Genomic DNA, 54,988 nt, shown 5'->3' with positions numbered 1-54,988 from the left:
ACGCTGCCCGCCCGGTTGTCCCGAGCGACGAAGTCGACCAGGAATCTTCGGATCGGCTCCACCGCTCGGCCCTCCTCATCGAAGACCAACCAGGGCACCGCCCCGCCGCCTTTGGCTACCCGCCCCCAACGCGGCAGGCGAATCAACTGGATGTCACGAGATGCTGCGTCCAACTCCGTTGCGCTCCTTCGTCATGCGGATGCACAACGAGTAACGGCTAGACCAGGCAGGTGATGTGCACATCGGCGGCGCGTCGGCCCGTAGTCCGGTCAACACCTCTGTGGCGTCCGCCGACGCATTGCGTGACCACGCTGATGGGGGCGGGGCTCGGTCCGGAGCGGTAGCCCTTGACCTGGTCTACGCGGAGGCTTGCGAGACCACCGTCGTCCACTACACCGCGGCATCGTGACGGCTGTGCCCGGGCAGACCGTACCTGCGGTCTGCCCGGACACATGGCGGAGCGGGACCGGGCCGGTCCCGGCAGGTCGCCCTGGACCGGCCGTTCAGGGGCGGATCAGAAGGCGGTGGTGCCTTCCAGGGCCCACCAGGAGTAGTTGTAGTTGTCGACCTTGCGCAGGCTGCCGGTGGCGAGCCCTTGGTACTCGTAGAGTCGGCCGCTGTTGGACGCCTGCAGGTCGGGTCGTCCGTCGCCGGAGGTGTCGCCGACGGCGAAGATGTGCTGCATGGAGTTCCAGCCGCCGGTGCCGATGAGCTTGCGCGCACCGAGCGTCCGGGCCGACGTGCCGGGGTAGAGCCACAGTTTGCCGGTGGCCTTCTCCCGGGCAATGAGGTCAGCGCGGTTGTCCCCGGTCATGTCGCCGGCGCCGACGAGGGCGTTCAAGCTGTTCCAGCCGCCGGCGCCGATGAGCTTGCGCGCGCCGAGGCCTCCGGAAGCCGTTCCGGGGTAGAGCCAAAGCCTGCCGGTGGCCTTCTCCACGGCAAGGAGGTCGGAGCGACCGTCGCCGGACAGGTCGCCGAACGCGGCGAGCCGGCCCAGAGAGTTCCAGCCGCCGCTGCCGATGAGCTTGCGCGTACCGAGGCCCCCGCTGCCGGTGCCCGGGTAGAGCCACAGCTTGCCGGTGGCCTTCTCCCGGGCGATCACGTCCTCGCGGCCGTCACGGCTGAAGTCACCGTGCCGTACGAGGGCGTCGAACGCCTTCCAGCCGCCCGAGCCGATCAGACGTCCGGTGCCGTCGCCGGGCATGAACCACAGACGCCCGGCCGCGTCGCGCAGAATCGTGTCCGCCCGCCGGTCGCCGTTCATGTCGCCGAACCCGCTCGTCCTCGGGGACACCACCGCTTCCCAGTGGGGATACGGCTCCGCCTCACACTCGCGCAGCGTGGGCACGAGCTTGATGGAGCTGATCTCAGCGCTACCGCCGCTGGTCGGATAGGACTCGGCAGGGGTATCCCATGAGAGCCCGCCCGCAAGCCCGTAGTTCTGCTGGTCGTACATGCAGACGTTCAAGCCGGTGCGGTTGTATCGCATCCGGATCTTGTTGTCCCAGCTCCCCAGGGTGGGCACGCTCGTTCTCGTCTTGAACATCGAGCCCGTGCCGGCGGTGTTCGCCCAGGCACAGAAGTAGCCCTTGGGGCAGTCACTGGTCGCCGCCTGCGCGGGCGTCGCGCCGACCCCAAGCAGCCCCAGCGATGTGAGCCCCAGCGTCGTGGCCAACGCGGCCGCGCGCTGAAGCAGAGTGTTGCGCATGGATTCCCTCCCTTACGCGGCACGGAGAAGAGTCTCGACGCGCCGCGCCAGGAAGATATCCCAGCCTACGGACAGCCGATCAAGCACCTCGGAGGTGGTCACCGGATTTGTGGCCGAGCCCTCCGCCAGTCAGCGACTGGGCGCGGCCCCGCGCAATCGAGGCCACCGACTACATCTACCCGAACAAGCAGTACCTCGACCCGCCCGGCGAACTCAGCAAGCCCGGCTACCGGCAGTCCGTCGCCGCACATGAAATCGGACACGCACTCGGCCTCTGCCACAAGGAGCGACAACGCCTTCTCCCTCATGTGGAAGAACGTCGCCAACCCGCCGGTCACCGGCCCGACCAACGTCGACAAGGCCAACTACAAGAAGATATGGGGCTGAGCGTGAAGCACAAGCGGACCTCCTGCTGTGACCGACGGAGCCGTCGGCCCTGACGGCCGGCGTCCGTGGTGGAGATGCGGCGACGGCCGACGCGAAGTTCCTGGAGTGGCTCGGGGCGCACGGACAGCCCGGCACCGTCCTCACCCTGACCGCCACCATCGGCGGCGAGACGCGCCCGGTGAAGAGCCGGACCCACAAGGACGGTCTGGTGGCCGGTGCGGTCCGACCCGCGTACGTCCGGTACGGAGGATCAGACGGCCACGAAGACATCCCCGGAGGTGTCGCGGAGGACGAAGCCGTTGTCGAGCCGGACGCGGACCCGGACCGGAATCTGACCTTCCGCGTAGGCGGTCCACGCGGGCTCCAGGGCGGCGATCTGCTCCTCCAGCTGGGCCCTGCTCCCCGGCGGCATCTGGTGGCCGAAGTCGTCAAGGAGCGACTTGAGCCGTACGTACTCGCGGACCTCCTGGCTCTCCTGCCGGTCGTCGTTCACCTCTTCGACGGTGCCCTCGGTGCCCGCTGCCAGGGCCAGGAATCCCACAACGTCGCCCGGTTCCTCCGGGGATTCCGTGACCACGGCGACCTGCCCTGTCCATGCGAGTTCCACCGCCAGCTTCACGCGCTGGCCCACCTTCGGCGTCATCGATCCTTCGTCTCTTCGCTCGGCCGGGCCACCGCCACGCGCGCGCGTGGGACGGCCCTGGGAGTGCGATTATCCCCGGTCCGAGCCGTCCCACGAGCCTCCTACGAGTCGTCCCCTCTCAGCAGGCGGGAGGTGCCGTGCCACCGACCGCGATGCAAAGGTCCGCGCCCTGGGTGCCCACCGAGCACACCCTGACGGCCGCGTCGGCGACCTCGTCCACCAGCATCCGGCCCACCTCCAGCGGCGCGTCGTCGGTGGTCGGCGTGGCCGGCGTCGCGTCCACGAGCCGGTTCTTTACCGTGCCGCCGGCGGTGACGATACGGACTGCGCAGCGGCGGATACCTCGTCGGCCCCGGCTCGGTCATCGACGGCCGGCCGGTCATCGTGCGCGACGTGCCCGTGGCGCCGGGCCCGACTGGATCGGCGACCGCCTGCAGAACGCCCCGTCTCGGCAGGGGCGGTCTTCCGGTTCAGCTGAGCGAGTCGCGCTCCCCGAACCGGCCGTCGCGCCGGTGCCGTTGACGGCCGTTCTCTCGCAATCCCAGGGGAACCCATGACTGACGTCGTCGCGACCGTGCCCACCAGCAGCGTAGACATGGCCCTCGACCGCATCCGTGGCCGCCTCACCGAAGCTGGCCTTGGCCGCTCCACCGCCGAGCTCGGAACGGTGGCGACCTTTCTGTTGGTGACGTACCGGCAGGCGATCGCCGAGACCCTTTTCCCTGAGCAGATGAACACGCTCGGCTTCCGGCTCGGTGACGTCGACCGGCTGCTCGACGACACGTTCGGCGACCTCGTCGCCGCCGGGGACGCTGGGCGCGCTCGGCGTCTCAACGCGATCCGTGCCGCCGTCGCCACTCTGGACACGACCGCCCGCACCCTCGTGCCTCTCGGCGAACAGGCCGAGACCAGCGCCGCTCAGGGCAGTGCCCTCGGTGGCGGCATTCTCGACGAACCCGCGATCCAGCTAGCCCCCGGTATACGGGAAGCGCCCGTCCCTCGGGGCGGGCGCTTCCCGTATGTCGTTGCGGTGGGTCAGTCGACGGCCTGGCGGACCCATTCACGGCTGCGGCTGGCGCTGGTGGGCGATGGTGACCTGCGGCATCTGCATGCGGGCGGCCTGGTGACCACCTGGGCGAGTCGCGCCTTGGCGTTGGTGATGGCGGTCTGAGCGCTGGCGGCCGCGGCCGCGTGCCGCTTCTTCTCTGGGATGGCGAGCCGGATCCTTGTATACGTGCGTCTCAACCCGTCGTCCAGCGATGGAGTTTCTCGGGGTTGCGTACGACCCAGATGTGCTTGATCCGGTCGTCAGCGACCTCGAACGCGTACACCGACACGATGACGCCGTCCTGCTGAGCCACCAGACCGGGCTGACCGTTGACCGTACGCTCTAGGAACGTCATGGTTTCGGGCCTGCGGCGGGCGATCTCTCGCCAGGCGTGCGCGATCTGCTCAGCGCCTTCGATGGGGTGCGGGAAGGTGATGGCGAGGCCACCGCCGTCGGCGATCGCCGTGGCATCGGGGTCGAGCAGGCCGATCAGAGCGTCGATGTCCTTGGCCTCCCAGGCCTGCTTGAAGTCCCTGACAACGGCGGTGCGTTGGGCTGCCGCAGTCGTGGAAGGCTGCGCGGCCCGGATGCGGCGGCGGGCCGAGGAGGCCAGCTGGCGGCATGCCGCCGGGGTACGGCCGACGATTTCGGCCACTTCGGCAAACGAGTGGCAGAAGACGTCGTGCAGGATGAATGCGACGCGTTCGGCCGGGGTCATCGATTCGAGCACGACCAGGAAGGCCAGGTTGACCGACTCGTCCAGGGTGACCCGGTCGGCCGGATCGGCCGTCGCGCCGTCCGCCCGCCCACTGATCCACTCCGAATGCTCGGGCAGTGGCTCGGGGATCCATTCGCCCACGTAGGTCTCTCGCCTGACCCGTGCCGAGCCGAGCAGGTTGAGGCAGATACGGCCGGCGACGGTCGTCAGCCAGGCGCCAGGGTTCTCGATGGCGTCCTGCTGCTGCCGTGACAAGGCGTACCAGCGGGTGTAGGTCTCCTGGACGGCGTCCTCGGCCTCGGCCAGGGAGCCCAGAAGCCGGTACGCAAGATTGATCAGTTGGCGCCGCTCGCTCATGAGCGCGTCCAGGCCCGGATCGGGTCGGCCGTGTCCTGGCTCGGATCGGGTGCTCATGGTGCCGACGGCTCCCTTCGTCGTATCTGCCCTTACCGGTTCGACAACACAGCCCCGCGGAATGTGAGGCGACGCACCGGCCTCACATTCCGCAGGGCTGTGTTGTCGAACCGCTGAGACGAACACATCACCCATTGAGCAGGGAGTTCAACATGACGACCTCAACGGCGGCAACGCTGTTTCACCGACCAGGCGCCCGCGCAACGTCCGGATCGGGCGGCCGCTGCGCTGACCGCACACGGTTTCACGGTGGAGATCCTCGACGGGGCCGCCGCCGCGCGTACCTGCATCAAAGATCTGTGGCATCCCGCGGCACCGCTGGGGTGTCGGCGGTGTGCCGGGCGGCGTGCACGCCCCCGTCATCTCGCTTCATGTGCGCCAGCCCGCACTGCACTTACCGGGGATCGACAAGCCCCCGGGACAGCTGATCCGGGCACGCCAGGGTCGGCGGCGAGGTCGACCCTCCGGCCGCCTGACCGGCACCGCCCGCCAGGGCCAGAAACCGCTTGAGTGAATGAGGAGGTTCCATCGTGGCTACCAGAAGGCTGGGCTCCATCGGCGTGCACGACAGGGAGCGGAGGAACAAAAACGCACGAGCATCGCTCACGAAATGCTTCACCATTTCGCTGGTGACTGCTCTGGTCGGCATCTTTGCCGTGAACAGCGCCGACGCCAATGCTCCGGAAGGGCGACAAGTCGAGGTCCTCGAACTCGAGGTTCAGAACGATCAGTACGCGTATACCGATCTCGACCCGAAAGGGCCGAGCCTGGGTGATACGTACGTCTACTCCGGCACCGCGATAAGGGACGGCCGCAGTGTCGGACGTGGGGGTGGGTCGTGCCAGGTCATCCACATCAGTGGCGAAGAACTCACGACACAATGCCTGATCACGATGGAAATCAAGCGTGGCTCTCTGACCATGCAGTCGCTCTGGGTCAGTGGAACAAGCTCGCTCGTCATGGCCATCACCGGCGGTACAGGCGACTTCAGTAATGCGCGGGGCATCGTTCGTTACTGGGACATCGCAACTCCCAAAGAGAGGGTACGGGCCGAAATTCTGCGCTGATAGGGGAAACGTAATCCGCAGAGCGGAGCATGTCAGAAGCCAGGGTTCCTCGACGAAAGGGAAGGTGGGGTCGCGATGCCTACGCAACGTGAGATAGACGAAGCTGCGATTCGGCGGCAAGTCGGCATGATCGCCAAGGGGCTCCAGGCCAAGGATCCCGAAGGCCTGAAGAAGCTGTACGCAACAGACATCGTGTCCTTCGACATCGAGCCGCCGCTCCAAAGTGTGGGGATGGAGGCGAAACTCAAGAATTGGGCGCCCGTGTTCGCGTTCTTCGAGAGCGTGACCTACGAGGTTCGCGAGCTGACCCCCACCGTGGGCGACGACCTGGCCTTCGGGCACGCCTTTGCCCGTCTCAGCGGCACGCTGAAGGACGGAAGGGCGATGGGCGGGATGTGGGTCAGGGTCACGTACTGCTTCCGGAAGATCGACGACGCATGGTTGATCACGCACGACCACGTCTCGGTGCCGCTCGACATCGCGAGCGGCAAAGGAGGGGTCGACCTCGAGCCCTGACAGATCACAGAAGTTCGAGCAACACCAGGCAACTGTCCGCGACGACCGACGTCTTGGGCTCCGTGACGCCGGCGGGCGCGCCGCTCGCGATGAATCACGGGCACCGACGCGCCATCCCCCTCACCGCGCGGCCGCGGCCGCGGCCGCACAACCATGGAGGAAGCCATGGACGAAACCGTAAACACCGCCCCCGCGACCGTCGCGATTCCGGGCTATGTGGCCGGCACGTGGAAGGCCGACCCGGCGCACTCCGAGATCGCCTTCTCCGTCCGCCTCCTCATGATCAGCAAGACGCGGGGCCGGTTCACCACCCACAACGTCACGCTCGTCACGGACAAGGACCCACTGCGCTCGTCGGTCACCGCGACGATCGACCTCGCATCCATCGACACCGGCAACGAAAAGCGCGACAACCACCTCCACGCCACCGACTACCTCGACGTCGACACGTACCCGACGATGAGCTACCGCTCGACCGGCATCCGCCAGACCGTCGACGGTTGGGCCGTCGACGGTGAGCTGACCTTGCACGGCGTCACGCGGCAGGTGCCGCTGACCCTCAAGGCGAACGCCTTCACCTCGGACCAGCGGGATGGACAGCGGGCCGGCTTCTCCGCGACCGCGGAGATCAATCGGCGCGACTTCGGCATCGACGCCGGTGGCGTCGCGCTCAGCAACAAGGTGTCGATAAGCCTCGAAATCCAGGCCGTTCTCCACAAGTGACCCGCCCAGGACTGGCGGCCAGGCCTCCATCCACCGATCGCGCGGTGTCCCGATTCCTCCCGCCGCCGCCCATGGTGTCGGTCGGGTCATCGCCTCCGGACACCGTGCACGCGCCGTTCACGGTCGTGACGGCGCCCGCGACCGGACAGGCCTTCAGCGTGTCGGAGTGCTGGAAGCCCAGGGAGTGGCCGAACTCATGGGTCCACATCCACGTCTTGTGCCCCACACCGTTGGAGAGGACCCAGGTGCCGGACATGGCGGCCAGCCCCTTCCCATGGACACGCCGAGTGGCGCGAGATGTCGACGAAGAGATAGTCGTACGTGTCCGGTTCGACGGCCCGCATCGCCCGCCCGTGCTCTGGCCCGGGCGGGTGCCGTTGAAGACGGCGTGGACCATGACGCCGACCTGTGACCAACCGGCGACACATGGTCACAGGGCGATCGCACCTCGAGGAGAGACCTCGTGGGGATTCTGGGCAAGCGACGCGCCAACGGCGGCACCGGGAGCATCCCCGCACAGGCCGGGCCGGCCGTCTGGCCCGGACGGCGCAACCGCGTCGACGAGGTGGCCAAGGCGTCCGGCATCGGCGTGATGCGCGTCCGCTGCCACGCCACCACCTGGGACTACCTGCAGGACGAGGCAAAGGCGCATCACGGAAAGAGCATCAGGACGCGTCCGGAGGCGTTCCGCCCGGCAACCGGTGCCGAGATCGTCACCGGCGCCGACGGCATCGTCACCGTTCCTCTCGGGGGCGCATCCCTCGCCGCACTCGTCGACCGGTGCTTCGAGGCACAGAGCGTCCTCCACACCAAGCTGGAACAGGGCGTCGGCCAACGGGTCGGCCGGGCCATCTCCGAAGCCCTCGAAAACCTCGCGACCGCCCGAGGCCAGGGCGACCCATCCGCTGCCATCTGGCTGGTCGACCAGATCGCGGCCGACAACCCCACGCCCCCACAGACGTGACCCTGACCGCGGGGTTCCGGCTGGGCAACGACACCACCACCCGGCAGGACGTACACGACGAACGGCTACACCCGGATCCTCATCCCGCCGGCGGTCGTGCGCCTGGACTTCGACGAGGACTAGGGCCTGTCACCCTGATCCGCGCACATTTGGTTCGCGCGGTTCGCGGTTCGACTATTCGGTGCCAGGGTGCAGATATGGATCAAGCAGAGGTGTTGCTCATCGGAGGGCGCGCCGGCGTCGGCAAGACGACGGTGGGGTGGGAGGTCTCAGCGCGTCTGCGCGCCGCGATGGTTGCTCACTGCGTAATCGAAGGTGACTTCATGGGGCAGGCGCATCCTGCTCCGGAGGGGGACCCCCGCCGCAGGAAGATCGCCGAGCGCAATCTGACGGCGCTCTGGTCGAACTACGCCGAGCTCGGATACAGCCGCTTGATCTACACGCACACTGTGAGCGTTCTGGCCGAGAACGAGGGCATGTTCCAGCGCGCCATGGGTGCGAATGTGAGGATCGTACGGGTGGCGCTCACCGCCTCCGATGCCACCGTCCGTGAGCGGCTGATCGGTCGGGAACTGGGCTCGGAGCTGGAGCACGAGCTGGAGAGCAGCGCTCGTAAGGCGCGGATCCTGGAAGAGCGGACACCCCTGGACACGGTGCGAGTGGCGACCGACGGGCGTTCCGTGGTCGACATAGCGCGCGAAGTGGCGGGCGCTACCAGCTGGCTGCCCAGCACCTCCGGTTAGTAGGTTCTTCGCCGCTCAGTGTCGGGTCCAGATGAGGATGGCAGCGAAGTGGAGTGCGGCCTGGTAGGCGATGGCAAGCTTGTCCGTTCGCAGAGCAAGGCCGCGCCACTGCTTGATCCGGTTGATGCATTGCTCGACCGCGTTGCGCTGCTTGTACGCCTCGGTGCCGAAAGCGGGCGGCCGGCCACCAGAGCGGCCTCGCCGTGGACGGTGGCCGACCTGGTCGGACGGCTGGGGAATGACAGCGCGAATTCCGCGTCGGCGGAGGAGACTCCGGATCGCGCGGGATGAGTACGCGCGGTCCGCCAGGACGGCATCGGGCCGGGTCCTCGGTCTTCCAGGTCCGCTTCGCGGAACACGGATGCCGACCATCACAGCTTCGAAGGCTGGTGCGTCGCCCGCCTGGCCAGCGGTGACGCGGAGGACCAAAGGGCGAGCGTGGCTGTCGCTGACACGGTGGATCTTCGTGCTCAGGCCGCCGCGGGAGCGTCCGAGCCCATGATCGTCGGGTTCGGCTCGGCCTGGAGCCCCCTTTTCCTGGCTCCGGCGGCGTGCTGGTGGGCCCGGCAGACGGTTGAGTCCACCGACACGGTCCAGCCGATGTCGTCACCTGCATCGGCCGCAGCCAGGACCGCGGCGAGGATCCTTTCCCAGGTGCCGTCTACGGCCCATCTGATCAGCCGCTTGTGAGCGCTCTGGAATGAGCCGAGCTCGTCCGGAAGGTCCCGCCAGGGCGAGGAGGTGCGGTACTTCCACGCGATGGCCTCAAGGGTGCGGCGATGGTCGGCCCACCGCCCACCGCCGACCGCGGACCGGATCGGCCGGCATCAGCGGCTCGATCCGGCAGATCCCGCCACGGAGCACCAGTCCGCACCCGCCAGCGGATCCCGTCGATCAACCGCCGCCGACCGAGCGACGGCCTGCCCACCGCCGCGACCGGCAACAACGGCCCCAGCACCGCCCGTTGGTCATCTGAAAGATCCCCTCGTCCCACACCGGGATCATCACGGCACGAGGCGAGACGCTCCAGATCTCGGCGATGTACGGGCCCGAGGCGGCGGTTGGGGCAGGAGGATCTTGCAGTCCTCGGCGGCGATCTCGAAGACGGCAGCCCGCACGTTCACGGCGGAGGGGGGAGTCAGCTCGACGTACCGGCGGCGTCAGCCTGGCCTTGGCCGATTGCGTCCAGTGCGCGGTCCAGGACCTCCTGGACTTGGCCGTGGGCCGAGATCGTGGTCACCAGGGCCTGGTAGTGGTCGACGACCGGCGCCGTCTCGGTGCGGTAGACCTCCAGTCGCTTACGAACGGTTGCCTCGCGGTCGTCTTCGCGCTGGTACAGCTCACCGCCGCAGAGGTCGCAGACTCCTGCCACTTCAGGCGCGCTGTAGTCGACGTGAAAGATGTGTTCGCGGTGCTGACGGCACAAACGTCGTCCAGCGATCCGTCTGACCACCTGGTCCTTGGGAATCTCCAGGTCGAGCACGGCATCCAGCCTCGATTCCGAGTCGGCCAGGATGCCGTCCAGCGCCTGCGCCTGCGCAAGATTGCGGGGGAAGCCGTCCAGCAGGAATCCGCGCTCGGCGTCCGGGCGGGCAAGGCGCTCTTTGATCACCCCGATCGTGACCTCGTCCGGTACAAGAAGGCCGGCGTGTATGTGCGCGTGGGCGTTCTGGCCAAGCTCAGTGCCCTGGTCGATGTGCTCGCGAAACAGGTCACCGGTGGAAATGTGCCGGATCGACAGATGCGCGGCAAGGCGCACTGCCTGCGTGCCCTTGCCGGCCCCGGGCGGCCCGATCAGGAGGATGCGCATCGATGAGGTACCCCTTCGTCATGCGTGGCCTTCGTCATGCGTGGCCCGGGATCGTTCGCGGGACTCGCAGACGTGACTGAACGCTAGTGCCGTTCCCCACCGGGGCGCGATCCGGCGTACCCCAAGATCGGATCGGTGGATAACCCCCAGCGTGAGCCTTCGCCCTTTCCCCGAACGGCCCACCCAGCACACCAGCAACCTCTAAAACACGGCCTAGGCCGTGTCTGACAAATGATCACGAGCTGGTTTCGCGGAGCCAGAGGATCAGCGAGGCCAGAACGATTCCGGCACGGTAGCGGTCGGCGAGCTTGTCGAATCTGGTCGCGATCGCGCGGAACTGCTTGAGGCGTGCGAAGCATCGTTCGACCACGTTGCGCTCGCGGTAGAGCTCTTCGTCGAAGGCGGGCGGCCGGCCACCGAGGCGGCCTCGGCGCCGGCGGTTGGCCGCTTGGTCGCGGCGCTCGGGGATCGTGACGGCGATGCCGCGGCGCCGCAGCAGGTGCCGGATCGCCCGGCTGGAGTAGGCCTTGTCGCCCAGGACCCGGGGCGGTGTCCTGCGCGGGCGGCCGGTGCCGACTCTCGGAACGCGGATCCCGTCGAGGACCTGGCCGAAGGCGGTGGCGTCGTTGACGTTGCCGGGCGTGAGCACGATGGACAGGGGCAGGCCCCTGCCATCGACGGCGAGGTGGACCTTGGTGGTCAGCCCGCCTCGGGACCGGCCGAGGGCCTGGCGCGTCTGCGAGCGGCACGGATCTTCCAGTTCGTCCCCGTCTGTGGCCCCCTTTTGCGGGCGCCGGCCGCATGCTGATGGGCACGGTTGACTGTGGAGTCGACGGCGACGGTCCACTCCACCCGGCCCACCGCGTCATCATGGACCTGGACGTGTTCCAGCAGCTTCGCCCAGGTCCCGTCCGCTTCCCAGCGGGCGAACCGCTCGTAGGCGGTCTGCCAGGGTCCGTACCGCTCGGGCAGATCGCGCCACGGAGCCCCAGTCCGCAGCCGCCACAGCACCCCGTTGACCACCTGGCGGTGATCACGCCACGGACGACCACGTCCATCCACCCGCGGCAACAGGGGCTCTATCCGCTCCCACGCCGCTTCCGTCAACTCGCCTCGACCAGCCACAAGATCAATGATCAGAGTGCTTGTGCTCGTACTCTCGCGCGGGGTCCGTCACGAAGCGGCTCAGCCGGTAGGTAGTCGGCACGGCCAAGCGTCCGCACAGCGTGTCGATCCGGATCATCGACCCGTCGACTCCGGCTTCCCGAAGACGGCGCAACCTCGTACGCATCTCCGCCTGGTCCGGAGTCTCAACGACCACTTCCCACTGTCCCGCGTCCGGCGCAGTGCGAGCAGCAAGCCGCTGCCGCGCGTCCTCTTGCCGCCGCCTTCTTTTCCCCTGTCCTGGCACCTGCCCAGAATCACTGGCTGGCGTCAGGACGGCAAGGCAATTGGATCGAGCACGCACTCTCGGTGATCATTTGTCAGACACCGCCTAGTACTCCAGCCGTAGATCGTGATCTTCATGCCTGAGTGGCTTGTCGACGGTAGTGGCTGGCCTGGGACCGGGCCTGGTGGCGGGGCCGCCTGTCGGACCAACCGAGCCGGTGGGCGGCATCGTGGACGGGTCGGATAACGAGTGTGATGAACAGGTGCTGGATCTCGTTGCAGGTGAGCGGAATGAGGGCATCGGGTGCGGGGCGGGTGTGCTCGTCTGCACGTACGACGGCGAGGAAGGCGTGCGCGAGCATGGCGAGAGTGACCCAGCGGGACCAGGATGCATAGCGGCGGACCTGGTGCTAGTCGAGTGCGGCCAGGCCCTTGCCCGACCGGAAGAACTCCTCCACCCGCCATCTTGATCCAGCGACTCTGACCAGCACGGTCAGCGGCACGGGTGCGGGCGAGTAGCAGCGGTAGTAGGCGAGTTCGCCGGTGCTGAGGTTACAGCGGATCAGCAGCTGACGACTCCCGGGCCGGGGGTCGGCGAGGTCGATGACTGCCCAGCCGTAGAGACGGTCGCCCTTGGCCCCGGCCCCTGCGGAGAGCTTCTGCCAGGCTCGCTTGGGCACCTTCTTGGCCAGGGTGTCCGCACGGAACCTCCCCGCCCCGGTGGCGACTTCGTGCGAGCAGGCCACCGCGAGGACGTAGCTGGTGGCGCGTTCCTCCAGGGCGGTTCGCAGCCTGGGGTTGCCGCCGTAGACCTCGTCGCCGGCGACCCATGCGGCCTGGTGGCCGGCGTCCAGGAACCGGGCAACCATACGAGTGGCCAGTTCCGGCTTGGTCGCGAAGGCGGTGTCCTGGTCGAGTCCGGCATCCCGGCATCCCGGCAGCGGTCAGGGCCGGAGGTCCATGAACGCGGGACGTACAGTTCCCGGTCCACTGCCGCGTGCCCGCGCCGGCCGGCGTAGACCAGGTAGACGGCGACCTGGGCATTTTCGATCCTGCCCGCGGTGCCGGTGTACTGGCGCTGGACGCCGACCGTGTCGGTGCCCTTCTCCACGTCCCCGGTCTCGTCGTCCACCAGTAGCGCCTGGTCGTCGTGCAGGTGGTCCACCACGTAGTCACACACATCGTCCCGGACCCGGTCGGCATCCCACTTGGCCCGGCCGAGCAGGTGCTGTATGCCGTCCGGGGTCCTCTCCCCGGCCCATTCGGCGATGGTCCAGCAGTTCTTGGGCGGTAGGTCCGACAGCAGTCCGAGCACCAACTTCGGAACCGGGGTTCGACCCGTGTGAACCGTCCCGCTATCCGGCTCGTCAGGCCCTCGAACGCCTCCTGCCAGCGGGCAGGGTCTACGCTGTGACCTGCGACCACCGCGTGATCGTTTGTCTTCACACACCGATGATCAACGGGTGGCCGCACCCGTCTCCTCAGCGCGTCGGGGTCGCCCAGCGTCCGCCCGCCGTTCCTGTGTCAGGAGGACATGTGCAACGTGGCGAAGTCTGGTGGGTGGAGTTCGATGAGCGGCGGCCGGTCGTGCTGCTGTCGGGAGACGACGCGTCCGGTGTCCGGGTGATGCAGGTCGTCGCTCGGGCGGGTGTCGACATCACCGGTCTGGGCGTCGAAGTGGCAGTAGGTGCCGTGGAAGGACTGCCCTTTGAAGGCGTGCTGCGGTTCGCGTTGCCGCGTCCGGGCTTTACCCCTTGCACGTGGCTGACCACCGTGTCCCGGGACGACCTGATCGAGCGAGCGGGCGTTCTGTCCTCCGCGAAACTCGGCGAGATTGAGAACTCCCTCCGTCTCGGTGAGCAGGCGAAGGAGTGGACCCCGGCGACGACCGCGAAGCTCAGCGAGATAAGGAACGCCCTCCGTCTCGGTGGACTCGGGTAGGCGGAGAAGGAACGGACGCCCGCGACGGCGTGGTCGGTCTCGTCCAGGTGCCTCCTCGGCGCCCCTCACGATCGAGATCACGAACTACGGCTGGAGTACTAGGCCGTGTCTGACAAATGATCACGAGCTGGTTTCGCGGAGCCAGAGGATCAGCGAGGCCAGAACGATTCCGGCACGGTAGCGGTCGGCGAGCTTGTCGAATCTGGTCGCGATCGCGCGGAACTGCTTGAGGCGTGCGAAGCATCGTTCGACCACGTTGCGCTCGCGGTAGAGCTCTTCGTCGAAGGCGGGCGGCCGGCCACCGAGGCGGCCTCGGCGCCGGCGGTTGGCCGCTTGGTCGCGGCGCTCGGGGATCGTGACGGCGATGCCGCGGCGCCGCAGCAGGTGCCGGATCGCCCGGCTGGAGTAGGCCTTGTCGCCCAGGACCCGGGTCGGTGTCCTGCGCGGGCGGCCGGTGCCGACTCTCGGAACGCGGATCCCGTCGAGGACCTGGCCGAAGGCGGTGGCGTCGTTGACGTTGCCGGGCGTGAGCACGATGGACAGGGGCAGGCCCCTGCCATCGACGGCGAGGTGGACCTTGGTGGTCAGCCCGCCTCGGGACCGGCCGAGGGCCTGGCGCGTCTGCGAGCGGCACGGATCTTCCAGTTCGTCCCCGTCTGTGGCCCCCTTTTGCGGGCGCCGGCCGCATGCTGATGGGCACGGTTGACTGTGGAGTCGACGGCGACGGTCCACTCCACCCGGCCCACCGCGTCATCATGGACCTGGACGTGTTCCAGCAGCTTCGCCCAGGTCCCGTCCGCTTCCCAGCGGGCGAACCGCTCGTAGGCGGTCTGCCAGGGTCCGTACCGCTCGGGCAGATCGCGCGTCGGAGCCCCAGTCGGCAGCCGCCACAGCACCCCGTTGAGCACCTGGCGGTGATCACGCCACGGACGACCACGTCCATCCACCCGCGGCAACAGGGGCTCTATCCGCTCCCACGCCGCTTCCGTCAACTCGCCTCGACCAGCCACAAGATCAATGATCAGAGTGCTTGTGCTCGTACTCTCGCGCGGGGTCCGTCACGAAGCGGCTCAGCCGGTAGGTAGTCGGCACGGCCAAGCGTCCGCACAGCGTGTCGATCCGGATCATCGACCCGTCGACTCCGGCTTCCCGAAGACGGCGCAACCTCGTACGCATCTCCGCCTGGTCCGGAGTCTCAACGACCACTTCCCACTGTCCCGCGTCCGGCGCAGTGCGAGCAGCAAGCCGCTGCCGCGCGTCCTCTTGCCGCCGCCTTCTTTTCCCCTGTCCTGGCACCTGCCCAGAATCACTGGCTGGCGTCAGGACGGCAAGGCAATTGGATCGAGCACGCACTCTCGGTGATCATTTGTCAGACACCGCCTAGGCCGTTTCGTTTGATCACCGAGCGGACCAGAGGAGGATGCCCGCGATGTGGAGTCCGGCCAGGTAGATGGTCGCGGTCTTCTTGTAGCAGGTGGCGATGCCTCTCCACTGTTTCAAGCGGTTGATGCAGCGTTCGACGGTGTTGCGCTGCTTGCACGCCTCGCGGTCGAAGGCGGGTGGCCTGCCGCCCCGGCTGCCGCGCCGCAGGCGGTGACCGCGTTGATCGGCCGGAATGGGGATGACCGCCCGGATACCGCGCTTGCGTAGGTGCTCGCGGATCGCGCGGGAGGAGTACGCCTTGTCGGCCAGGACCACGTCCGGCCTGGTGCGGGGACGTCCTCGCCGTCGAGGAACGCGAAGGCGGGCCATGACGTGAGCGAAGGCGGGTGCGTCGCCGGCCTGTCCGGCGGTGAGCACGAAGGCCAGTGGCCGGCAGTGGCATCGGAGGCGAGGTGGATCTTTGTGGTTAGTCCGCCGCGGGAACGGCCGATGGCATGGTCTGCCGGTTCGCCTGCTGGAGCCCCTTCTTGCGGGCTCCGGCCGCGTGCTGGTGTGCGCGCACGATGGTGGAGCCCACCGAGACAGCCCAGTTGAGGTCGTCGTTGCCATCGGCCTGCGCGATCAGCGCGGTGAACACCCGCTCCCAGGTGCCGTCGACGGCCCACATCCGCAGCCGGTTGTAGACGCCTCGCCAGTTGCCGAACTTCTCGGGGAGGTGGACCCACTGCGATCCGGTCTGGAACTTGAAGGCGATCGCGTCGATCACCTCATGGTGGTCCCTCCACCGGCCACCCCGCCTTGGTGTCCGATCTGGGAGTGACGGCTCGATCCGCGCCCACTGCGCGTCAGTCAACGGCACACAGAAACAACGAGCCGCTGATCTCAACGAAACTGCTTAGGAGTCCGAAGGGCCCGTGGAGGCCAGTCCGGTGTCCGACGGCATGCCGGGTTGATCGCCCGGCAACCCCCTTCGCTATGTTTCCGCCCCGGCCAGCGACGCCACCGGCTGTGCCCGCCACGGTAGACCGGCGTCATCAGCTCTCGGCATGCCGGATCCCGGCAAGGTACGTGCTCGCCGGATGCCGGATGGACGCCCAGGCACGGGCGGGCTCCGCACTGCGACTGACGACTCACTCGGCAGGAATTCCGCACTCTCCGGTGCCTCGCGGTTGTCTCCCGGCGCCTCAAACGCCCAAGGTCCTCAACCCTGGATCACTCCCTGTTCCGGGAGTGATCAAACGAATGGCCTTAGATCCGCCAGCGGTGCGGGCGAGAACGTCGTGGTCGGGCCACAGGCTGCGGAGGGTGTCGCTGTGCAGGGACGGCTCGCCGATCAGCTTGGTGAGCTGTGGGTGGTCGGGATCCGCCCGGCGTAGAGGCGCAGGGTGTCGACGCAGTCGGCAGCGGACGAGGGCCGCAGTGGCTTGGCCGAGGTTGAAGGGGTGGGTGCGTTCGCTGTCGTAGAGCTGCAGGGCGCGGGCGACGGCAGTGCAGACGTCGACGAGGCTGAGCAGGGCGACAAGGGGTGAGATCGTACAGAAGGGGTAAAAGTGTCAAAGAGGTGGTATTCCTTTCCCCGGCCTCCGTGGAGCCGCAGTGGCCAGGAGGGCGCCATGGATCTTTGGTTGATGTGGTTGATCGCTGCAGGGACGCTGGCTGTGGCGGAGATCTTCACTCTCACTGCCGCGCTCGGGATCCTGAGTGCGGCCGCGTTGGTCACGGCGGGGGCCGCGGCGCTGGGGCTTCCGTTGCCCTTCCAATTCTTGCTCTTCACCGTGTTGGCTACGGTCAGTGTGCTCTTCGTGCGCCCCGTCGCGGCGCGTCACCTGCTCAAGCCTCAGGCTGAGCGGTTCGGCGTGGATGCGCTGGTGGGGAGGTCTGCCTATGTCGTCTCGGAGGTGACGGGCCTGGGTGGCAGGGTTCGCATCGGCGGCGAGGAATGGACGGCCCGCGCCTATGACGAAACGCTGGTGATTCCTCCGGGAGCGACCGTCGACGTTATGGAAATCAATGGTGCCACCGCCCTCGTCTACCCCCGGGAGTGAGCGATGGAAGTCTCGGGCTTTCTCATAGCCGGCGTGATCGTCGCGCTGATCGCCGTGTTCACCGTGGTGCGGGCGGTACGCATCGTGCCCCAGGCGCGCGCTCGCAACGTGGAACGGCTCGGCCGCTACCGCCGCACCCTGAGGCCGGGGCTCAACCTCGTCATCCCCTACGTCGACCGGGTCTATCCGGTGATCGACCTGCGCGAACAGGTCGTCTCGTTCAAACCGCAACCGGTCATCACCGAGGACAACCTGGTCGTCGAGATCGACACCGTCCTGTACTTCCAGGTCACGGACCCGCGAGCGGCCGCCTACGAGATCGCCGACTTCCTCCAGGGCGTCGAACAGCTCACCGTCACCACGTTGCGCAACGTCGTCGGCTCCATGGATCTGGAGAAGACCCTCACCTCACGCGACACCATCAACAACCAACTCCGGGGCGTTCTGGACGAGGCCACCGGAAAATGGGGTTTGAGAGTCAACCGGGTCGAGATCAAGGCCATCGACCCTCCGCAGTCCATCAAGGACGCGATGGAGAAGCAGATGCGCGCCGAGCGCGACAAGCGGGCGGCGATCCTGGGGGCCGAGGGGCAACGGCAGTCGCAGATCCTCACAGCCGAAGGCGACAAGCAGTCCGCCGTCCTCCGGGCGGAGGGCAACCGCACCGCCGAGATCCTCAAGGCCGAGGGCCAGTCCCGGGCCATCGACGAGGTGTTCCAGGCCGTGCACCGCAACGACCCCGACCCGAAGCTCCTCGCCTACCAGTACATGCAGATGCTGCCCCAGCTCGCCCAAGGGTCGGGCAGCACGTTCTGGGTGATCCCCAGCGAGGTCACCTCCGCCCTGCAGGGCGTGTCGCGCGCCTTCAGCGAGGTGCTTCCCCAGTCGCCGGCCACCCGTGAGACGTCCTCGGAGGACAAGGCGGCCGCCCAGGCCGCCCACGACGCTGCGCAGGCCGCGGAAGCTGCGGCCGAGGCCCTCGCCGACGCGGCTGAGGCCGATGCCGAGACGCGCCCACTCGCCGACCGTCGTCAGGCACCGGACGTGGGGTAGCCGTCAGCTGCTGTCCGGCATGTTCCACCCGCTGCCTGGACATCATTGACAGTCTTTCCCGCGCTGACGTTCAAGGTCTCCACGCAGCTTTGGAGGGCGAACGTTGACGCTGTAGTCGGGCGACTCGGAGCCGGCGCCATCGGGTACACCGCGGGGCAGCTGGCGTCTATGGGCGGGCGAACAGACTTGGGGGCGAGTAGCTGACAGCGGGGCTGCGAAGTCCGCGATGACGTCGACGTGCGCGCTGTTCTCGACCCGGTCCAGGAGTCGGTGCGCGACCTCGGTGATGAACGGTTCCAGCAGGGCGATGCGGCGCGGTACGAACGCGGTGTTCACCAGGGCCCGCAGCCGCGTGCGTACCGGGAGACCTGCCACGCCGCGGGCCAGGCACGGCATTCTCCGGCTTGACGTTGATCAACAGACACCACACCGACGAACGCGTACGCGATGAGATGCGATACACGCGATCACGGCATACACGGGGCCGTGCGGTGTCGAGCTCGCCAACTCGAACCACCCCAACCACGCGGTCCAGCCCCGCGCGCTGCACGCCTACCTGCGCTGGCGCAACGCCAACGCCCGCCGCCCCGACGTCCTGGCCGCCCGACGCAAGGAGCGCGCCCGCATCCGTAGCGAGCAAGGACCCCGCTGGGGACGCCGTTCTACCCTCGCCTCATGAGAGGCAACCCGGCGAACTTCTGCGGTCACCACACCAGGGGAGGGAGCGGGAGGTCTCTTGCACGCCCCGTGTCTCCGGAGCATCTCCATTAGGGCAGTCCCTCAGTGTGTCGTGAGACCAGGCCGGACACCCTCGTACTGTGCCGCGAACCTACGGCACACGTCGGGAACTTGGGGGATGTGGTGATCAATCGGGATCTCATGACCGCGTGGTTCTGGGCGCGGCCGCCGGCTGTCCGGGATGACCTGTTCGCCGAGCTGCGCGCGACCGATGGTCCGGTCTTCTGTCCGCGTGAGGGGACGGCCGGCTTCTATGCGCTCACACGACACACGGATGTGGTCGAGGCCGCCCGGAACCCCGGGGTGTTCAGCTCCGAGCCCACCGCCGTGCGCCTGGACGAGCTGCCGGCAGGCACGGAGAAGTACGGCGGTTCCATGGAGAGCATGGACGACCCCCGCCATGCCCGCCTGCGCCGGATCATTTCCGGGGCGTTCACTCCGCGGGTCCTCGCCCGGTTCGAGGCGGACATCCAGGAGCGGGTCACCCATCTGGTAGGTGGTCTGGCCGATCGGCGCGAGAGCGATTTCGTGGAGACGGTGTCGACACCGCTGACCCTCGGGACTGTCTTCTCGATGATGGGGATACCTCTGGCGGCAAGCGAGGAGCTCATGCCTGCCGTCAACATCGTGCTGGCGATCAGTGATTCGGGGAACCTCGACTTCCAGGGACCTGAAGAGCGAGAAGCATTCATCAAAGAGAAGTTCGCCGTGATGCACGGATTCGTGACCGGCCTGGCCGGGGCCCGCCGTGAGCGGCCGGGCGAGGATCTGATCAGCGCCCTGGTCAATGCGAACGTGGACGGCGAGTTCCTGACGGATCTCGAACTGGGCCGGTTCTTCACCCTGCTGATCGCGGCCGGGGTGGAGACGACCCGCCACGCGCTGTCGCACGGAATCCACCTCCTGACGCAGAATCTGTTTGCGTGGGAGACGAATTCCTCAAGTCCTTGGACAGCACACTGAATCTCGGAGTCGAGGTGTGCTTCACCGTGGGATGTCCCCTCTATGACAACCTGCTGCTCGGTGAACCAGGAGACCAATCGCTAGGTAGCCGCTGACTGCGGTCATGCTGTCCTCGAAGCGCATATGGACCGCGAACGCGGTGGGCGTTCGGTGTGTGGACGACGAAGTCCTCGTGGTCTGTCAGGACTGAGCAGGCGGAGACGGCCTCCCGCCACCGAGAGTCTCGGCAGGTCAGCCCGATCTCGTTGAAGTGATGGAAGCGTGCCAGTTCGTCCTCGTAGAAGCCCACGGCCCGCTTGATGCGTGCGGCCACGTCACCGCGCGGCACCGTGCGGTGCCCTGCAGCAGCGGCGGCTCGACGGATTCGGCGATCGCCGGGGCGAGCCGCGCGTGACCGTCCAGGATCAGATGGCAGTCCAGGCCGCCCACCCACCACAACAAGACGGGCGGGAGTGTCCCTGCACGGGCCCGCTTGCGGTACGCCTTGACCCGGCTCTGGTCGGAATCGGGCATCGGCCGCAGCGCCGGCTCGGCGCGCTCGGTCTGGTCCTCAACGCCGTCGGGAGGTCGGGGCGTCGACCCGCGCGCCACCGCCGCCTTGCCCGCGATCCGGTTCGCCGCCACGGTCTGGACGGGCGGACACGGTGCGGTCAGCTCCTGCCATCGGCCCGTCGGGGGCGGTGCCCGCGTGCAGGTCCGTCGCACAGGCCGGTGGCCGACTGCGCTGCGGGACCGTGCCCCGGAGGAGGTCCAGGGTGACCTGGGCCGCCGCGAGGTCCTGCACGCCCAGGCCGATGAGCTTGCAGACGGTGACCTCGTCGGCCCGTTCGCGGCCCGGTGCCGACCCCGCAAGCACCTCGCCGAGTTCCGTGGGTTCCGGGAAGGCGGCTTGGGCCCGCGCGAGGTCTCCGTGGACGGCGGTGAGGGCGCGGCTGTCGACCACGATCCGGTCCGCGCGGTACAGGCAGGTCGGGGACAGTTCGGCCTTGGTCGGGTCGTCGGCTCCTACGGCGGTGATGTGCAGGCCGGGAGCCAGCCACTCGGCGTCGACCAGCGGTTCGGTGCTGGCGGTGGCCGTCACCAGCACGTCGGCGCCCTCGCACGCCTCCCGGGCGGTGCCCACCGGGGTCACCCGCAGGTCGGGGCGGCGTGTGACCAGCGCGGCGGCGAGGCGGCGCACGCGTTCGTCGCGGCGGCCCCAGACCCTCGCCTCCCGGATCGGCAGTTCGTCGGCAGCCGCCAGGATCTGCAGATACGCCTGAACTCCGGTACCCAGCACGCCGACCACGGCGGAGTCCGGCCGGGCCAGCGTGCGCGCGGCGAGCGCGCCGGCGGCCGCGGTGCGGATGTCGGACAGGTGGTGCTCGTCCTCCAGCACGGCCTGCAGGTCCCCGGTCCGGGCGTCGAACACGGCGACGGCACCGGCTCCCGGCGTGCCGCCACGCCGGGCACGCTCCGCGAACCAGGTGGCCACCTTCACCGTGAAGACGGAACGGCCCGGAAGCCAGGCCGACTTCACGTGCACGTCGCCGTCCCGGCCCGCCGGCGCGAACACCGCCGCCGGCGAGTCGCCCAGTCCGCGGCTGAAGTCGGCGAAGGCTGCCGCCACTTCCTCGACGACGTCCTCGTACCCCACGAGTGCGCGGATCGTGTCCGGCCCGACGTATGCCGGTATCGCCTGCACCGTCTGCCGGGTCGCGGCGCTCACTGAGGAAGCACCTCCAGTCGTCCCTCGCCGACGAAGGCGACCTCGCCGCCTACCCGCACGGAGTGGATGTCCTCCCCGTGGCCGTGGGCGCTGATGGTCATCTCGCTGGGGCGTCCGGTGAACCGGCCCTGGCGCAGGGTCACGGCTTCGCCGTCGCCGATGCAGCCGTGACGGCGCAGGTAGGCTGCGGCGCAGCCGGCTCCGCTGCCGGTGGCCACGTCCTCGGTCAGCCCGTCGTTGTTCCAGTGCCGCGCCTCCAGAGCGGTGGCATCGAGGACGTAGGCGAACTGGGCGCCGAGGTCCGCCAGTCGTGTGCTGATGTCCGAGGCGATGCGGGCACGGCCGAGGGCGCCTTCGCGGACCGGGAGCACCAGGTAGCGCAGCCCTGTGGAGACGACCTCAGGGGACAGGTCCGGATCGAGGTCCTTGGCGTCGAGGCCGAACAAGGACGCCAGGTCCTTCGCGTCCGAGGGCTCGGGGCGGCCGAGGAAGGCGGCCCGACCCTGATCCAGCTCGCTGGCGTACCGTCCGGTTCCGAGCCGCCTCGTGGTCACCTCCACGGTGCGGGCCTTCAAGCGCAGCGTCCACGTCTCGTCCTCGTCGGCACCGTGCAGGGCGTGCAGCACACACCCGGCCCCGATGACGGGGTGCCCGGCGAAGTCCAGTTCCTCGATGAGGTCGAAGACCCGCGCCTGTCGGCCCGAGTTTCCCGAGGTCTTGTCCGGGGTCAGGAAGATCGACTCGAAGTGGCGCAGCTCCTGCGTGATCCGCTGCATCTGGGGGCCGCTGAGCCCGGCGGCGTCGGGGAAGACAGCCAGGCTGTTGCCGCTGTAGGGGAGGCCGGTGAAGACATCGACGTGGTGGTAGAACATGCGGCTGAGGCTACGAGCCCACCAGGCCAGAAGGAACTGGCTAATCCCGGAGATCCCACATAACGTCTGGTTATGGGATCGGATCTGGACATGGCACAGCTGCGGGTCTTCGTCACCTGCACCCGCTCCGGCAGCATCAGCCGCGCCGCCACCGCGCTCGGGCACAGCCAGCCCGCACTCAGCCAGCAACTGCGCAGGCTGGAACGCACCGTCGGACAGCCACTCCTCCACCGCGCCGCCACCGGCGTCACCCTCACCAAGGCCGGCGAGGCGCTGCTGCCGTACGCCGAACGCATCCTGGCCCTGTCCACCCAGGCGCTCGGCGCCACCGGCCCAGCCGTCCAGGGGCACTGCGGCGTGGGCCTGCTCGAAGACCTCACCACGGCGCCGCTCCCTCAGGCCCTGGCCGACTTCACCCGCATGAACCCCCGGGCCACCCTGGAGCTGATCAGCGGCCCCGGCCCCGTACTCCGCGAGGCATATGGCAAAGGACGCATACACCTGGCCCTGTGCGACCCGTCCTATCTCCCCGAGCCACCCCGGTGGACGGTGCGCCTCCCTATGACCTGGGCCGCCGCCCCCAGCCTGGACACCACCCTCGACCCCCTCCCCTTGGTCCTCTTCTCCCAGCCCTGCCGCTGGCGCCAACCACTCCTTGACTCCCTCGAAGCCGCCGGACGCGGCTGGCGCACCGCCTTCGAGAGCACCAGCCTGCCCGGCGTCCGGGCGGCCGTCCGCGCCGGCCTCGGCGCCGCCGCCCTCCTTCCGGCCACCGTCGAACCGGGCACCGTCGTACACGGCCTTCCCGCGCTCCCCGACGTCGAACTCGGGCTGATCAGGCGCCCCGGAACCGAGGGTGATGCCCTCATCGACGCCGTCGAAGCCGTCCTCAAACGGCTCGCCTGATCAGCTACCCGCCCCTCGCTTTCTGCCAGAAACGGCCCCGTGAGCGCGCCTGGGACTTCGTTCTGTGTCACGGGTCCGAGCAGGAGGTCGAGTTGGGTGGGATCGTGTTTCTGCCCTTCGAGGAGGACGAGCCGGTCAAGGAGGAGGTGCTCTTCTGAGGTGCGGACCGGGGCCACGCCTCCGCGCCGCGCTGACGCCGGCGAACCGGATCGGGCCTGGCCGGTCCGGGCCCTCCCCTCAGTCTGGGTTCTGGCCCGTACCGTCCCCTGGACGGCAAGGGACCGGGTGGGGTGTTCGTCGCGTGCATTCCGGTTTCAGCGCCGCAGTGAGCTTCGTGGTTTGCGGTCTCGGCCCCTTGCGCAGCACCTCCAGGTACGACTCGCCCAAGGTGCTCAGAAGAAGCCGAGCTTCTTCGGCGATTAGCTGACCAGGAGGTTCTTAGTCGACTGGTACTGGTCCAGCATCATCTTGTGGGTCTCGCGGCCGATGCCTGATTGCTTAACTCCTCCGAAAGCGCTGTGGGGGGAGTTTGATGAAATTCCGTAGACGTGGAGGCGGCTGACCAGGGATGATGGCGAACGCTGAGTGGCTTGATCAATGGTTGCAACGGGGTCCGACCATCTCCAGGGCGACCTTGGAGCGGATCAGGGAGCTCCTGGCCGAAAGCGATGACGACCAGGGTCGGCCCATGGGCCGGGCGTCAGATGGTGGCGCAGGACCACATCCGGCTGCGCGGCGTGTTCGCTGACATGGAAGGCGAGTGGGCGAAGGCCTGGCAGCCGGTCCATCCCTATGGCCCCGGCCGGATCGACGCCTCGACGGACGCCGGTACCAACTCACACCGCCCACCTGCTCGCGGCTTGACAAACGGCAAGGGTCTATCCACCCCGAACGGCCCGATACTTGGAGGCCGGTGCCTCCGGTCCCGCCTGGGCGGGTACTGAGCCTGGTCCTGCCGCTTGGCGGTCACCATCGGGAACTCGTCCACGAGGTGGGCGAGCGCGGGCCAGGGCTGGAACGGTTCGAGGTTCAGCGCGTAGTGGAGAGCGGTGCCGCCGCCCCAGGTGGAACCCTGGACCTTGTACAAGCCGGCCGATCCGTAGAGGACGCAGACCTGTGTGGCGATGACGAGGATGCCGCAGTTGTGCACCACCGTGGTCAAGGTCATGCGAGCGTCCTTGAGTTGCTGCGCGTAGAAGCCCTTCGCCGGTTGCGGCGCTTGGGCCGCGCGAGCCGTCCTGAGCCGGTCTCGGCGTGCGTCCAGGGACCAGCGCCGACCGCAAGCGGTGAGAACGAGATACAGCACCATCAGCAGGACCAGGTTGTCGCCCCCATCCGTCATGAAGATCGCTCCCGCATGGAACGAGATCACCACGACGGCGAAGAGGACGGACATGATGCGGGTCCGCCAACCCAGCGTGAACAGCGCGGACGTGACGAGAGCCAGTACGTAGCAGAGCTCGAAGTAGGCACGGCTGTCGGACAGCGTCAGGATGCTGTTCCAGCCCGTCTAGTCGAAGAGCTGTGCTGCCAGTGCGGGTGTCCAGGGCGAGTCGGGGCCCCAGATCTCCGTGCGGTGCGGGAATTCGCGGAGCAGAAAGGCCAGGTAGAGCAGCCCGTAGCCCTGCCCGAGCCGCATCGACTTCCTCGCGGGCGGGAGGCAGGGGACACAGCGCGGCTCAGTGTGTGTGGGCAGCGGCTGCCGGATCGAACATGCCGCGGGTCTGGTGAAACCGCCACTGCGTCGCGTTCCTCGACGGCGTCCGGGAGCTGGCCACGAACCGCGACGCATGCCCGCCGGACCCGTCAGCGCCGGACCGTCCAGCTGACCGTGGACCTCATCGTCCGGGCGATGCCGAGGTCCCGCACCGAGGGCGTACGGTCCTCGGCGGTGAGGGACAGGGTGTGCGTCCGACGGTCGAGCGGCCGCAGGGCCAGGTCGGACACTCGTACGTCGGTGCGGCCCGCGAGAGACTTCATCTCCCGGCCGTCCAGGTACCACCGGATCGTGAGTTGACGCCCGTCCGCCCCCGTCAGCCGGGGTACGAGGGCTTTGGCGGTGTCGCCCGTGCGGAGGGTGCGATCGGTGGCCGTGACGGGGGAGGCGATGCGGGCCTCGCGGTAGAAGCCGGCGATCATTGCCTCCACTCCGGGCAGATTGAAGGGCTTGCCGAGGGAGCGCATCAGGGAGTTCTCGGTGGGGCGCCGCAGCCCGGTGACGTAGTAGCCGCCGCCCTCGTACGCGCCGACGGTGCCGCCGTCGGGAGACTGCTCACCGAGCCAGCGGTGCCACTTGGCGCCCCGGTCGGCCAGGTCGTCGACGGTGAGGGTGGTGATGTTGGAGTCGGCGGGCTCGGGGCCCAGGTACCGCTCGTAGTCGGGGTAGTCGAGGTAGAAGTACTCGTCGGCGAGCTTGCCCAGGGAGTGGCCGGTCTCGTGGATCGCGACCTCGCCGGACTTCTCGTTGCCCGCTGAGGCCGTTGATATGCCCTCGTAGCCGAGGGTCTCGCTGCGCTCGTTGTAGCCCGCGCCGCCGTACTTGGTGCTGTTGGCGAGGACGAGCACCAGGTCGGCCTCCGGCGCCTTCGCGACGTATCCGTCGACCTTGTCCTGGTCGATGCAGAGCAGCCGCTCGATCTTGTCGCACCAGAAGTACGAGCCGAGGGCCGTGTCGCGGAGGGTGTCGGGAGAGGGGTCGCCGGAGACGCCGGACTGGTTCGAGACGGCGTCGACGGTCCAGACGTTGAAGAGGGTGCGGTAGGTGGTGTACGGCTCGACGGCCGTCAGCTCGGCCCATTTCTGCTGGGCGTCGGCGTGGAAGCGGGGAAGTTCGGCGACGGTGTAGCCGTCTCCGACGACGACGATGTCGAGCCGGTCGGCGGTGGGGCCGTTGTCGACCATCTTGGCCACCTCGCCGTCGGCGGCCACCTCGGTCGCTGTCAGGCGGGAGGCCGTCTGGTTCCGGCCCTCCGGCGGCACATTCGTGTGGCCGGATCCGGCGAGCGTCCCGTGTTCCGGCCCCGGTATCTCGACCTCGACCCCGGCAGTGGGAGGTGTCGTCGGGTCCGCGGCGGCGCTGCCGGGGGCGGCGGCGAGTACGGCCGTGAGGGCGACGGCCACTCCGGCCGCCATGGCTCCTCGTCGTGCTGAACGCATGAAATCAGCCCCTTGTCAGGCGAGTTAAGTGCATCAGTAAATGTGCTGAACGAGTCGCTTAACCTAGGGGGAAGGCGAGGGCGTGCGCAATGCCTACTGCTTCTGGATACTGGGCAGTTCACGAACCAGGGGGTCCCCATGGACGATCCGGCCGCGATCGGCCGCCGAGTGCAGCGGCTGCGCGCTCAACGCGGGCTGACGCAGCGGCAGTTGGCCGAGCCCTCGTACACTCCCGCGTACGTCTCGACGCTGGAGTCGGGCAAGGTCAGGCCCTCGGAGACCGCGCTGCGCTTCCTCGCGGAGCGGCTCGGTGCGTCGTACGAGGAACTGGCCACCGGCCGGCCCGCGCACCTCGCCACCGAGCTGCGGCTCGCTCTCGTCGACGCGCACCAGCAGCTGGCCACCGGGACGGCGGAGGAGGCCGCCGTGCGCTACCGGTGCCTGCTCACCGACGCGGAGCACTTCGGACTCGTGCCCGAGCAGGCCGAGGCGCTGCTCGGGCTCGGCGACTGTGCCCTGGAGGCCGGTGAACTGGTCGGCGCGGGCCACCACTTCCAGGCCGCCGAGCGGCTCCTCGCCGACGAGCCGCTGCCCCGCCGCGCACGCGCGATCCGGGGCCGTGCCGTCGCACACCTCCTGGCCGGGGAGCTGCGCTACGCCTGCTACCTCCTCGAGTCCACCATCGACGAGCTCGGCGCGAGCGGCCTGGCCGACCCCGAGGCGCTGGTCGTCCTGTACGCCGCCGTGATCGGCCCGTACATGGACATGGGTGCCCACGCCCGTGCCGCGCACGCCGCCGAGCTCGCCCTGGCGCTGGCTCCGCAGGTCGACGACCCGGCGCTGGTGGCGGGCATGCACCGGCAGGTGGCCCGCACCTTCCTCGCCGAGGGGCGCACGGCTGACGCGGACGCCTCACTGGCCAAGGCGCAGGCGATCTACCAGCAGCTGAGCCTGCGTACCGATCTCGCACACTGCCACTGGATGCGCGGCTATGTCCAGGCTCAGAGCGGAGAACTGGCGGCAGCTGAAAAGGAGTTGCGCGCCGCCCGGGACATTCTGAACGCCAGACGCGCGGCGCTGTTCACCGCGCAGGTGGAGGTGGAGTTGGCCGATGTCCTCCGGCGGCTCGGACGGCACGGCGAGGCGTCGGATCTGCTCTCTGCATTTCTTGAGCTGGGTGACCGGCACGGCGCGGTGCACGCGGGGGGTGCGCACAGGCTGCTCGGGCTGATCGCCGAGGAGCGGGGGGACAGCGAGACCGCAGAGGAGCACTACGTCATGGCGATGGGGCTGCTGGAGCGCAGCGGCGCGAGCGGCGACCTCGCCGATCTGTGCCGTCTGCTGGGCGACCTTCTGCGCCGCGGCGGCCGCACCGAGGCCGCGCTGGATGCGTACCGCACGGGGCTGGGCCACCGGTCGCCCCCTGGCACGACGACGCTGGGGCCGGCTCCGACGGCACTGGCGTTCCCGCGGCACTGACGGCCAGTTCGACCTGCGCGGAGCGCTGTCGGAGCATCCTGCAGAAGTCCAGGAGATCGGGCTACCCGCCCGCGCCGCATACGCCTCGGGGCGGGTTCCGTGCGGACCCCGCCCCGAGGCCAGTGCGTGGCTCAGCGCGGCCAGGCGCAGTGGACGTGGCGGCCGTGGTCGGCGTCGCCCGGGCCGAGTACCTCCTTTGCGCCGAGCTGGCGGCAGGCCGCCATCAGGCCCCGGTGCGGGGCGCCGTCGCCCACGTGACGACCGTTGATGTAACTGATGTCGATGGCCAGACCCGCGTAGTGCTTGGAGTTGGAACTGTGGTCGCCGCCGACGAGTTCGGAGACGGAGATCCGGTAGCCGAACTGCGTACGCAACTTCAGCAGGCCGTTCAGCATCCGGGTGTCGAGGACGACCCTGCGGTTGGGCTTGTCGCCCCACGGGCTGGTGAGCGCGCCCTTTGCGTCGGCCGTGTCGACGACGTTCTGCTTCGCTGTCGATCCGGCGTGCCGGCCACCGGGGTGCCCCGTGGCCAGGGTGATGCCGGACGTGCCGAGGATCTTCCGCGCGGTGGTGGCCCGAGAGCCGACCGGAGCCGCGGGCCGGGCGGAGAGGAACGCCGCCCAGGTCTGCCGGCCGACGACGCCGTCGGCGGTGAGACCGCAGGACTTCTGGAAGGCCTCCACCTTCGCCGCGACGGTCGCCGTCAGAGTGCCGTCGACGGTCACCTTCTGGCCGCGCGCTGTCAGCAGGGTCTGTACGGCTTTCACCGCAGGGCCCCGGCCGCCCTCGCGCAGGGTCGGGACGAGCTTGCTCCACGTGGCGGAGCCGACGACGCCGTCGGCGGCCAGCCGCTGGGCCCGCTGGAACGCGGTGACGGCACGGCCGGTCGCCGGGCCGAACGCCCCGTCGACGGCCACGGAGTGGCTCCGTGCGACCAGCAGGTGCTGCAGCGCAGTGACCTCCGCGCCCCGGGCCCCGGACTTCAGGGTCGGCCAGGACACGTCCGCCGCTTGGGCCACGGAAGCGGCGACGGGGGCGACGGCGGGCGCTGTGGCAGGGACGGCGCCGGCCGCGGCACCGGAGGCGAGCCCCGTGCCGGTGAGCGCGGCCACGGCGAGGACGGAGGCGATCAGACGAGTGGTGGTCTTGGGTGCTGCGGCCGTACGTACGGTGGACGAGGACATGCGTGACTCCTTGGTCAGCGAAGGGGCGAGCAGGGGATGGGTGCGGCGCTGCCGGATGCGGGCGGAACCACGCCCTCGACAGGGCGTGAGAAGAAGGGATGCGTTCCGCTCCGGCGGCCGTGACCTCACTCTGCACGACGCCGCACGACACCGGCCAGCGTTCCGCCCCCGCTCCCTCATGCACCTATGCGCGGCGACCTATGCATGGCTCTGACCAGCGCTTATGTATCGGGGGAGGGGTGTGGCTCAGCGCGACACCGGCACCGTGGCGCACACCTCTCCGCGCGGGGTACGGGCGCAGGCTTTCGCGTCGTCCGGGTTCAGCGCCTCGACCATCGTGCTGTGGGCGTCATGGCCCCACTGCTGGGTGTAGTGCCTCGAACGCCCGGCATTGTTCGTGACCCGAACGACGTCACCCTGCGAGGTGCCGCTCATCTTGGCCCATGCGGCCTGGCACATCGCGCTGAACCGCAGCTCCACGCGGATGCCGTGCCCGCTGCCCGTGTAGTAGGTGACGGCATCCTCCTGGCAGACGGCGTACTTCGGGTCCATGCCGAAGCAGGACGCGCCCTGGCACTCGGCGGTGGACGTCGGCGCGGCGGAGACGGGGAAGGAGGAGGACGCCGGCGGCCCGGCGGGCGGCCGCGCCTCCTTGCGGCGGTCCGTGTCGCCGTCAAGAACGACGGCACCGACCACGGACATGCCGACAACGACGAACGAGGCGAGCGCGATCCAGAGCGTCCGGGCGACACGCGATCCGGAGGTGGTCGACGCGGCAGGCGCGAGTACAGCCGTAGAGGCGGCCACGGGCTCAGGATCCGGAGCGGGCACCGAACCACGATCGTCGGGTACAGCCGGGACAACCTCGTCCTCCGCCTCGCCCGGTACCTCGGGCACCACCGCACCCCCCTCAGAAGCACGCGCAACTCCAGCCGCAGCCGCAGCCGCAGCCGCAGCCGCAGTCACAGGCGCATGTCCCTGCGCAGCCGGAGCCGAAGGCGCAGCCGGAGCCGGAGCCGGAGATACGGGCCTGAGCGGAGGTGCGGGCGCAGGCGGAGACTGCGGGGGAGACACGGCCGCCGGCGCCGATCCGGGCGCCTCCGACGCCTCCTCGTGCAAGGCGAGCGCCGAGGCCAGCTCCTCCGCTGCCCGGCCGAGGACCTCGTGCATCGCGCGGATCACGTCGGTCCGGGCCAGCGTGGGACGGGTCCGGTGCAGATAGCGGGACAGCATCTCCTGGCTCGTACGGGCCCCACGCTCGGTGATCCGCCGGGCCAGCGCCTCCTGCGTGACCTTCCCCGGGTGCTGCTCCCACCAGCCCCGCAGGAGCCGGGCGAGCCGCTGCTTCGCGTCCGCCGCGGGTGCGCCGCCATCCACGCCCATTGATGCGCTCCCCCCAGAACCGGTTGCATAAGGCCAGGTCAACACCCATGCATGGCACATGACCTGTGCATGAATCAGCTGACGGCCTGAAAGTCTAGGACCCGCTCGACCAGTGGGCGCATTGTTGAGCCAACCACCCCCTCGCGATCGATCGATCGCCTCTTCCAAGGAGACATCTGTGTTCAGCCATGCCCGCACCGGCCGCGCATCGCACGCCGTCGTCGCCGCCCTGGTCACCGCGACCCTCGCCGTCGGCGGCGCACTCGCCGACGCGCAGCCGAGTGCCGCCGCCCACCCGGGTACGTATGCCGTGAAGGGAGTCGACACCAGCCATCACAACCATGACGGGACCGGGAAGGCCATCGACTGGAAGCGCGTCGCACGGAGCAATTCCTTCGCCTTCCTCAAGGCCACCCAGGGCAGCAGCTACCGGGACCCCTGGTTCGTCCGCGACCACAAGGCCGTCGCCGCGACAAGCCTGATGAGGGCGCCGTACCACTTCTTCGACCCGAAGAGCACCCGCGACGGCGCCGCGCAGGCCGACCACTTCGTCCGAACCGCCCGCGCGGCCGGTTACACGGGCAGCAGGGCCGGAGAACTGCCGCCCGTCCTCGACGTGGAGAGTGTGTGGGTCAACGGCAAGGAGGTCTGCCCGAAGGCCCTGCGCGCCGATCAGCTGAGGGCATTCCTCCAGCGTGTGAAGACGGCGTTCAAAGTGACCCCGATCGTCTATACCCGGGCCTCGTTCGTGAACGACTGCATGGGCGGCAACGGCAAGGTCTTCCAGGGCTATCCGCTGTGGCTCGCCCGGTACGGAAGTGGCGCGAAAGAGCCGCAGAACGTACCGGGTGCCGGAGCCTGGACGTTTTGGCAGTACACCGAGACCGAGCGGGTGCCCGGCATGCCTGGCCGCAACGGCGCCGTCGGTAGCGCCGACCGCAACGTCTACCAGGGCACCCTCGCCCAGCTGCGCGCCCTGGCACACCTGGGCGGCGGTGCCCCGCGGCCCCAGCCCGGTGCCTCCTGGCCGACCCTGAAGGCGGGGCAGCGTGGTGCGGACGTGACCACGGCCCAACTCCTGCTCGGCGCGAGGGGATACGCGACAGCTGCGGACGGTGTGTTCGGCGAGGGTACGCAGCAGCAGGTCAAGGCCTTCCAGCGGGCCCAGAGCCTGACCGCCGACGGCATCGTCGGGCCCGCCACCTGGGCCCGTCTCGTGGTCACCCTGAAGGCCGGGGCGAAGGGGCGGGCGGTCACCGCGCTCCAGCGTCAGCTCACCGACAACGGCCACGCGGTCACCGCTGACGGCGTATTCGGCGCTGGGACGGAGACGAAGCTGAGGACCTTCCAGAAGTCCCGAGGCCTTACAGCCGATGGAATCGCCGGCATCGCCACCTGGACGGCGCTGGTGGGCGGCGGCTCAGGCCGCTGACCAGTAGCGCCGGGCCTCGCAGGCCCGGCCCCCGTCTTCCGGATGTCTCCGCTCCCACGGTCTGACCCGGAAGGGGCGATCACACCGCTCTCGCCCGACGCCGTCGTGGGAGTGACGCGTCAGCCGCGTGGCGACAGAGCCCATTTCTGGGCGAGCGTCCCGTTGCGGTCCCAGATGACGATCGGGTTGGTGAGCCCCGTACCGCCCTGGTAGTCGTCGAGGCACTTGCTGCCTTGGGCCCCGGAAACGACAGGGCCGGAGCGGCCGGACCACGGGTCCGTCGGGTTGGCGTGGACCGTGACGTCGCTGATCTTCCCGGTGTACGGAGAGTGGTCCGCGCCCGCCACTCGACAGCGGCCGAGGACCAGGTCGCCCTGTGCGTCGCGTCGTTGCCCGGAGCGGCCGCGGATCCGGCCGAGGGGTGGTGTCGGGGTCGGTGTTGCCACCGATGATCCGCAGGTTGCCGGCGGCGTCCGGCAGCAGGACGTCGCTCGTCCGGTCCCCGTTGGTGTCGCCGAAGACGGGCAGAAGGCCCGGCTGGGTGGGGGCGTAGGAGGTGTAGACGGCCGGCTGACTGTAGTTGCCCGCGTTGTTCTGGGCCTGTACGCAGAGCATGTTGGTGCCCCACGCGCCGGGGACGGCCTCGTAGAGGGCCTTGCCGTTGGAGTCGGCGAGTTTCGTACCGGGGTCCCCGCACTTCCAGCCGACGACCGGGGTCGGGGCTGGTGCTGATCCGGAAGCAGGTGAGTCCGGAGACGTTCGGGCCGCCCGTCGAGGGTGACGGATCGGTGCCGCTGAGCGTGAAGGCGGGGGCGGGGTTCACCCGTGCCGACAGCGCCGCCGCCGGCACGTGGACCAGTTCCGGCACCGTGACGGTCCTCGCCGTCGAGGCCGTGGCCTCCGGAGCGGGCGGCTCGTACAGCGCCACGCCCTCAACCCCTCCTCCGCCTGGAGCGCGAGCGGCAACGCGGGAGGATTCTCCTACTCCTACCCGATCGACCTGCCTCCCGCCCTCGGTGGCGGATCGCCGCCGTCACCCTGGGGTACGACTCCTCCGGCGTCGACGGCCGCAACTCCGCGCAGAACCCGCAGGCTTCCTGGGTCGGCGAGGGATGGGGCTACGACCCCGGTTTCATCGAGCGCTCGTACAAGGGCTGCGACAAGGCGGGCATCGCCCGGTCCCGTGACCGCTGCTGGGGCGGCGAGAACGCCGTCATCAGTCTCGCCGGCCACTCCGGTGCGCTGGTTCGCGACGGACACCACAGATCACCACCGAGACCGGCGGCCGGATCAGCGTCAACTGCAGGGCACACCACCCGCGCCCGCGGACACTCCGACCGGCGCATTGTCACGCTGCGCAGCGGCGGGCACATCCAGGAACGGGCGGACGAGTTCTTCGGCCCGCTGGCCCACCGCCTCGACGCGGCGATGTCGCACTACCCGCCCCAGCTCCTGGAACAGTTCGAAGCGTTCATGGTCGACCGGAACACCACCGTGGGCAGCCACCTGACGGAACGTGACCCGGTACGCACCCCTGACGGCCGTGCTTCGCGGCGGACCCCGCCCCAGACTCTTCAGTCAACGGCCTCATACGACCTGCGGTCCCCCGGCGACGCCTTCTCAGCTCAGCTGTTCGGCCAGTCCGACGATGATGCCCTCCGGGCCGCGGACGTAGCAGAGCAGATAGCTGTCCTCGAACCGCGCGATCTCGCCCACGAGTGTGGCGCCGTGAGGGCGCAGGCGGGCGACGGTGTCCTCGATGTCGTTGACGGCGAACATGACGCGGTGCGTGCCCAGAACGTTGTGCGGCCGGTGGCGCGGCCCGTCGCCGGTCGCCGCGGGGCTGCGGTACTTCGCCAGTTCGAGCCTGCTGTGGCCGTCGGGGGTCCGGACCATCGCGATGTCGCAGTGGACGCCTTCGAGTCCGGTGCACTGGTCGGCGAAGAGGCCCTTGACCTCCCCCCTGCCCTCCAGCTCCATACCGAGTTCCACGAAGAACGCGATGGCGGCATCCATGTCGTCGACGACGATGCCGACGTTGTCCATCCGCTGAATCGCCATCCTGGTCTCTCCTTCTTCCTCGTGCGACCGGTGGTGGCCGCTGATGCCCCGGGGACGGAGCCGGTGGCACGTTCTCGACATCCGTCCGTCCGCAGCCGCAGGCCGGTGGTCATTCGTCGAGGGGAGACAGGTCGATGCGCCACACGTTCACCATCGGCCAAAGGCTGCGGCCCGGCCACCGGATGCCCTGCCGAGACCGAGAACCCGCATCGCGTAGGACCCAGGTTTCGCGGCTCGGAACCGGCCGCGACGCCACTGGACGGCATTCGTACCGTCCGGAGGAACCCGCGGGTCGCACGAGCCCTCTGTTCGGGCGGGATCCTCACCGCGCCTTGACCGCGCGGTGGCGCAGCCGCCGCTTCAGGGCGCGGCGTTCGTTGTCGTCGAGACCGCCCCACACGCCTGTCACCTGGCGGGAGTCGTCCATGGCCCAGTTGAGACAGGCCTCCTGAACGGGGCAGCCTCGGCAGATTTCCTTGGCCTCCTCGGCCTGGACCAGAGCAGGGGCGCCGGTCCCCACCGGGAAGAAGAGGTCGGGGTCGATGTCCTGGCAGGCAGCGGATGCGCGCCAGCCGTCCATGTCATTCCTGCTGTCTGTGGGTGTCATGCCATTCGGCTGACCGATCGGCGGCAGTTGAAACGCTGTCAGCCCCGCGAGTAGGCCCCTTCCCCGGCGCGACGACGTGTGGCGGGTCGGCCAGGTTCGGATCGGGGAGACGGGGGCACCCGAAGGTTCCAACCCGAGGGGAGTGACCGGTCATGACCACAGGAGAGTCGTCCACGAAAGTGGCGAGAGGAGCGGACCGCGGTGGGGTCGTACGGGCAGGTGCGAGGGCGGGCTTCGTGGCGCGAGGGGTGCTCTACCTTCTCGTCGGAGCCCTGGCCGTACGCATCGGCCTGACGGGCACGAGCGAGCAGGCCGACCGGGGCGGGGCCCTCGCGGAGGTGGTCTCGACGCCGTTCGGGTTCGTCCTGCTCTGGGCCCTCGGTGTCGGCCTCGCCGGCATGGCGTTGTGGCGGCTTTCGGAGGCGGTCTTCGGGGCCGCCGGGCCGAAGGGCGACCGCCCCGGCAAGCGCGCTCTGTCCGGCTGCCGGTCTGCGTTCTACGCGGTCTCAACCTTCCTCGTCCTGTCCTTCGCGGCGGGGGACCGGGGGAGCGGGGCGGGTTCGACCGACAGGCAGAGCCGTGACCTCACGAGCCGTCTGCTGTCACTGCCCGGCGGCCCGTGGTGGGTGGGGGCGGTGGCCATCGGCATCCTGGGCGCGGGGCTGTGGATCGCCGGCCGGGCTGTGCTGCGGAAGTACCGGAAGCATCTGGAACGGCATCGGATGTCCAAGCTGCAGCGCCGCTTCATGGACGTGACGGGCACAGCGGGCGGCGTCGCGCGCGGGCTCGTGTTCGCCGCCGTCGGCTTCTTCGGTCTGAAGGCGTCGAGTCAGTCCGATCCGGGCGAGGCGAAGGGCATGGACGACGCGATCCGCTCGTTCGCAGAGGCCCCGGCAGGCCCGTGGCTTCTGGTCGCCGTGGCCGTCGGTCTCGCGCTCTTCGGGGCGTTCTCCTTCGGCCAGTCCACGTGGCGCGAGGTCTGATCCGCCGTCCCCTGCACGGGCAGGCGCTCCGGCGGCGGGAGGCGGAGCGCAGCGGATCGCCGCGACCGGGCAGCCGCCGGATGCCGAGCGCAGCCGAGAGCGAGGAGAGGAACACGAGGGCGTTGACCCGGCACGGGCAGCGCGACGTGCGGGTGGATACCGTGCCCGATCCGGTGATCGTCGATCCGACCCTTGTGGCGTTGTGGCGTTGTGGCATGTGGCATGTGGCATGTGGCATGTGGCGTTGGGGCATGTGGCTCAGCGACAGCGAACGGCTTCTCATCCGTCCATCGGACGGCCGACATTCCCGGAGGCGTTCGTTGCCGAGCCGGTCTGTCCGGGAGTGATGCGGCCGCGCCATCCGCCGGTTTCCCGCCCCCGAGTGGCGGATGGGGGGTGCGGTCGAGTGCGCCGGTCACGACGCGGCGGTCGCGGATCGGCAGCGGGGGAGCGTGACCGCAGTTGATCCAGTCCAGCCGGCCGGTGGTGGTGTCGAGTTTCGCGATGACGCAGGTCAGCAGTCGCCCCGGGATCCAGCGGTCCGAGGTGCGGTCGATCTCCACCGCGATGTCGTCGAGGCGGCCGCCGGCTCGCCGGGCGGATCGGCAGGCAGCCGGCGCCGCGGCGCTGCAGCCGCCGGACGCGAGGTCGTGGCCCATGGCGTCCGGAAGCGTCAGGTGCAGCACTGGTCCGGCCAGGCTGTGGTCGTACGCGTCCCCGCCCACCTCGTACGCGGGTTCGAGGACGGCGCTGGAGGTCACCGCCGCGGTGCCGATGGTGCGCGGCGGCAGGAACGCCCACAGCAGCTCGGCCTGCAGGCTCATCGTCCGGCGCATGGTCTCGGCCAACAGGTCGCTGTACGGCTGCTTCGCCGCCAGGATCATGGCGATCAGGTCGGCGAGGGCCTCGCACCGGCGCAGCAGGGACCCGTCGAGTTCCGGCGCGGTCACGCGCAGCACCCCCACGCGGCCGATGCCGTCCACGACCGGGATCCATTCCGTCCGTCCGGGGCCGTCGGTGTCCAGTCGGCTCAGTTGCACGGTCTCGGTACGGGTAGGCGCGTCCGGCGAGCGAGTTGTCGACGGGCGGCGTCTCCAGGTCCGCGGTCCCGCCGTCGGCGACGAACCTGCGCGCCTGCTCGGGAGCCGGGAGCGCGACCAGATCGCGCTGCTGGAGGTCGGCCAGGTACGCGCGGGCACCGGACAGCCCAGCCGCCGACCGGCGTCCTGCACGAGTTCGGGGATCGCACGGGGCGCGAGGCGATGGGGCGAGGCCGGCACGTTGGCCAGGACCGAGCCCGGAGTGTCGTTCTCCACCGGCACCAGCCCGCCTTTCGCCGCTGGTCACCGGAGCCGGCCCCGGCGGCCTTCTCGTCATGCGCCGGAACAGCTGACCGGGGCGGGCGCCGCGCGCGGCGACGCCCCGCGCCGTACGTCGCGCGGGGCGTCGTTCCACCGGCCCTGTCGGGCCGGGTGAGGGGCCGTCAGCGGTGGCCCCGCAGCTTGGTGAGGAGGCGCTGGACCTGGGTGCGCCTGCGGGGGTCGGCGGCGGCCCGTCGGACGGACGCCGCCGCGCTACGGCCCTGAGGGCTGTGGGCGAATCGCTTGATACGGGTCAGCAGTGCGCTCATGGGATTCTCCTCGGATCGTAAGGGCGGGGACGTTCCTGCGGGGGATCGCCTATCGGAAGAACGCCAGGTAGTAGTCGACGAGCCCCATCCGGTGCGGCTCGTCGTCGCGGTCGCGGTCGGGGCCGGGTTCGAAGGGAGGGGCCTCCTCGACCTGCTGCTTGGAACAGCCGATGTGGAGGCTCTCCGTGGCCGGGTCGACCGCGGTCACGACCCCCGCCGGAACGATGACGCGTCTGCCGGGGATCCAGGGAGCCGTGTCCACCACGACATGGGCGCGGCCGGCCGAGGGCTCGTGCGTGTCGACCGTGCCTGCGAACCCGTCCGTGGCCTCGACCCTGTACCCGGTCAGGTCGAGACGTGCTGCAGGGGCCGCGGTCTCCCTGTAGGTCCAGATGTCGTACGCCATGGCTGCCTTCCTTCCGTCGAGGGCGAGTGCCACCGGGCTTCGTGCTCTGTCACTCCGTGTTGCCCGTCGCCGCCGTCCCACACCACCCGGATCCGAGAGGCGCATGAACCCCGGGGGGCCGGGTACGCGGACGCTGTCCAACCCGTATGGGAGGGAGCAATCATGGGTCTGGGACTGTTCATCATCATGATCGCCGTCGGCGCCATCCTCACCTTCGCGTCCGACTGGGAGCTCGAAGCGGTCGACCTCGATCTGGTCGGTCTGATCCTCATGGCGGTCGGCTTCCTGGGAACCGCCGTGTACACGAGTGTTCTTCGCCGCCGCCGGATGGTGGTTCCGCCCGTGGCGCCCACGGCCACCGACGACCGGCGTGACCTGCTCTGAGACGGCCCGCGCGTTCGATGCCGTGACAGGCACGACGTACAGCGACAGACGTACAGCGACAGACGTACAGCGACAGAGGAGTGACAGTGATGACCGATCGCATCTGGTCCTACAGCACGGAGTCCGGCCACCTGGCGGGCATCGACCTCATCGGGTGGCGAGTCGAGGCGGCCGACGGACACATCGGCAAGGTGGACAAGCACTCCGACGAGGTGGACGACGCCTATCTGGTCGTCGACACGGGCGTCTGGATCTTCGGCAAGGAGGCGCTGATCCCGGCGAGCGCGGTGACCCGCGTGGATCTGGAGGACTACACGATCCACCTCGCCCTGACCAAGGAACAGGTGAAGGGCGCACCCGAGTTCGTCTCCGACAAGCACCTCGCGGACCGTCAGTACCGCGAGGAGATCACCCGCCACTACCGCACCGGCGGACCCTTCTCGGGCGGCCCCGGCGTCCTCTGACAAGACGTGTCCCGGGTTCGCCTCGGGCCACACGGCGTCGGCACGAGGAGCAGGTCCGGTACGACCCATCAGGTTTGCCCCAGGCATATCCGGTGAGACGGGCCTCATGAGTGCTTCGGAGAAGAGCGGACAGAACCCGATCCCCTGGACCAGGCTGTATGACGTGCCGGGCTATCCCGACATCACGGAGCCGTACGACCCCGACACGGCGGACATCCACGCGGACATGGGGGAGCTGTCCGCCCTTCCCGACCCGTTCCCCGATGAGACCCGTACGGCCGCGCAGGCGGCCCGCGGTGCCGGGAACACGCTGTGGACCGCCGTCCGCGCGCACAAGGCGATGACGGCGGGTGCCGCCGCGGGCGCGGCGGCCGCGCTCACCCTCGCGTACGCGCTGGGCCGGCGGGCGCGGCGACGCGGCCTCGGGCCGGTGGCCCTGCTCCTCGAACGCCACTTCTGAAGGGGCGAGGCTCCCCCTTCCCGGCGGCGCGTACACCTCGTACCAGTCCGTCCGGCTCCTTCACCACCGTCTTCAGGAGGTAGATGCGCATGGTTCCCCTGCTTCTTGTTCTCCTGCTCGTCCTGCTGCTCTTCGGCCTCGGCTTCGCGGTCAAGGTGCTCTGGTGGATCGCGGTCCTCGTTCTCGTCCTGTGGTTGCTGGGCTTCGTGGCCCGGCCCAAGGGCGGCACGGGCCGCTGGTACCGCTGGTAGGCGGCCCCGGTCGTCCACCGGCGGTGTGGACCCGACCCCCTGGCATGAACGAGCCCGGCACTCCCCGTTCGGAGCGTGCCGGGCTCGCCCGCGTGCTTGGGCGGCCGGCGCCGATTCGTCCTCGGGTCTCCGGACCGCCAACTGCCCCTCGGCATGGTCGAGGACACCGCCTGCGCCACCCAGCGCCTGCGCCTCCTGCCCGGCGACCGGCTGGTCTTCGTCGCCTGCGTCACGGGCGAGCCCCGACCGCGAGGGAGTACGAGGCACCGGACGCCCCCGTCGCGCGGGTGCTCGCCCGGACCTGCCACCTGAGCGGCGCGGACGCTCCCGGAGCCGTCGTGCGGGCTCTACGCGATACACCCCGTGGCGCACCGGACGCCGTCCTCGTGCTCTGTCTCGACTGCCGCGGCCACGGGGCAGGGTCACCGGACGCGAGCCGGGACGGGGAAACGGCTCCGCCCCCTCCCTGACACGTCACCGATGTGTGATCCCGTTGAGCGGTGTGGAAACCATGAAGACGGGAAAGGCGGGGTACGAGGTGCCCGGCGCACCCACCGGACGAGGGGAGTACCAGCGCGATGACGGACGCGATGACCGCGGAGCCTGCGGCACGGGACCCCTTGCTGTTCGCGAGTGTCGTCTACGACGACGCCTCCGGCGGCGGCGCGATCGCCTCCGCCCGCGCCTTCACGGCCGACTTCCTCGCGGCGGCCCCGTCCGTGCGGCGTGAACCGGTGGCCGACGAGCGCGTCGAGCTGGCGCAGTTGGTGGTCAGCGAGCTCGTGACGAACGCGCTCCGGCACACGGCCGGCCCCTGCCGCCTGTCCCTGGAGCTGCGTCACGACACCCTGGAGATCTCGGTGTTCGACCGCACGGCCGCCGCCCCCGTACCCCGCGGGCACGATCCCCGCCGGATCGGACAGCACGGTGTCGAGATCGTCGTCGCCGTCTGCGAGAGCCTGAGCGTGGAGCCGCACCCGGAGGGGAAGCGGGTCCGGGCGTGCCTCTCCCTCCTGCCGGAGTACGCCGACGCGGCTGCCCCGGCGGACCGGCGACCGCACTGACCTACCCCGAGCGGCGGCACAGCGGACGGGCCACGGCTCCCCGACCTCTGACGCCCTCTGCTCCCCCTGTCCTTGACGGGCCGTGCTCCCGCGACCTCCGGCGGCCCGTTCCCGCGACCTTCACGAAACCGCGACGCCATCGGCACATCCGTCTCGCGTGCATGAGGTGTAGGAGGGATGGGACGGGTCAGGCGGACACCGCACCCGCTCGCCACGTCCCGTCAACCGGAGGACCTCATGCCCCAGCACCCCGTCGCACCCCTTCCCTCGCCGCGCGTCCTCACGCAGCCCATGGCCATGGAGCTGCTGACCCCGGACGCGGTGGTCCCGATAGCGACCACCGTCAGTTACACCTCCCGCGACCCCCACGCGCTCAGCATCGTCTTCCACCTCCTGGAAGATGATCCCGTCCTGTGGCGGGTCGACCGTGAGATGGTCCTCAGCGGATCGCTGACCCCCACCGGCGCGGGGGAAGTCCACCTGTGGCCCGTTCCCGACGGCCGGCTTCTCCTGCGGCTCGGTCCGGCCGGGCACTGCGCCACGGTCAGGTGCGACCAGGACGGCCTCGCCCGCCTCGTACGCGACACCTTCACGCTGGTGCCGCAGGGCACGGAGGAGAGCCACATCGACTGGCAGCCTCTGCTCGCCTGTCTCAGGCGCTGAGGTGAGGCGTGCGGGCCGTGGCCGCACGTGGAGGCGGGAAGCGGGTGCCTCATTCCGTTCGATCGGGCGAGGGCGGCCCGAAGCAGGCGGTGACGTCCTTGCCGCGCGGGCAGGAGCGGATCCGCACGTCGTCGGCGAGGGCGCCGATCAGGAGCAGGCCGCGCCCGCCCAGGGCGTCGTCGTCGGGGTGGCGTGGCTCGGGAACACGGGACGACGCGTCGTGCGCGGTCACGTGCAGGCACTCCTCGTCCCACGTGAGGATGAGCTGCGCGTCGCTGTGGGCATGGACGTGGGCGTTGGTGACCAGCTCGGAGACGGCGAGCACCACGGAGTCCACCAAGTCCGGTGCGGTACGGTCCCAGCCGAGCGTCGCCAGATGGTCACGCGTCCAGTCGCGTGCTGTCTTCACGCTGCTGCCGACGGGCAGCGATCGAGCCCACCCGACGGCTCTCAGTGAGGGGTCCTGTGTCATCTCTCTCCTTCGAACGACCGGGTGCTGCACCTTCCTTGTGTCTTCCTTCTGCCCAGCGACCTGCGCAGGAAGCGGGCCTCCGGCCCTCCAGGGCCCCGACAGGCATCGCGGGGAAGCCTTCTGAGTGCCCCTCGGGAAGCTTTCGGCACATTCGTTCGTGTGGACTTCACCGCTCCGGGTAGGCGAGTCGACACGGGGCCACGATTTCCGGCTCGGGACTCACGTGAAAGGGGAATGGCGTGACGCTCACCACGATGTCGGCCAAGGGAACTGAGGCCGGAACGGGAACGCTGCCGGTGATCCCGGACGCGTTGGCGGTCGCGCCGAAGGACGCGCGGGCTCTGTCGAAGGTCTTCTTCCGGGAGCTCGCGGTGCTGGAGGAGGGAACGCACGAGTACCAGTACGCGCGCAACACCCTCATCGAGATGAACATGAGTCTGGTCCGTTACGCGGCCGGGCGGTTCCGTCATCGTGGCGACGAGATGGAGGACATCGTCCAGGTCGGCATGATCGGACTGATCAAGGCGATCGACCGTTTCGAGATCTCGCGGGAGGTCGAGTTCACCACGTTCGCCGTGCCCTACATCGTCGGGGAGATCAAGAGGTTCTTCCGGGACACCTCCTGGTCGGTGCACGTACCCCGCCGCCTGCAGGAGGCCCGGGTGGAACTGGCCAAGGCGACCGAGGAGCTGAGCACGCGTCTGGGCCGGACACCGACGGTCAAGGAACTCGCCGAGCTGATGAGCCTCACGGAGGAGGAGGTCACCGAGGCCCGGCTTGCCTCCAACGGCTACAACTCCTCGTCGCTCGACGCCGCGCTGAGCGGCGAGAGCGAGGAGAGCGAGGCCTCCCTGGCCGACTTCATCGGCAGCGAGGACCCCGCCATGGAGCTGGTGGAGGACTTCCATGCCCTGGCCCCGCTGATCGCCGACCTCGACGAGCGCGACCGGCAGATCCTCCATCTGCGGTTCGTCGAAGAACTCACCCAGTCCCAGATCGGGGAACACCTGGGCTGCTCCCAGATGCATGTCTCCCGCCTGCTCTCGCGCACCGTGAAGCGCTTGCGTCAGGGCCTGCTCGAAACCGGCTGATACGGCCGAGGGAGCGGTGGACCGTCGTCAGGCCCTGGGCGAGGGGAGCCCGACGGTGTCCGCGAACTCCAGCGGCGCGGCCCCGGTGCCGCCTTCCGCCCCGTCGACGACCATGAAGTCGGGCGTGACGTCCTCCTCCAGCATCGCCTCGCGGACGGCGGGGAACTCGCGACGCGATCCGACTGCCCTGGTGCCCCCGAGCGCGACCTGCTCGGAGCCGCGGGTGCTGCGGCGCGCCTTGTACTCGTAGACGTTCAACAAGAACGCGTGGGCTGAGGAGCCGACGGGGGAGTGGCGGCGGGCCCTGGATCGGGTGAAGCGCGACTCCTTGCCTGTCGGCGATCTCGCGGAGGTCCCGGCTGCCGTTCCCAATCCGGCACAGGTTGCCCGGCTCCGCACTGCGGTTGCTCAGCGGCGCGGGCGCGGTACTCATCTGGAGGCGTTCACACATCGACCGCTTCGGCGTGGCACCGGACGGTCGGCTGTTCCGGAACCAGGCCGGCAACTACGTGGACCCATCGGCCTACGGCACGACGTGGGCGCGGGCGCGGAAGTACGTGCTCACGCGCATGGAGCTCAGCTCCGGGCTGGCCAAGCGGCCCTACGATCTCAGGCACGCAGGCATCTCGTTCTGGCTGTACTCGGGGGTTGGCCCGGCCGAATGTGCTCGCCGCGCGGGCCAGAGCATCGAGGTTCTCTTCCGCCACTACGCCAAGTTCCTGGACGGCGTCCGGGATCACGCCGACCGCCTCATCGAGCAGGCCATGGAGGAGTGGGACCGCGTCAACCAGGGTGACCCGCCGGCGGGGTGAGTCGGGGATGTGGTCCGTGACCGGTCCGGAAGAGCTGGTCAGGAGCCGTCTGATGCTCTCCGATGGCCGTGTCCGCCCCCGCTCGCAATGACGTGTCCTGTATGTGCAACTTATTCATCCTTTGAGTGTGAGGCAGGACACTCTCCATAAGGCATTGCGCATGGTTCCAGAGACCCAGGGCAGGCGGCCGAACCGCCGGTACTACCGGCAGGGGAACTCAAAGGAACGAAGGGCCGTGCACGACGTGATCGCAGTACAACAGACCATCCATGTCGGCGGAGAGTGGCGCGCAGCCCTTTCCGGCGCCACGCGCGAGATCATCGATCCCGTCGACGCGACCGCCTTCGCGATGGTGGCGGAGGGCGGTGTCCAGGACACCGACGACGCCGTGGCCGCGGCACGAGCCGCGTTCGACGACGGAGCCTGGCCGCGTACGCCGGTCGCCGAGCGGGCCGCCCTGCTGCGGCGGGTCGCCGCCCTCCTCGATCGCGATCGCGAGCGGATCGGTGCCCTGGAGAGCCAGGACGCGGGCAAGACGCTGGAGGAGGGCCGCGTCGACGTCGACTGTGTCCGCGATGCCTTCCTGTACTTCGCCGACCTCGTGGCGAACGAGAACGGCGGACGCGTCGTCGACGCCGGTTCGGAGGAGATCCGCAGTGTCATCGTGTACGAGCCGGTCGGGGTCTGCGCACTGATCACGCCGTGGAACTACCCGCTGCTCCAGGCCAGCTGGAAGATCGCGCCCGCCCTCGCCGCCGGCAACACGTTCGTGATCAAGCCCAGTGAGATCACCCCGCTGACCACCGTCGTGCTGATCGAACTGCTCCTGGAGGCCGGGCTGCCGCTCGGCGCGGCCAACATCGTCACCGGGCCCGGCGGCACCGTCGGTGCCCGGCTCGCCGAGCACCCCGATGTCGACCTCGTCTCGTTCACGGGCGGTATCGCCAGCGGCACGAAGGTCGCCAGGGCGGCTGCCGACAGCGTGAAGAAGGTCGCCCTGGAACTGGGAGGCAAGAACCCCAACGTCGTCTTCGCCGACGCCTGTGCGACGCCCGAGGGCTTCGACACCGCCGTCGACCAGGCACTGAACGCCGCCTTCATCCACAGTGGTCAGGTCTGCTCCGCGGGCTCCCGCCTCATCGTCGAGGAGTCGCTGCGCGAGCGTTTCGTCGCCGAACTCGCCCGGCGGGCCACCCTGATCCGGCTGGGACGCGGCACCGACGAGGGCGTCGAGTGCGGTCCTCTGGTCTCCGCGGCCCAACTGGAACGGACCGAGGAGTACGTGGCCTCCGCCCTCGGCGAGGGCGCGGTCCTGCGGGCGGGCGGCGAGAAGCCGGCGGGTCCCGGCTACTTCTACCGGCCCACGGTCCTCGACCGGTGTCACCGCCGCATGCGGGTCGTCCGCGAGGAGATCTTCGGCCCCGTCCTCACCGTGGAGACCTTCCGCACCGAGCAGGAGGCCGTCACCCTCGCCAACGACACCGAGTACGGCCTCGCCGGAGCGGTGTGGAGCGCCGACGAAGACCGTGCCCGACGCGTCGCGGCCCGGCTGCGCCACGGCACCGTCTGGATCAACGACTTCCACCCCTACCTGCCGCAGGCGGAATGGGGCGGCTTCGGCAAGTCCGGCATCGGCCGGGAACTGGGCCACGGTGGCCTCGCCGAATACCGCGAGGCCAAGCACATCTACCAGAACCTCGCTCCGCGCCCCGTGCGCTGGTTCGCGGGCGAGACACGGAAGGACCAGGCGTGAACGATCAGCACGTGTACGACTACGTCGTCGTCGGCGGCGGTACAGCGGGCTCGGTGATCGCCTCCCGGCTGACCGAGGACCCGGACGTCAGCGTCGCCGTCATCGAGGGCGGCCCCAGCGACGTCGGCCGCGACGACGTCCTCACCCTGCGCCGCTGGATGGGCCTGCTCGGCGGCGAGCTGGACTACGACTACCCCACCACCGAGCAGCCCCGGGGCAACTCGTACATCCGGCACAGCCGTGCGCGGGTGCTGGGCGGGTGCTCCTCGCACAACACCCTCATCGCGTTCAAGCCCCTTCCCTCCGACTGGGACGAGTGGGCCGAGGCGGGTGCCGAGGGCTGGGACGCGGCAGCCATGGATCCCTACTTCGCCCGGCTGCGCAACAACATCGTCCCCGTCGACGAGGCCGACCGGAACGCGATCGCCCGGGACTTCGTCGACGCGGCGCAGACCGCGCTCGGCGTTCCGAGCGTCGAGGGCTTCAACAAGCGGCCCTTCCACGAAGGCGTCGGCTTCTTCGACCTCGCCTACCACCCGGAGAACAACAAGCGGTCGTCCGCCTCCGTCGCCTATCTCCACCCGTTCCTGGACCGGCCGAACCTGCACATCGCCCTGGAGACCTGGGCGTTCCGCCTGGAGATCGAGGGTACGCGCGCCACCGGTGTGCACCTCCGCACCAAGGAAGGCGCGGAGCACGTCGTGCGCGCCCGGCGCGAGATCCTGGTGTGCGCGGGCGCCGTGGACACCCCCCGCCTGCTGCTGCACTCCGGCATCGGGCCGCGTGCCGACCTGGAGAAGCTCGGCATACCCGTCGTGCACGACCTGCCGGGCGTCGGGGAGAACCTGCTCGACCACCCCGAGTCGGTCATCGTGTGGGAGACACATGGTCCGATCCCGGAGAACTCCGCCATGGACTCCGACGCCGGGCTGTTCGTCCGCCGGGACCCGGAGGCGGAGGGGCCGGACCTGATGTTCCACTTCTACCAGATCCCCTTCACCGACAACCCCGAGCGCCTGGGCTACCAACGACCCGCGCACGGCGTGTCGATGACCCCCAACATCCCCAAGCCGCGCAGCCGCGGCCGGCTCTACCTGACGAGCGCCGACCCCGAGGACAAGCCCGCGCTCGACTTCCGGTACTTCACCGACGAGGACGACTACGACGGCCGGACCCTCGTGGACGGGATCCGCATCGCCCGGCAGATCGCGGCGAGCGAACCGCTGGCAGGCTGGCTGAAGCGCGAGGTGTGCCCGGGCCCGGAGGTCACCTCCGACGAGGAACTCAGCGCGTACGCCCGCCATGTCGCGCACACCGTCTACCACCCGGCCGGAACCTGCCGGATGGGGGCCGCCGACGACGAACTCGCCGTCGTCGCGCCCGATCTGAGGATCCGGGGCCTCGACGGCATCCGGATCGCCGACGCGTCCGTCTTCCCGACCATGACCGCCGTCAACCCGATGATCGGCGTACTCATGGTCGGCGAGAAATGCGCCGACCTGCTGGGAGGTACGACCCGATGAGCACGCCGCACACCACCACGCCTCCGCGGAATTCGACGGAGTCCGTCTTCTCCGTACGCGATCTGTGGAAGGTCTTCGGACCGAAGGCCGACCGCGTGCCCGCCGACAAGCAGCTCGGTGCCCTCGGCGCCACCGAGCTGCGCGAGCGCACCGGCTGCACCGCCGCCGTTCGCGACGTCTCCTTCGACGTCCACAAGGGCGAGGTCTTCGTCGTCATGGGTCTTTCCGGCTCGGGCAAGTCGACGCTCGTACGGTGCCTGACCCGGCTCATCGAGCCGACCTCGGGCACGATCACCATCGACGGCGAGGACGTGCTGTCCATGGACACCGGCCGGCTCCGCGAGCTGCGCCGACACCGGGCGGCGATGGTCTTCCAGCACTTCGGGCTGCTGCCGCACCGGACGGTGCTCGACAACGTCGCCTACGGTCTTGAGATCCAGGGCGTCGGGCGCGGTGAACGGCGCGAGCGGGCGGCGGAATTCGTCAGCAAGGTCGGTCTGGACGGCATGGAGCACCGCAGGCCGAGCCAGCTGTCGGGCGGCCAGCAGCAGCGGGTCGGACTGGCCCGCGCGCTCGCCGTCGACCCCGAAGTCCTGCTGTTCGACGAGCCGTTCAGCGCCCTGGACCCGCTCATCCGCCGGGACATGCAGGAGGAAGTCGTACGCCTGCACCGGGAGGAGGGGCGCACGATGGTCTTCATCACGCACGATCTGAGCGAGGCGCTGAGGCTCGGCGACCGCATCGCGCTGATGCGCGACGGCCGCATCGTGCAGCTCGGGACGCCCGAGGAGATCGTGGGCGCGCCCGCCGACGACTACGTCAGGGACTTCGTCCGGGACGTGCCGCGCGAACAGGTGCTGACCGTCCGTTCGGCGATGCGGCCCGCGCTCGCCGACGAGTACGAGGCCGGTCCCGCGCTCGCCCCGAGCGCCACCGTCCACGAGGCCATCGAGGCCGTCGCCCGTACGGGGGCGAACGCGCGGATCGTCGAGGACGGCCGGTGCCTCGGGGTGGTCGACCACGTGGGACTCCTCGGTGTCGTCGCCGGGGTCCCGGCCACGACAGGGAAGGCGGTGGCCTGATGTACGCCCATACGACCTGGCCGCCGCCGGGCGGCACGACCCGCGCCGCTGCGGGAGCGTGCCGCACCGGACACGTCCGGGCGTTCCTCGTCGGCCCGCGACCGGTCCATGACGCCGGCCGCACCACCGCCGGCCCGGTCCACGGCGGGACGGACGTCTTCGCCCGCCCCGTGGAGCTGACGCGCGACGCGGGCGGGTGGGGCCGATGACCTCCACAGTCCCCCCTGCCTCTTCCCGCCGTGTATCCGCCCCCGACACGGCGCCCGGTGCCCTGCGCGCGTTCGTGTGCCACCGCGGCCGGCTGATCGGCGCCGGTACGGTTGCCGCGCTCGTCCTCGGCTCCCTGCTCCTCGGCGGCGGCAGCTGGCCGGCGTCGCTCGCCGTCGATCTGTCCGGCCCGCTCGACCGCACCAGCGACTGGATCATCGACAACCGCGACGGCCACCCGCTGTTCCTCTACTTCCTCGGCCACGTCAGCAACGTCGTGGTCATCTCCGTCCGCGCGGTCTACCTCGTCCTGCTCGCCCTCGGCTGGGCAGGCGTCACCGCCACCGCGGGTCTGGTGGCCTGGCGCGTCGCCGGCGTCCGGCTCGCACTGACCTCCGTCGCCGCCTTCGCCGCTTGCGGACTGCTCGGCATGTGGGTCCCCACCCTGCAGACGCTCGCCCTGATGCTCGTCGCCGTCGCCGCGTCCGTGCTGCTCGGAGGCCTCCTCGGGCTGGCCGCCGGCCTGTCCGACCGTACGCACCGGTTCCTGCGCCCGGTCCTCGACACCATGCAGGTGCTGCCGGCCTTCGCCTACCTCCTGCCCGTCGTCCTGGTCTTCGGGATCGGCGTCCCCGCGGCCGTCCTCGCCACCGTCGTCTACGCCGCCCCTCCCATGGCCCGTCTCACCGCGCTCGGGCTGCGCGGCGCGGACGCCGGTGTCATGGAGGCCGTCGCCTCCCTCGGCGCCACCGGCAGGCAGCGGCTGCTGACGGCCCGGCTGCCACTGGCCCGCAAGGAGCTGCTGCTCGGCGTCAACCAGTCGATCATGATGGCCCTCGGCATGGCCGTGATCGCGTCCGTCATCGGCGCGGGCGGTCTCGGCGACCGCGTCTACCAGGCGCTGGCCGCCGTCGACGTCGGTGCCGCGCTCGCCGCCGGCGTGCCGATCGTGCTGCTCGCCGTCGTCCTGGACCGGGTCACCGCCGCGGCGGGGGAGCGCATCGGCGCCGCTCCGGCCCACCGGGCCGGACTCCGCTGGGCCGTCGCCCTCGGGGTGACCGCCGTCGTCGCCGCGGCGGGTCGCCTGTCCGGCCGGCTCTCCTGGCCGGACGGGTGGACGGCGGACATCGCCCCACCCGTCAACGGAGCGGTCGACTGGATGACCGACCACCTCTACTCCGGCGTGCCCCTTGTCGGCGGCACCGCCGACTGGGCCGCCCGGTTCACCACATGGGCCCTCGACCCCCTGCGCGACAGCCTGCAGTGGCTGCCGTGGTGGGCGCTGCTGCTCACCGTTGGCGCGCTCGCCCTGCTCATCGGCACCTGGCGCACCGCCGCGACCGCCGTTCTCGCGATGGCCGCGATCGGTGTGCTCGGTGTCTGGGACCCGGCGCTCGACACGCTGTCCCAGGTCTTGGCCGCCCTCGCCGTGACGCTGGTGCTCGGCGTCGCCCTCGGCGTCGCCGCGGCCCGCAGCACACGCCTCGGACGCGTACTGCGTCCCGTGCTCGACGTCTTCCAGACGATGCCGCAGTTCGTCTATCTGATCCCCGTCGTCGCCCTGTTCGGTGTGGGCCGTGCCCCGGCGGTCGCGGCCGCCGTGGTCTACGCACTGCCCGCGGTCGTACGCATCACGGCCCAGGGGGTGCGCGCGGTGGACCCGGCCGCGCTCGAATCCTCGCGCTCGCTGGGCGCGACCGGTCGGCAGCAGCTGTTCCAGGTCCAGCTGCCGCTGGCACGGCCCGCGCTGCTGCTCGCCGTCAACCAGGGCGTGGTGCTGGTCCTCGCCGTCGTCGTCATCGGCGGCCTGGTGGGCGGCGGCGCACTCGGGTACGACGCGGTCTTCGGCCTCGCCCAGGGCGACCTGGCGACCGGTCTGGTGGCCGGGGCGGCGATCGTCTGCCTCGGTCTGACGCTCGACCGCGTCACCCAGCCGACGGAACGCCGCGACCTTGCCGGAAAGGGGGCCTGAGATGCCTCGCACACGCCTTGCCGCACTCACGACCGCCGTCGCCCTGACGGCCCTCACCGGTTGCGGCGCCGCCGACATGACCCGCCAGGCCTCCCCGTACGCCGACGCGAAGGACTCCCGCACGGTGACCCTGTCCGTGCAGTCGTGGGTGGGCGCGCAGGCCAACGTCGCCGTCGCGCGGTACCTGCTGGAGCACGAGCTCGGCTACCGGGTGGACACCGTCCAGATCGACGAGGTACCCGCCTGGGACGCCCTCAGCCAGGGCCGGGTGGACGCCATCCTGGAGGACTGGGGCCACCCGGACCAGGAGAAGCGGTACATCGACGCGAAGGGGACGATCACCCGGGGCGGGGACCTCGGGGTGACCGGCCACATCGGCTGGTTCGTGCCGGCGTACTTCGCCGAGAAGCACCCGGACGTCACCGAGTGGAAGAACCTGAACAAGTACGCCGACGAGTTCCGTACCGCGGAGAGCGGCGGCAAGGGCCAGCTCCTCGACGGCTCCCCGTCCTACGTCACGAACGACAAGGCGCTCGTGGACAACCTGGACCTCGACTACCAGGTCGTGTTCGCGGGTTCGGAGGCGGCGCAGATCACGCAGATCAAGCAGTTCGCCAAGGAGAAGAAGCCGTTCCTCAGCTACTGGTACAAGCCGCAGTGGCTGTTCGAGAAGGTCCCGATGACGGAGGTGAGGCTGCCCGAGTACAAGGAGGGCTGCGACGCCGAACCGGAGAAGGTGACCTGCGCCTACCCGCACACCCCGCTGCAGAAGTTCCTCAACACCCGCTTCGCGGACGGCGGAGGCGACGCCGCCGCCTTCCTGAAGAAGTTCCGGTGGACGACCGACATGCAGAACGACGTCGCCCTCATGATCGCGGACGAGAAACTGTCACCGGAGGAGGCGGCGGGCCGCTGGGTGAAGGGCAACGAAGCCACCTGGCGGGCGTGGCTCCCTTCCTGACGCGCCCGCGGCGGACCGGGCGCGCTTGCCGGTCCGCCGCACTTCCCCACAACCTGAGCCTCCGCCCGCGTCGCCGCCGCGACAGGACGCACCAGGTGAACAGAATGCCCCCGATGACGGTTACGGCATACGGGGTCGGCGGGGAGACGGCCGAGCGCTCCCTGAAGGTGCTCCGTGACGGCGGCAGGCTCATCACGCTGCCGGGCCCCGACGACGTGCCCGCCGCCCAGGACGGTGTGCCGGCCGCGTGGGTCCTGGTGGAACCCGGCCACCTCGGCCTGCGCGAGATCGCGGCCCTGGTGGAGCGCGGCGCGCTGAGGCCGATGGTCGACACCGTGCTGCCGCTCGCCGAGGCGGCGAAGGCCCACGTGATCGGCGAACAGGGCCGCACCACGGGAAAGATCGTTCTGACGGTCGCCTGACCCGCGGTCTGCATCTCCGTACACGTGACGGAGCCGCCGCCCCGGGCCGTCGTGTCCTCGTCAGCGGTGTTCCCGAGAACCGGGCCTGGCGGTCGCCCAGGCGTTCGTGGCCAAGAGTGACCGGGGCGCCGTCCACTTCGCCTCGCGCGGAGGAGGCCTCTCGCACACACCGGACCGCCTGCGTGAGGGCATGCTCGAAATCGGCTGATCCGGCCGGCCGCCTGCGCGCCGCCCCCGCTGAAGCGCTGCGGCGCGTGGGGAGCGGCCGCGGCCCCCGCCGCCTCCCGCGCCGATCAGTGCGCCTCCAGGGCGTGACCCGCGCGGATCCCGCTCATGGGTAGGTGACCGTCACCCGTTCGAAGCCGAGGCCGAGCAGGAGTTTCCGAAGCATCTCGGTCGTGTTCCGCTCGGCCCGGGACGTCAGGCCGGACTCGCGGGCGGCGTCGCCGATCCGCTGGGCGGCGAGGACGTTGACGTCCTGCTCGCTCGCGGGGTTGTCCGAGAAGAGGTCACCCAGCCGGTCGAGCAGACCACGCTGCTTGGAGACGGCGTACGAGCGCTCGGGATCGAGCGCGGGAGCGGCCAGCCTGGCGTGCGGCAGGCGCAGGGTGGCCTCGGTCCGGTCCGCGTCGACGGTCACGGTGCCGTCCCCGAGGCGGCCCAGTTCGACGTAGGCGCCGACGCTGCCGCTCGCCACGTAGAGGACGCGGGTGCCGCGGATCGAGTCCGGCAGGAACCGCGCGTCGTGCTCCAGGTCGACCACCACCTGATAGGTCCCCGCCGCGCCCTCGTACCGGCTCAGGTCCTGAACGGCCTTCAGGACGGCGGGACCGGAGCGGTCCTTCACCTGCGTCCCGAAGACGTCCAGACCGGGGAGCCTGAGGAACTGGCCGATCAGCATGAGGGCGACGGCGAGCACGAGCAGAGCGACGATGACGAGGCGCCACTTCCCTCCCGAGCGCCTCCTCGTCCGGCCGGGCGGCGGGGGTCTGTTCTCGGTGTCTTCTCCCATGGTCGCCTGGTGCCCGCATCGGCGCCTCCCATTCCCAACTCCGTTTGCGCTGGTACGAGTTGATGCTCCTGAGGCGGGTGCGTCAGATGTGCGGTCCCCGATGAATCGCACGGCATGCAGCCACCTCGCCCCGGGTACGCGGGGCCTATCCGCACACGGGAGTCCAGAGGAGGAAGAGGCATGATCGGTTGGAGAGCGTCGGGGAGACGGGCCGGAGCGGCGGGAGGCAAGACGGCAGCGGTGGCGCCCGCCGGGACGGAGCCGGCCGGGGCCGAGCCGACCGGGACGGGAGCAGCCGGGGCGGAGCCGGGTACGAGAGCGCCGAAGGCGGGGCCGGCGGCCCCGGTCCGACGAGGCCCGGGGCGGTTGGTGCGGACGCTGGTCACTCTGACGGCCCTCGCGGGCATGGTGGCGTTCGCCGTGGTCCTGGCCGGACTCACCCTGGAGGCCTCGCCGGCATCCGTCCCCCTCACCCACAGCAATCTGACACCGGGCCGGTCGATCGAGAACTACCTCCACCAGCCCGGCTTCGTGGAATCCGTCAAGCAGCTCGGGGGAAACATCGCCCTCGGCGTTCCCTTCGGAATCCTGTTGCCGCTGCTGTCCCGCAGGACACGCGGATTTCTTCGGGTCGCGCTCGTCACCGCGGCCACCATGCTGCTCGTGGAACTGGTGCAGGGCGCGCTCGTCACGGGACGCGCCTTCGACATCGACGACGTCTTCCTCAACACGACGGGAGCGCTCCTCGGCTACGTACTCGTCGGCCGGCGGCTGGGGCGCGCCGTCCGCCCTCGCACCCGCCCCCGCTGGTGGAAGCGGCGCCCGGACGACTCGTCCGCCTGACGCCGTGGCGGGAAGCGCCCCCGGAGCACCCTGTCGCGCGGCTCCGTCAGGACCCGGAGTGCCGCTCCCGAGACGCCCGATCCCGAAGCCGCCGGTCCAGCCCCCGCCGTCGAGACGCGTCTCCGACTCGCCGGCCGACCTCCCCCTGCGCCGGCACGTTCATGCGCTGCCGAACGTGTTCATGACGTACGTCCCCGAAGGCCGCCCCAGGTGGAAACCGCTGCCGATCCGGCTGGGGCATGGGCCACGACGGCCACTCCGTGGAGCCCGGCCGCTACCGGCCGGTCGTCACGAGGCCCTGCCCATGGGCGAACCGGGTCGTGGTCGTGCGGCGGCTCATCGCGCTGGAGGCCTGCCGGTCCCCGCAGGGGCCGGCAGATCGCGGAGGCGGGCGCTTGCGGCCCATGGCGGTCCGGACCGGGTGGCGGCCGGCGACGAGCCGGACGCCCTCGGGGGCAATTCGGCCCGCCTGCCCGGGCGGCCCGCCGCACCCACGTCGCCCTCCCCGCATCCCTGGCCATCCGGTCCGACCCGCCGGCTCTCTTCGGTCCGGACCGGTGCGTCAACGTCCTCACCTGATGCGGCTCATCGCACGGGGCGACGACCGGTGAGCCGTCGCGCCGAACCCGTCGGTGGGGGGAACTTCCCCCGTTCCGGCGCGCCCTGAGATCCGTGCCCGGATCGGGGAGGCTGCGGTGCGCCTCTTCGAGAAGAGATGTTTGGCGGCGCCGGATCGGTGCAGGCGACGCTTACGAACTTCTCAGGCGACGAACCGGAGGCGCATCATGGGCATCATCGCGTGGATCTTCATCGGTCTGCTGGCCGGCGCGATCGCGAAGGCTCTCATGCCGGGCAAGGACCCGGGCGGCATCATCATCACCATGCTCATCGGCATCGGCGGCGGCCTGCTCGGCGGCTGGCTCGGCAAGGTGATCCTCGGCGTCGACGCCATCGACGGATTCTTCGAACTTTCCACCTGGATCGCCGCCGTCATCGGCTCGGTGATCCTTCTCGCCCTCTACCGCCTCGTCACGGGCAACCGACATCGTCATGCCTGACCCCAGACCCAGGCCGACACACGGAGAAGGCTCCTCTTCCCCTCCCGGGCAGGGGCGCCTTCTGCGTGTGCGGCGCGGCCGACCGCTCCCCTTTCCGAGCCGGACCGGACCCGGACCGGAAGGAGACCGGAACAGCTGGTCAGGAGCGCGACAGCTGCGGGAGGGGGAGACGGACGCAGCGCGGGCGACCTCTTGCGTGGATCGGCGTGAGCCCAAGGCGCCTGACAGGTATAAGACCAGGTCAGGTGCCCTTCTTTGTGTCCCTGGAAGAAGCCGACCAGCTTCGGCGAGTAGGACACCAGCAGGTTCTTCGAGTGCTGGTGGTACGCGCCTCGCATGGCCTCTGACCAGCGGAAACGGCCACGACTCGACCCGGCTGCGGGCGGCTGGTCCGCGTATGGCCCGGATCTTGGTCGGCACGGAGGGGGTCCCTG

53 protein-coding genes and 8 pseudogenes (1 of these 61 cut by a window edge) are annotated in these 54,988 nt (G+C 69.8%); 33 read left to right on the top strand and 28 right to left on the bottom strand.

The window, feature by feature from the left end:
* Window positions 1-62: the 5' portion of a site-specific integrase gene (locus ACFC0G_RS24755; RefSeq protein ID WP_376406744.1), read on the bottom strand. 253 nt of this gene lie to the left of the window's left edge; the window shows 62 of its 315 coding nt (coding positions 1-62); its start codon is at window positions 60-62; its stop codon lies beyond the left edge, outside the window.
* Window positions 63-514: 452 nt separating this feature from the next.
* Window positions 515-1,708 carry an FG-GAP-like repeat-containing protein gene (locus ACFC0G_RS24750; RefSeq protein ID WP_376406742.1) on the bottom strand — a complete coding sequence of 398 codons (1,194 nt, stop codon included), beginning with the start codon at window positions 1,706-1,708 and terminating at the stop codon, window positions 515-517.
* A 249-nt stretch (window positions 1,709-1,957) separates the two neighbouring features.
* Here ACFC0G_RS24750 and ACFC0G_RS24745 point away from each other — a divergent pair, with 249 nt between their 5' ends.
* Entirely contained in the window at window positions 1,958-2,095 is a 138-nt protein-coding gene (locus tag ACFC0G_RS24745; protein ID WP_376406740.1) for a hypothetical protein, read from the top strand.
* A 250-nt stretch (window positions 2,096-2,345) separates the two neighbouring features.
* Here the strand turns inward: ACFC0G_RS24745 and ACFC0G_RS24740 are convergent, their stop codons facing one another.
* Entirely contained in the window at window positions 2,346-2,738 is a 393-nt protein-coding gene (locus ACFC0G_RS24740; RefSeq protein WP_376406738.1) for a hypothetical protein, read from the bottom strand.
* Between the two features lie 118 nt (window positions 2,739-2,856).
* A complete protein-coding gene (locus ACFC0G_RS24735; RefSeq protein WP_376406736.1) occupies window positions 2,857-3,021 on the bottom strand; it encodes a hypothetical protein in 165 nt (54 codons plus the stop codon).
* A 270-nt stretch (window positions 3,022-3,291) separates the two neighbouring features.
* Between ACFC0G_RS24735 and ACFC0G_RS24730 the strand changes: the two genes are divergently transcribed.
* Window positions 3,292-3,909: a hypothetical protein gene (locus ACFC0G_RS24730; RefSeq protein ID WP_376406734.1), complete on the top strand. Its 618-nt coding sequence runs from the start codon at window positions 3,292-3,294 to the stop codon at window positions 3,907-3,909.
* A gap of 70 nt (window positions 3,910-3,979) precedes the next feature.
* On the opposite strand, the gene sigJ is transcribed toward ACFC0G_RS24730, so the two are convergent.
* Complete coding sequence (gene sigJ / locus ACFC0G_RS24725) at window positions 3,980-4,918, bottom strand: RNA polymerase sigma factor SigJ (protein ID WP_376406732.1); 939 nt, start codon at window positions 4,916-4,918, stop codon at window positions 3,980-3,982.
* Between the two features lie 530 nt (window positions 4,919-5,448).
* On the opposite strand from sigJ, the gene ACFC0G_RS24720 reads away from it, so the two are divergent.
* The 5 genes from ACFC0G_RS24720 to ACFC0G_RS24700 all read left to right on the top strand — a co-directional run bounded on the left by ACFC0G_RS24720 (window position 5,449) and on the right by ACFC0G_RS24700 (window position 8,931).
* Window positions 5,449-5,985, top strand: coding sequence for a hypothetical protein (locus tag ACFC0G_RS24720; RefSeq protein ID WP_376406730.1), 537 nt, complete (start codon window positions 5,449-5,451; stop codon window positions 5,983-5,985).
* A gap of 75 nt (window positions 5,986-6,060) precedes the next feature.
* Window positions 6,061-6,501 carry a YybH family protein gene (locus tag ACFC0G_RS24715; protein WP_376406728.1) on the top strand — a complete coding sequence of 147 codons (441 nt, stop codon included), beginning with the start codon at window positions 6,061-6,063 and terminating at the stop codon, window positions 6,499-6,501.
* A gap of 165 nt (window positions 6,502-6,666) precedes the next feature.
* Entirely contained in the window at window positions 6,667-7,224 is a 558-nt protein-coding gene (locus tag ACFC0G_RS24710; RefSeq protein ID WP_376406726.1) for a YceI family protein, read from the top strand.
* A gap of 463 nt (window positions 7,225-7,687) precedes the next feature.
* Complete coding sequence (locus ACFC0G_RS24705; RefSeq protein ID WP_376406724.1) at window positions 7,688-8,188, top strand: hypothetical protein; 501 nt, start codon at window positions 7,688-7,690, stop codon at window positions 8,186-8,188.
* Window positions 8,189-8,385: 197 nt separating this feature from the next.
* Window positions 8,386-8,931 carry an AAA family ATPase gene (locus tag ACFC0G_RS24700; RefSeq protein WP_376406722.1) on the top strand — a complete coding sequence of 182 codons (546 nt, stop codon included), beginning with the start codon at window positions 8,386-8,388 and terminating at the stop codon, window positions 8,929-8,931.
* A gap of 15 nt (window positions 8,932-8,946) precedes the next feature.
* Here the strand turns inward: ACFC0G_RS24700 and ACFC0G_RS24695 are convergent.
* The 4 genes and pseudogenes from ACFC0G_RS24695 to ACFC0G_RS24680 form a co-directional block, all read right to left on the bottom strand.
* Window positions 8,947-9,759, bottom strand: a pseudogene (locus ACFC0G_RS24695) (IS5 family transposase).
* Between the two features lie 310 nt (window positions 9,760-10,069).
* Window positions 10,070-10,741, bottom strand: a complete 672-nt coding sequence (locus ACFC0G_RS24690; RefSeq protein WP_376406720.1) for an adenylate kinase — start codon at window positions 10,739-10,741, stop codon at window positions 10,070-10,072.
* Window positions 10,742-10,954: 213 nt separating this feature from the next.
* Window positions 10,955-11,866 (bottom strand): annotated as a pseudogene (locus tag ACFC0G_RS24685) (IS5 family transposase).
* A gap of 398 nt (window positions 11,867-12,264) precedes the next feature.
* Window positions 12,265-13,501, bottom strand: a pseudogene (locus tag ACFC0G_RS24680) (IS701 family transposase).
* Window positions 13,502-13,666: 165 nt separating this feature from the next.
* Here ACFC0G_RS24680 and ACFC0G_RS24675 point away from each other — a divergent pair.
* The gene (locus ACFC0G_RS24675; RefSeq protein ID WP_376406718.1) at window positions 13,667-14,071 is read left to right on the top strand and encodes a type II toxin-antitoxin system PemK/MazF family toxin; all 405 of its coding nucleotides are present in this window, start codon (window positions 13,667-13,669) and stop codon (window positions 14,069-14,071) included.
* 98 nt (window positions 14,072-14,169) lie between these two features.
* On the opposite strand, the pseudogene ACFC0G_RS24670 reads toward ACFC0G_RS24675, so the two are convergent.
* Window positions 14,170-15,081, bottom strand: a pseudogene (locus ACFC0G_RS24670) (IS5 family transposase).
* 388 nt (window positions 15,082-15,469) lie between these two features.
* Window positions 15,470-16,313 (bottom strand): annotated as a pseudogene (locus tag ACFC0G_RS24665) (IS5 family transposase).
* A 754-nt stretch (window positions 16,314-17,067) separates the two neighbouring features.
* Between ACFC0G_RS24665 and ACFC0G_RS24660 the strand changes: the two are divergent.
* The 4 genes and pseudogenes from ACFC0G_RS24660 (at window position 17,068) to ACFC0G_RS24645 (ending at window position 20,253) form a co-directional block, all read left to right on the top strand.
* Window positions 17,068-17,499, top strand: coding sequence for an NfeD family protein (locus ACFC0G_RS24660; protein ID WP_376406716.1), 432 nt, complete (start codon window positions 17,068-17,070; stop codon window positions 17,497-17,499).
* Between the two features lie 3 nt (window positions 17,500-17,502).
* Window positions 17,503-18,552 (top strand): SPFH domain-containing protein, encoded by a 1,050-nt coding sequence (locus tag ACFC0G_RS24655; RefSeq protein WP_376406714.1) that lies wholly within the window; start codon window positions 17,503-17,505, stop codon window positions 18,550-18,552.
* A gap of 466 nt (window positions 18,553-19,018) precedes the next feature.
* Window positions 19,019-19,231 (top strand): annotated as a pseudogene (locus ACFC0G_RS24650) (IS630 family transposase); the annotation flags it as partial.
* 200 nt (window positions 19,232-19,431) lie between these two features.
* The gene (locus ACFC0G_RS24645; protein ID WP_376406712.1) at window positions 19,432-20,253 is read left to right on the top strand and encodes a cytochrome P450; all 822 of its coding nucleotides are present in this window, start codon (window positions 19,432-19,434) and stop codon (window positions 20,251-20,253) included.
* 550 nt (window positions 20,254-20,803) lie between these two features.
* Here ACFC0G_RS24645 and ACFC0G_RS24640 read toward each other — a convergent pair.
* Both ACFC0G_RS24640 and ACFC0G_RS24635 read right to left on the bottom strand, forming a co-directional pair.
* On the bottom strand, window positions 20,804-21,961 hold the full coding sequence (locus ACFC0G_RS24640) for an ornithine cyclodeaminase family protein (RefSeq protein WP_376406710.1): 1,158 nt from the start codon (window positions 21,959-21,961) through the stop codon (window positions 20,804-20,806).
* Complete coding sequence (locus ACFC0G_RS24635; protein ID WP_376406708.1) at window positions 21,958-22,833, bottom strand: PhzF family phenazine biosynthesis protein; 876 nt, start codon at window positions 22,831-22,833, stop codon at window positions 21,958-21,960. Before ACFC0G_RS24635 ends, ACFC0G_RS24640 begins: the two co-directional genes overlap by 4 nt.
* A 72-nt stretch (window positions 22,834-22,905) precedes the next feature.
* Here ACFC0G_RS24635 and ACFC0G_RS24630 point away from each other — a divergent pair, with 72 nt between their 5' ends.
* Entirely contained in the window at window positions 22,906-23,739 is an 834-nt protein-coding gene (locus ACFC0G_RS24630) for a LysR family transcriptional regulator (RefSeq protein ID WP_376406706.1), read from the top strand.
* A gap of 419 nt (window positions 23,740-24,158) precedes the next feature.
* Here ACFC0G_RS24630 and ACFC0G_RS24625 read toward each other — a convergent pair whose 3' ends face one another.
* The 3 genes and pseudogenes from ACFC0G_RS24625 to ACFC0G_RS24615 form a co-directional block, all read right to left on the bottom strand.
* Window positions 24,159-24,338, bottom strand: a complete 180-nt coding sequence (locus ACFC0G_RS24625; RefSeq protein WP_376406790.1) for an aldehyde dehydrogenase family protein — start codon at window positions 24,336-24,338, stop codon at window positions 24,159-24,161.
* Between the two features lie 362 nt (window positions 24,339-24,700).
* Window positions 24,701-25,363: pseudogene (locus ACFC0G_RS24620) on the bottom strand (HTTM domain-containing protein); the annotation flags it as partial.
* A 182-nt stretch (window positions 25,364-25,545) separates the two neighbouring features.
* Window positions 25,546-26,895 (bottom strand): M64 family metallopeptidase, encoded by a 1,350-nt coding sequence (locus ACFC0G_RS24615; RefSeq protein WP_376406704.1) that lies wholly within the window; start codon window positions 26,893-26,895, stop codon window positions 25,546-25,548.
* A gap of 138 nt (window positions 26,896-27,033) precedes the next feature.
* On the opposite strand from ACFC0G_RS24615, the gene ACFC0G_RS24610 reads away from it, so the two are divergent.
* Window positions 27,034-28,374 carry a helix-turn-helix domain-containing protein gene (locus tag ACFC0G_RS24610; RefSeq protein WP_376406702.1) on the top strand — a complete coding sequence of 447 codons (1,341 nt, stop codon included), beginning with the start codon at window positions 27,034-27,036 and terminating at the stop codon, window positions 28,372-28,374.
* A gap of 131 nt (window positions 28,375-28,505) precedes the next feature.
* Here the strand turns inward: ACFC0G_RS24610 and ACFC0G_RS24605 are convergent, their stop codons facing one another.
* Both ACFC0G_RS24605 and ACFC0G_RS24600 read right to left on the bottom strand, forming a co-directional pair.
* Window positions 28,506-29,558, bottom strand: a complete 1,053-nt coding sequence (locus ACFC0G_RS24605) for a peptidoglycan-binding protein (protein ID WP_376406700.1) — start codon at window positions 29,556-29,558, stop codon at window positions 28,506-28,508.
* Window positions 29,559-29,804: 246 nt separating this feature from the next.
* Window positions 29,805-30,365 carry a DUF2690 domain-containing protein gene (locus ACFC0G_RS24600; protein WP_376406698.1) on the bottom strand — a complete coding sequence of 187 codons (561 nt, stop codon included), beginning with the start codon at window positions 30,363-30,365 and terminating at the stop codon, window positions 29,805-29,807.
* Window positions 30,366-31,119: 754 nt separating this feature from the next.
* On the opposite strand from ACFC0G_RS24600, the gene ACFC0G_RS24595 reads away from it, so the two are divergent.
* Window positions 31,120-32,373, top strand: a complete 1,254-nt coding sequence (locus ACFC0G_RS24595) for a GH25 family lysozyme (protein ID WP_376406696.1) — start codon at window positions 31,120-31,122, stop codon at window positions 32,371-32,373.
* A 119-nt stretch (window positions 32,374-32,492) separates the two neighbouring features.
* Here the strand turns inward: ACFC0G_RS24595 and ACFC0G_RS24590 are convergent, their stop codons facing one another.
* The 4 genes from ACFC0G_RS24590 to ACFC0G_RS24575 form a co-directional block, all read right to left on the bottom strand.
* A complete protein-coding gene (locus ACFC0G_RS24590; protein WP_376406694.1) occupies window positions 32,493-32,819 on the bottom strand; it encodes a hypothetical protein in 327 nt (108 codons plus the stop codon).
* Between the two features lie 850 nt (window positions 32,820-33,669).
* Entirely contained in the window at window positions 33,670-33,879 is a 210-nt protein-coding gene (locus tag ACFC0G_RS24585) for a hypothetical protein (RefSeq protein ID WP_376406692.1), read from the bottom strand.
* A 114-nt stretch (window positions 33,880-33,993) separates the two neighbouring features.
* Window positions 33,994-34,434, bottom strand: coding sequence for a VOC family protein (locus ACFC0G_RS24580; protein WP_376406690.1), 441 nt, complete (start codon window positions 34,432-34,434; stop codon window positions 33,994-33,996).
* A gap of 322 nt (window positions 34,435-34,756) precedes the next feature.
* Window positions 34,757-35,014, bottom strand: coding sequence for a WhiB family transcriptional regulator (locus ACFC0G_RS24575; RefSeq protein ID WP_376406788.1), 258 nt, complete (start codon window positions 35,012-35,014; stop codon window positions 34,757-34,759).
* Between the two features lie 179 nt (window positions 35,015-35,193).
* Here ACFC0G_RS24575 and ACFC0G_RS24570 point away from each other — a divergent pair, with 179 nt between their 5' ends.
* Window positions 35,194-36,024: a DUF1206 domain-containing protein gene (locus tag ACFC0G_RS24570; RefSeq protein ID WP_376406688.1), complete on the top strand. Its 831-nt coding sequence runs from the start codon at window positions 35,194-35,196 to the stop codon at window positions 36,022-36,024.
* A 374-nt stretch (window positions 36,025-36,398) separates the two neighbouring features.
* Here ACFC0G_RS24570 and ACFC0G_RS24565 read toward each other — a convergent pair.
* The 3 genes and pseudogenes from ACFC0G_RS24565 to ACFC0G_RS24555 all read right to left on the bottom strand — a co-directional run.
* Window positions 36,399-36,848, bottom strand: a pseudogene (locus tag ACFC0G_RS24565) (SpoIIE family protein phosphatase); the annotation flags it as partial.
* A gap of 659 nt (window positions 36,849-37,507) precedes the next feature.
* Window positions 37,508-37,654 (bottom strand): hypothetical protein, encoded by a 147-nt coding sequence (locus ACFC0G_RS24560; protein WP_266975921.1) that lies wholly within the window; start codon window positions 37,652-37,654, stop codon window positions 37,508-37,510.
* A gap of 49 nt (window positions 37,655-37,703) precedes the next feature.
* Window positions 37,704-38,060, bottom strand: coding sequence for a PRC-barrel domain containing protein (locus ACFC0G_RS24555; RefSeq protein WP_376406685.1), 357 nt, complete (start codon window positions 38,058-38,060; stop codon window positions 37,704-37,706).
* 162 nt (window positions 38,061-38,222) lie between these two features.
* Between ACFC0G_RS24555 and ACFC0G_RS24550 the strand changes: the two genes are divergently transcribed.
* The 6 genes from ACFC0G_RS24550 to ACFC0G_RS24525 all read left to right on the top strand — a co-directional run bounded on the left by ACFC0G_RS24550 (window position 38,223) and on the right by ACFC0G_RS24525 (window position 41,346).
* On the top strand, window positions 38,223-38,444 hold the full coding sequence (locus tag ACFC0G_RS24550) for a DUF6458 family protein (protein WP_266975923.1): 222 nt from the start codon (window positions 38,223-38,225) through the stop codon (window positions 38,442-38,444).
* An 89-nt stretch (window positions 38,445-38,533) separates the two neighbouring features.
* Window positions 38,534-38,908, top strand: a complete 375-nt coding sequence (locus ACFC0G_RS24545; RefSeq protein ID WP_376406683.1) for a PRC-barrel domain containing protein — start codon at window positions 38,534-38,536, stop codon at window positions 38,906-38,908.
* Between the two features lie 106 nt (window positions 38,909-39,014).
* A complete protein-coding gene (locus tag ACFC0G_RS24540) occupies window positions 39,015-39,368 on the top strand; it encodes a hypothetical protein (protein ID WP_376406681.1) in 354 nt (117 codons plus the stop codon).
* 89 nt (window positions 39,369-39,457) lie between these two features.
* Window positions 39,458-39,619 (top strand): hydrophobic protein, encoded by a 162-nt coding sequence (locus ACFC0G_RS24535; RefSeq protein WP_376406786.1) that lies wholly within the window; start codon window positions 39,458-39,460, stop codon window positions 39,617-39,619.
* A 578-nt stretch (window positions 39,620-40,197) separates the two neighbouring features.
* The gene (locus ACFC0G_RS24530; RefSeq protein WP_376406679.1) at window positions 40,198-40,683 is read left to right on the top strand and encodes an ATP-binding protein; all 486 of its coding nucleotides are present in this window, start codon (window positions 40,198-40,200) and stop codon (window positions 40,681-40,683) included.
* Between the two features lie 237 nt (window positions 40,684-40,920).
* Window positions 40,921-41,346, top strand: coding sequence for an SsgA family sporulation/cell division regulator (locus ACFC0G_RS24525; RefSeq protein ID WP_376406677.1), 426 nt, complete (start codon window positions 40,921-40,923; stop codon window positions 41,344-41,346).
* Between the two features lie 49 nt (window positions 41,347-41,395).
* Here the strand turns inward: ACFC0G_RS24525 and ACFC0G_RS24520 are convergent, their stop codons facing one another.
* Window positions 41,396-41,818: an ATP-binding protein gene (locus ACFC0G_RS24520; RefSeq protein ID WP_376406675.1), complete on the bottom strand. Its 423-nt coding sequence runs from the start codon at window positions 41,816-41,818 to the stop codon at window positions 41,396-41,398.
* 254 nt (window positions 41,819-42,072) lie between these two features.
* On the opposite strand from ACFC0G_RS24520, the gene ACFC0G_RS24515 reads away from it, so the two are divergent.
* Window positions 42,073-42,909, top strand: coding sequence for an RNA polymerase sigma factor SigF (locus ACFC0G_RS24515; RefSeq protein ID WP_376406784.1), 837 nt, complete (start codon window positions 42,073-42,075; stop codon window positions 42,907-42,909).
* Window positions 42,910-42,936: 27 nt separating this feature from the next.
* Here the strand turns inward: ACFC0G_RS24515 and ACFC0G_RS24510 are convergent, their stop codons facing one another.
* On the bottom strand, window positions 42,937-43,167 hold the full coding sequence (locus tag ACFC0G_RS24510) for a glutamate synthase-related protein (protein ID WP_376406673.1): 231 nt from the start codon (window positions 43,165-43,167) through the stop codon (window positions 42,937-42,939).
* A gap of 125 nt (window positions 43,168-43,292) precedes the next feature.
* Here ACFC0G_RS24510 and ACFC0G_RS24505 point away from each other — a divergent pair, with 125 nt between their 5' ends.
* The 8 genes from ACFC0G_RS24505 to ACFC0G_RS24470 all read left to right on the top strand — a co-directional run bounded on the left by ACFC0G_RS24505 (window position 43,293) and on the right by ACFC0G_RS24470 (window position 51,641).
* On the top strand, window positions 43,293-43,721 hold the full coding sequence (locus ACFC0G_RS24505; protein ID WP_376406671.1) for a hypothetical protein: 429 nt from the start codon (window positions 43,293-43,295) through the stop codon (window positions 43,719-43,721).
* Window positions 43,722-43,965: 244 nt separating this feature from the next.
* Complete coding sequence (locus ACFC0G_RS24500) at window positions 43,966-45,474, top strand: aldehyde dehydrogenase family protein (RefSeq protein WP_376406782.1); 1,509 nt, start codon at window positions 43,966-43,968, stop codon at window positions 45,472-45,474.
* Window positions 45,471-46,997 carry a GMC family oxidoreductase gene (locus ACFC0G_RS24495; RefSeq protein WP_376406669.1) on the top strand — a complete coding sequence of 509 codons (1,527 nt, stop codon included), beginning with the start codon at window positions 45,471-45,473 and terminating at the stop codon, window positions 46,995-46,997. The genes ACFC0G_RS24500 and ACFC0G_RS24495 overlap by 4 nt, the downstream gene beginning before the upstream one ends.
* The gene (locus tag ACFC0G_RS24490) at window positions 46,994-48,079 is read left to right on the top strand and encodes a glycine betaine/L-proline ABC transporter ATP-binding protein (protein WP_376406667.1); all 1,086 of its coding nucleotides are present in this window, start codon (window positions 46,994-46,996) and stop codon (window positions 48,077-48,079) included. The genes ACFC0G_RS24495 and ACFC0G_RS24490 overlap by 4 nt, the downstream gene beginning before the upstream one ends.
* The gene (locus ACFC0G_RS24485; protein ID WP_376406665.1) at window positions 48,079-48,288 is read left to right on the top strand and encodes a hypothetical protein; all 210 of its coding nucleotides are present in this window, start codon (window positions 48,079-48,081) and stop codon (window positions 48,286-48,288) included. The genes ACFC0G_RS24490 and ACFC0G_RS24485 overlap by 1 nt, the downstream gene beginning before the upstream one ends.
* Window positions 48,285-50,258, top strand: coding sequence for an ABC transporter permease subunit (locus ACFC0G_RS24480; RefSeq protein WP_376406663.1), 1,974 nt, complete (start codon window positions 48,285-48,287; stop codon window positions 50,256-50,258). Before ACFC0G_RS24485 ends, ACFC0G_RS24480 begins: the two co-directional genes overlap by 4 nt.
* 1 nt (window position 50,259) lies before the next feature.
* Window positions 50,260-51,219: an ABC transporter substrate-binding protein gene (locus tag ACFC0G_RS24475; RefSeq protein ID WP_376406661.1), complete on the top strand. Its 960-nt coding sequence runs from the start codon at window positions 50,260-50,262 to the stop codon at window positions 51,217-51,219.
* Window positions 51,220-51,332: 113 nt separating this feature from the next.
* Entirely contained in the window at window positions 51,333-51,641 is a 309-nt protein-coding gene (locus ACFC0G_RS24470) for a zinc-binding dehydrogenase (RefSeq protein ID WP_376406659.1), read from the top strand.
* A gap of 331 nt (window positions 51,642-51,972) precedes the next feature.
* On the opposite strand, the gene ACFC0G_RS24465 is transcribed toward ACFC0G_RS24470, so the two are convergent.
* Window positions 51,973-52,653, bottom strand: a complete 681-nt coding sequence (locus tag ACFC0G_RS24465; protein ID WP_376406657.1) for a DUF4230 domain-containing protein — start codon at window positions 52,651-52,653, stop codon at window positions 51,973-51,975.
* Between the two features lie 180 nt (window positions 52,654-52,833).
* Between ACFC0G_RS24465 and ACFC0G_RS24460 the strand changes: the two genes are divergently transcribed.
* Window positions 52,834-53,496 (top strand): VanZ family protein, encoded by a 663-nt coding sequence (locus tag ACFC0G_RS24460; protein ID WP_376406655.1) that lies wholly within the window; start codon window positions 52,834-52,836, stop codon window positions 53,494-53,496.
* 785 nt (window positions 53,497-54,281) lie between these two features.
* Window positions 54,282-54,554: a GlsB/YeaQ/YmgE family stress response membrane protein gene (locus ACFC0G_RS24455; protein ID WP_376406653.1), complete on the top strand. Its 273-nt coding sequence runs from the start codon at window positions 54,282-54,284 to the stop codon at window positions 54,552-54,554.
* Window positions 54,555-54,988: the final 434 nt, after the last annotated feature.

It is taken from the genome of Streptomyces sp. NPDC056169, from assembly GCF_042268445.1.
Taxonomy (GTDB): Bacteria; Actinomycetota; Actinomycetes; order Streptomycetales; family Streptomycetaceae; genus Streptomyces.
The sequence above is the reverse complement of the archived record's forward strand: the minus strand, read 5'-3'. Positions and strand labels throughout refer to the sequence as shown.

Bases quoted from the DNA above. Each gene is read 5' to 3' on its own strand.
- ACFC0G_RS24575 (WP_376406788.1), bottom strand. From the start codon at position 35,014: ATGGACGGCTGGCGCGCATCCGCTGCCTGCCAGGACATCGACCCCGAC.
- ACFC0G_RS24490 (WP_376406667.1), top strand. From the start codon at position 46,994: ATGAGCACGCCGCACACCACCACGCCTCCGCGGAATTCGACGGAGTCC.
- ACFC0G_RS24645 (WP_376406712.1), top strand. From the start codon at position 19,432: ATGACCGCGTGGTTCTGGGCGCGGCCGCCGGCTGTCCGGGATGACCTG.
- ACFC0G_RS24580 (WP_376406690.1), bottom strand. From the start codon at position 34,434: ATGGCGATTCAGCGGATGGACAACGTCGGCATCGTCGTCGACGACATG.
- ACFC0G_RS24465 (WP_376406657.1), bottom strand. From the start codon at position 52,653: ATGGGAGAAGACACCGAGAACAGACCCCCGCCGCCCGGCCGGACGAGG.
- ACFC0G_RS24470 (WP_376406659.1), top strand. From the start codon at position 51,333: ATGACGGTTACGGCATACGGGGTCGGCGGGGAGACGGCCGAGCGCTCC.
- ACFC0G_RS24745 (WP_376406740.1), top strand. From the start codon at position 1,958: ATGAAATCGGACACGCACTCGGCCTCTGCCACAAGGAGCGACAACGCC.
- ACFC0G_RS24690 (WP_376406720.1), bottom strand. From the start codon at position 10,741: ATGCGCATCCTCCTGATCGGGCCGCCCGGGGCCGGCAAGGGCACGCAG.
- ACFC0G_RS24605 (WP_376406700.1), bottom strand. From the start codon at position 29,558: ATGTCCTCGTCCACCGTACGTACGGCCGCAGCACCCAAGACCACCACT.
- ACFC0G_RS24475 (WP_376406661.1), top strand. From the start codon at position 50,260: ATGCCTCGCACACGCCTTGCCGCACTCACGACCGCCGTCGCCCTGACG.
- ACFC0G_RS24530 (WP_376406679.1), top strand. From the start codon at position 40,198: ATGACGGACGCGATGACCGCGGAGCCTGCGGCACGGGACCCCTTGCTG.
- ACFC0G_RS24740 (WP_376406738.1), bottom strand. From the start codon at position 2,738: ATGACGCCGAAGGTGGGCCAGCGCGTGAAGCTGGCGGTGGAACTCGCA.
- ACFC0G_RS24455 (WP_376406653.1), top strand. From the start codon at position 54,282: ATGGGCATCATCGCGTGGATCTTCATCGGTCTGCTGGCCGGCGCGATC.
- ACFC0G_RS24710 (WP_376406726.1), top strand. From the start codon at position 6,667: ATGGACGAAACCGTAAACACCGCCCCCGCGACCGTCGCGATTCCGGGC.
- ACFC0G_RS24660 (WP_376406716.1), top strand. From the start codon at position 17,068: ATGGATCTTTGGTTGATGTGGTTGATCGCTGCAGGGACGCTGGCTGTG.
- ACFC0G_RS24750 (WP_376406742.1), bottom strand. From the start codon at position 1,708: ATGCGCAACACTCTGCTTCAGCGCGCGGCCGCGTTGGCCACGACGCTG.
- ACFC0G_RS24635 (WP_376406708.1), bottom strand. From the start codon at position 22,833: ATGTTCTACCACCACGTCGATGTCTTCACCGGCCTCCCCTACAGCGGC.
- ACFC0G_RS24460 (WP_376406655.1), top strand. From the start codon at position 52,834: ATGATCGGTTGGAGAGCGTCGGGGAGACGGGCCGGAGCGGCGGGAGGC.
- ACFC0G_RS24485 (WP_376406665.1), top strand. From the start codon at position 48,079: ATGTACGCCCATACGACCTGGCCGCCGCCGGGCGGCACGACCCGCGCC.
- ACFC0G_RS24560 (WP_266975921.1), bottom strand. From the start codon at position 37,654: ATGAGCGCACTGCTGACCCGTATCAAGCGATTCGCCCACAGCCCTCAG.
- ACFC0G_RS24480 (WP_376406663.1), top strand. From the start codon at position 48,285: ATGACCTCCACAGTCCCCCCTGCCTCTTCCCGCCGTGTATCCGCCCCC.
- ACFC0G_RS24525 (WP_376406677.1), top strand. From the start codon at position 40,921: ATGCCCCAGCACCCCGTCGCACCCCTTCCCTCGCCGCGCGTCCTCACG.
- ACFC0G_RS24655 (WP_376406714.1), top strand. From the start codon at position 17,503: ATGGAAGTCTCGGGCTTTCTCATAGCCGGCGTGATCGTCGCGCTGATC.
- ACFC0G_RS24520 (WP_376406675.1), bottom strand. From the start codon at position 41,818: ATGACACAGGACCCCTCACTGAGAGCCGTCGGGTGGGCTCGATCGCTG.
- ACFC0G_RS24715 (WP_376406728.1), top strand. From the start codon at position 6,061: ATGCCTACGCAACGTGAGATAGACGAAGCTGCGATTCGGCGGCAAGTC.
- ACFC0G_RS24700 (WP_376406722.1), top strand. From the start codon at position 8,386: ATGGATCAAGCAGAGGTGTTGCTCATCGGAGGGCGCGCCGGCGTCGGC.
- ACFC0G_RS24570 (WP_376406688.1), top strand. From the start codon at position 35,194: ATGACCACAGGAGAGTCGTCCACGAAAGTGGCGAGAGGAGCGGACCGC.
- ACFC0G_RS24555 (WP_376406685.1), bottom strand. From the start codon at position 38,060: ATGGCGTACGACATCTGGACCTACAGGGAGACCGCGGCCCCTGCAGCA.
- sigJ (WP_376406732.1), bottom strand. From the start codon at position 4,918: ATGAGCACCCGATCCGAGCCAGGACACGGCCGACCCGATCCGGGCCTG.
- ACFC0G_RS24730 (WP_376406734.1), top strand. From the start codon at position 3,292: ATGACTGACGTCGTCGCGACCGTGCCCACCAGCAGCGTAGACATGGCC.
- ACFC0G_RS24615 (WP_376406704.1), bottom strand. From the start codon at position 26,895: ATGCGTTCAGCACGACGAGGAGCCATGGCGGCCGGAGTGGCCGTCGCC.
- ACFC0G_RS24535 (WP_376406786.1), top strand. From the start codon at position 39,458: ATGGTTCCCCTGCTTCTTGTTCTCCTGCTCGTCCTGCTGCTCTTCGGC.
- ACFC0G_RS24630 (WP_376406706.1), top strand. From the start codon at position 22,906: ATGGGATCGGATCTGGACATGGCACAGCTGCGGGTCTTCGTCACCTGC.
- ACFC0G_RS24550 (WP_266975923.1), top strand. From the start codon at position 38,223: ATGGGTCTGGGACTGTTCATCATCATGATCGCCGTCGGCGCCATCCTC.
- ACFC0G_RS24610 (WP_376406702.1), top strand. From the start codon at position 27,034: ATGGACGATCCGGCCGCGATCGGCCGCCGAGTGCAGCGGCTGCGCGCT.
- ACFC0G_RS24515 (WP_376406784.1), top strand. From the start codon at position 42,073: ATGTCGGCCAAGGGAACTGAGGCCGGAACGGGAACGCTGCCGGTGATC.
- ACFC0G_RS24545 (WP_376406683.1), top strand. From the start codon at position 38,534: ATGACCGATCGCATCTGGTCCTACAGCACGGAGTCCGGCCACCTGGCG.
- ACFC0G_RS24540 (WP_376406681.1), top strand. From the start codon at position 39,015: ATGAGTGCTTCGGAGAAGAGCGGACAGAACCCGATCCCCTGGACCAGG.